General features: G+C 52.4%; 57 protein-coding genes, 1 other RNA gene and 1 pseudogene (1 of these 59 cut by a window edge). 39 read left to right on the plus strand and 20 right to left on the minus strand.

The features are described 5' to 3' along the window. Positions 1–78 precede the first annotated feature (78 nt). From Q4491_RS11225 to tldD, 16 genes and pseudogenes are all read left to right on the plus strand, one after another. Positions 79–639: pseudogene (locus Q4491_RS11225) on the plus strand (type II secretion system F family protein); the annotation flags it as partial. Between the two features lie 212 nt (positions 640–851). Next, on the plus strand, positions 852–1,454 hold the full coding sequence (locus Q4491_RS11230; protein WP_192015867.1) for a prepilin-type N-terminal cleavage/methylation domain-containing protein: 603 nt from the start codon (positions 852–854) through the stop codon (positions 1,452–1,454). Positions 1,455–1,463: 9 nt separating this feature from the next. Then, positions 1,464–1,934 carry a type II secretion system protein gene (locus Q4491_RS11235; protein ID WP_303457572.1) on the plus strand — a complete coding sequence of 157 codons (471 nt, stop codon included), beginning with the start codon at positions 1,464–1,466 and terminating at the stop codon, positions 1,932–1,934. A gap of 94 nt (positions 1,935–2,028) precedes the next feature. Beyond that, positions 2,029–2,535 (plus strand): prepilin-type N-terminal cleavage/methylation domain-containing protein, encoded by a 507-nt coding sequence (locus tag Q4491_RS11240; protein ID WP_303457574.1) that lies wholly within the window; start codon positions 2,029–2,031, stop codon positions 2,533–2,535. Next, the gene (locus Q4491_RS11245) at positions 2,522–3,163 is read left to right on the plus strand and encodes a prepilin-type N-terminal cleavage/methylation domain-containing protein (RefSeq protein ID WP_303457576.1); all 642 of its coding nucleotides are present in this window, start codon (positions 2,522–2,524) and stop codon (positions 3,161–3,163) included. Before Q4491_RS11240 ends, Q4491_RS11245 begins: the two co-directional genes overlap by 14 nt. Then, the gene (locus tag Q4491_RS11250) at positions 3,163–3,912 is read left to right on the plus strand and encodes a PilW family protein (protein WP_303457578.1); all 750 of its coding nucleotides are present in this window, start codon (positions 3,163–3,165) and stop codon (positions 3,910–3,912) included. Before Q4491_RS11245 ends, Q4491_RS11250 begins: the two co-directional genes overlap by 1 nt. Further along, positions 3,902–4,357, plus strand: a complete 456-nt coding sequence (locus Q4491_RS11255) for an MSHA biogenesis protein MshP (protein WP_192015862.1) — start codon at positions 3,902–3,904, stop codon at positions 4,355–4,357. The genes Q4491_RS11250 and Q4491_RS11255 overlap by 11 nt, the downstream gene beginning before the upstream one ends. A 1,327-nt stretch (positions 4,358–5,684) precedes the next feature. Continuing rightward, a complete protein-coding gene (locus Q4491_RS11260; protein ID WP_303457581.1) occupies positions 5,685–7,874 on the plus strand; it encodes a DUF6701 domain-containing protein in 2,190 nt (729 codons plus the stop codon). Between the two features lie 322 nt (positions 7,875–8,196). Further along, a complete protein-coding gene (gene mreB, locus Q4491_RS11265; RefSeq protein WP_027253728.1) occupies positions 8,197–9,240 on the plus strand; it encodes a rod shape-determining protein MreB in 1,044 nt (347 codons plus the stop codon). Positions 9,241–9,280: 40 nt separating this feature from the next. Next, positions 9,281–10,144, plus strand: coding sequence for a rod shape-determining protein MreC (gene mreC / locus Q4491_RS11270; RefSeq protein ID WP_027253727.1), 864 nt, complete (start codon positions 9,281–9,283; stop codon positions 10,142–10,144). Continuing rightward, positions 10,137–10,625: a rod shape-determining protein MreD gene (gene mreD, locus Q4491_RS11275; protein ID WP_027253726.1), complete on the plus strand. Its 489-nt coding sequence runs from the start codon at positions 10,137–10,139 to the stop codon at positions 10,623–10,625. Before mreC ends, mreD begins: the two co-directional genes overlap by 8 nt. Before the next feature lie 86 nt (positions 10,626–10,711). Next, on the plus strand, positions 10,712–11,278 hold the full coding sequence (locus Q4491_RS11280) for a nucleoside triphosphate pyrophosphatase (protein ID WP_237794615.1): 567 nt from the start codon (positions 10,712–10,714) through the stop codon (positions 11,276–11,278). Positions 11,279–11,294: 16 nt separating this feature from the next. Continuing rightward, entirely contained in the window at positions 11,295–12,764 is a 1,470-nt protein-coding gene (gene rng / locus Q4491_RS11285) for a ribonuclease G (RefSeq protein WP_192015858.1), read from the plus strand. A 25-nt stretch (positions 12,765–12,789) separates the two neighbouring features. Next, positions 12,790–16,698 carry a YhdP family protein gene (locus Q4491_RS11290; protein WP_237794616.1) on the plus strand — a complete coding sequence of 1,303 codons (3,909 nt, stop codon included), beginning with the start codon at positions 12,790–12,792 and terminating at the stop codon, positions 16,696–16,698. Positions 16,699–16,780: 82 nt separating this feature from the next. Then, a complete protein-coding gene (locus tag Q4491_RS11295) occupies positions 16,781–17,611 on the plus strand; it encodes a carbon-nitrogen hydrolase family protein (protein WP_192015856.1) in 831 nt (276 codons plus the stop codon). A 4-nt stretch (positions 17,612–17,615) separates the two neighbouring features. Then, positions 17,616–19,061 (plus strand): metalloprotease TldD, encoded by a 1,446-nt coding sequence (gene tldD / locus Q4491_RS11300; protein WP_192015855.1) that lies wholly within the window; start codon positions 17,616–17,618, stop codon positions 19,059–19,061. 70 nt (positions 19,062–19,131) lie between these two features. Here tldD and yjgA read toward each other — a convergent pair whose 3' ends face one another. After that, on the minus strand, positions 19,132–19,656 hold the full coding sequence (yjgA, locus tag Q4491_RS11305; protein WP_192015854.1) for a ribosome biogenesis factor YjgA: 525 nt from the start codon (positions 19,654–19,656) through the stop codon (positions 19,132–19,134). Positions 19,657–19,773: 117 nt separating this feature from the next. Between yjgA and pmbA the strand changes: the two genes are divergently transcribed. Continuing rightward, positions 19,774–21,117, plus strand: a complete 1,344-nt coding sequence (pmbA, locus tag Q4491_RS11310) for a metalloprotease PmbA (protein ID WP_192015853.1) — start codon at positions 19,774–19,776, stop codon at positions 21,115–21,117. A gap of 63 nt (positions 21,118–21,180) precedes the next feature. On the opposite strand, the gene mgtE is transcribed toward pmbA, so the two are convergent. From mgtE to Q4491_RS11370, 12 genes are all read right to left on the minus strand, one after another. Further along, positions 21,181–22,539, minus strand: coding sequence for a magnesium transporter (gene mgtE / locus Q4491_RS11315; protein WP_192015852.1), 1,359 nt, complete (start codon positions 22,537–22,539; stop codon positions 21,181–21,183). A 281-nt stretch (positions 22,540–22,820) separates the two neighbouring features. Continuing rightward, complete coding sequence (locus tag Q4491_RS11320; protein WP_192015851.1) at positions 22,821–23,096, minus strand: HPr family phosphocarrier protein; 276 nt, start codon at positions 23,094–23,096, stop codon at positions 22,821–22,823. Positions 23,097–23,098: 2 nt separating this feature from the next. Continuing rightward, positions 23,099–23,962: an RNase adapter RapZ gene (rapZ, locus tag Q4491_RS11325; protein ID WP_192015850.1), complete on the minus strand. Its 864-nt coding sequence runs from the start codon at positions 23,960–23,962 to the stop codon at positions 23,099–23,101. A 22-nt stretch (positions 23,963–23,984) separates the two neighbouring features. Continuing rightward, entirely contained in the window at positions 23,985–24,437 is a 453-nt protein-coding gene (gene ptsN / locus Q4491_RS11330) for a PTS IIA-like nitrogen regulatory protein PtsN (protein WP_192015849.1), read from the minus strand. 1 nt (position 24,438) lies between these two features. Continuing rightward, positions 24,439–24,726 carry a ribosome hibernation promoting factor gene (hpf, locus tag Q4491_RS11335; protein ID WP_027253714.1) on the minus strand — a complete coding sequence of 96 codons (288 nt, stop codon included), beginning with the start codon at positions 24,724–24,726 and terminating at the stop codon, positions 24,439–24,441. A 28-nt stretch (positions 24,727–24,754) separates the two neighbouring features. After that, positions 24,755–26,239, minus strand: a complete 1,485-nt coding sequence (gene rpoN / locus Q4491_RS11340) for an RNA polymerase factor sigma-54 (RefSeq protein ID WP_192015848.1) — start codon at positions 26,237–26,239, stop codon at positions 24,755–24,757. 121 nt (positions 26,240–26,360) lie between these two features. Beyond that, positions 26,361–27,086 (minus strand): LPS export ABC transporter ATP-binding protein, encoded by a 726-nt coding sequence (gene lptB, locus Q4491_RS11345; protein ID WP_027253712.1) that lies wholly within the window; start codon positions 27,084–27,086, stop codon positions 26,361–26,363. A 12-nt stretch (positions 27,087–27,098) separates the two neighbouring features. Further along, the gene (gene lptA / locus Q4491_RS11350) at positions 27,099–27,599 is read right to left on the minus strand and encodes a lipopolysaccharide transport periplasmic protein LptA (RefSeq protein WP_192015847.1); all 501 of its coding nucleotides are present in this window, start codon (positions 27,597–27,599) and stop codon (positions 27,099–27,101) included. Then, entirely contained in the window at positions 27,580–28,143 is a 564-nt protein-coding gene (gene lptC / locus Q4491_RS11355) for an LPS export ABC transporter periplasmic protein LptC (protein WP_192015846.1), read from the minus strand. The genes lptA and lptC overlap by 20 nt, the downstream gene beginning before the upstream one ends. Next, positions 28,140–28,700, minus strand: coding sequence for a 3-deoxy-manno-octulosonate-8-phosphatase KdsC (kdsC, locus tag Q4491_RS11360; protein WP_303457597.1), 561 nt, complete (start codon positions 28,698–28,700; stop codon positions 28,140–28,142). Before kdsC ends, lptC begins: the two co-directional genes overlap by 4 nt. Next, the gene (gene kdsD / locus Q4491_RS11365; protein ID WP_192015844.1) at positions 28,700–29,671 is read right to left on the minus strand and encodes an arabinose-5-phosphate isomerase KdsD; all 972 of its coding nucleotides are present in this window, start codon (positions 29,669–29,671) and stop codon (positions 28,700–28,702) included. The genes kdsC and kdsD overlap by 1 nt, the downstream gene beginning before the upstream one ends. A gap of 14 nt (positions 29,672–29,685) precedes the next feature. Next, positions 29,686–30,654 carry a calcium/sodium antiporter gene (locus Q4491_RS11370; RefSeq protein WP_237794617.1) on the minus strand — a complete coding sequence of 323 codons (969 nt, stop codon included), beginning with the start codon at positions 30,652–30,654 and terminating at the stop codon, positions 29,686–29,688. Between the two features lie 419 nt (positions 30,655–31,073). On the opposite strand from Q4491_RS11370, the gene mlaF reads away from it, so the two are divergent. Genes mlaF through murA form a run of 7 tightly spaced genes read left to right on the plus strand, consistent with a single transcriptional unit; the run spans position 31,074 to position 35,718 of the window. Next, positions 31,074–31,886, plus strand: coding sequence for a phospholipid ABC transporter ATP-binding protein MlaF (mlaF, locus tag Q4491_RS11375; RefSeq protein ID WP_218384349.1), 813 nt, complete (start codon positions 31,074–31,076; stop codon positions 31,884–31,886). Positions 31,887–31,944: 58 nt separating this feature from the next. Then, entirely contained in the window at positions 31,945–32,727 is a 783-nt protein-coding gene (mlaE, locus tag Q4491_RS11380) for a lipid asymmetry maintenance ABC transporter permease subunit MlaE (protein WP_046220587.1), read from the plus strand. Between the two features lie 2 nt (positions 32,728–32,729). Continuing rightward, the gene (mlaD, locus tag Q4491_RS11385) at positions 32,730–33,209 is read left to right on the plus strand and encodes an outer membrane lipid asymmetry maintenance protein MlaD (protein WP_218384347.1); all 480 of its coding nucleotides are present in this window, start codon (positions 32,730–32,732) and stop codon (positions 33,207–33,209) included. Between the two features lie 11 nt (positions 33,210–33,220). After that, on the plus strand, positions 33,221–33,856 hold the full coding sequence (mlaC, locus tag Q4491_RS11390; RefSeq protein WP_192015840.1) for a phospholipid-binding protein MlaC: 636 nt from the start codon (positions 33,221–33,223) through the stop codon (positions 33,854–33,856). 2 nt (positions 33,857–33,858) lie between these two features. Further along, positions 33,859–34,170 carry a lipid asymmetry maintenance protein MlaB gene (locus tag Q4491_RS11395; protein ID WP_237794620.1) on the plus strand — a complete coding sequence of 104 codons (312 nt, stop codon included), beginning with the start codon at positions 33,859–33,861 and terminating at the stop codon, positions 34,168–34,170. Positions 34,171–34,196: 26 nt separating this feature from the next. Next, positions 34,197–34,451: a BolA family iron metabolism protein IbaG gene (ibaG, locus tag Q4491_RS11400; RefSeq protein WP_027253701.1), complete on the plus strand. Its 255-nt coding sequence runs from the start codon at positions 34,197–34,199 to the stop codon at positions 34,449–34,451. Positions 34,452–34,461: 10 nt separating this feature from the next. Continuing rightward, positions 34,462–35,718: a UDP-N-acetylglucosamine 1-carboxyvinyltransferase gene (gene murA, locus Q4491_RS11405; protein WP_192015838.1), complete on the plus strand. Its 1,257-nt coding sequence runs from the start codon at positions 34,462–34,464 to the stop codon at positions 35,716–35,718. A gap of 85 nt (positions 35,719–35,803) precedes the next feature. Here the strand turns inward: murA and degS are convergent, their stop codons facing one another. The 3 genes from degS to zapG form a co-directional block, all read right to left on the minus strand. Then, a complete protein-coding gene (degS, locus tag Q4491_RS11410) occupies positions 35,804–36,868 on the minus strand; it encodes an outer membrane-stress sensor serine endopeptidase DegS (protein WP_192015837.1) in 1,065 nt (354 codons plus the stop codon). Positions 36,869–37,029: 161 nt separating this feature from the next. Next, positions 37,030–38,400 carry a Do family serine endopeptidase gene (locus Q4491_RS11415; protein ID WP_303457607.1) on the minus strand — a complete coding sequence of 457 codons (1,371 nt, stop codon included), beginning with the start codon at positions 38,398–38,400 and terminating at the stop codon, positions 37,030–37,032. Between the two features lie 83 nt (positions 38,401–38,483). Continuing rightward, positions 38,484–38,921 (minus strand): Z-ring associated protein ZapG, encoded by a 438-nt coding sequence (gene zapG, locus Q4491_RS11420; protein ID WP_192015835.1) that lies wholly within the window; start codon positions 38,919–38,921, stop codon positions 38,484–38,486. Between the two features lie 209 nt (positions 38,922–39,130). Between zapG and zapE the strand changes: the two genes are divergently transcribed. The 8 genes from zapE (at position 39,131) to sspB (ending at position 45,584) form a co-directional block, all read left to right on the plus strand. Beyond that, on the plus strand, positions 39,131–40,234 hold the full coding sequence (zapE, locus tag Q4491_RS11425) for a cell division protein ZapE (RefSeq protein ID WP_303457610.1): 1,104 nt from the start codon (positions 39,131–39,133) through the stop codon (positions 40,232–40,234). Positions 40,235–40,453: 219 nt separating this feature from the next. Continuing rightward, positions 40,454–40,882 (plus strand): 50S ribosomal protein L13, encoded by a 429-nt coding sequence (gene rplM, locus Q4491_RS11430; RefSeq protein WP_027253695.1) that lies wholly within the window; start codon positions 40,454–40,456, stop codon positions 40,880–40,882. A 15-nt stretch (positions 40,883–40,897) separates the two neighbouring features. After that, complete coding sequence (gene rpsI / locus Q4491_RS11435; RefSeq protein ID WP_027253694.1) at positions 40,898–41,290, plus strand: 30S ribosomal protein S9; 393 nt, start codon at positions 40,898–40,900, stop codon at positions 41,288–41,290. A 484-nt stretch (positions 41,291–41,774) separates the two neighbouring features. Next, on the plus strand, positions 41,775–42,365 hold the full coding sequence (petA, locus tag Q4491_RS11440) for a ubiquinol-cytochrome c reductase iron-sulfur subunit (protein ID WP_120513397.1): 591 nt from the start codon (positions 41,775–41,777) through the stop codon (positions 42,363–42,365). After that, complete coding sequence (locus Q4491_RS11445; protein WP_192015833.1) at positions 42,365–43,630, plus strand: cytochrome bc complex cytochrome b subunit; 1,266 nt, start codon at positions 42,365–42,367, stop codon at positions 43,628–43,630. The genes petA and Q4491_RS11445 overlap by 1 nt, the downstream gene beginning before the upstream one ends. Next, entirely contained in the window at positions 43,627–44,364 is a 738-nt protein-coding gene (locus Q4491_RS11450) for a cytochrome c1 (RefSeq protein ID WP_192015832.1), read from the plus strand. Before Q4491_RS11445 ends, Q4491_RS11450 begins: the two co-directional genes overlap by 4 nt. Positions 44,365–44,451: 87 nt before the next feature. Continuing rightward, positions 44,452–45,090 carry a stringent starvation protein SspA gene (sspA, locus tag Q4491_RS11455; RefSeq protein WP_192015831.1) on the plus strand — a complete coding sequence of 213 codons (639 nt, stop codon included), beginning with the start codon at positions 44,452–44,454 and terminating at the stop codon, positions 45,088–45,090. Beyond that, a complete protein-coding gene (gene sspB / locus Q4491_RS11460) occupies positions 45,090–45,584 on the plus strand; it encodes a ClpXP protease specificity-enhancing factor (protein WP_192015907.1) in 495 nt (164 codons plus the stop codon). Before sspA ends, sspB begins: the two co-directional genes overlap by 1 nt. Positions 45,585–45,674: 90 nt before the next feature. Here the strand turns inward: sspB and Q4491_RS11465 are convergent, their stop codons facing one another. Genes Q4491_RS11465 through Q4491_RS11480 form a run of 4 tightly spaced genes read right to left on the minus strand, consistent with a single transcriptional unit; the run spans position 45,675 to position 48,989 of the window. After that, the gene (locus Q4491_RS11465; RefSeq protein WP_237794624.1) at positions 45,675–46,208 is read right to left on the minus strand and encodes a BON domain-containing protein; all 534 of its coding nucleotides are present in this window, start codon (positions 46,206–46,208) and stop codon (positions 45,675–45,677) included. A 2-nt stretch (positions 46,209–46,210) separates the two neighbouring features. Further along, positions 46,211–46,801, minus strand: coding sequence for a phosphoheptose isomerase (locus tag Q4491_RS11470; protein WP_027253687.1), 591 nt, complete (start codon positions 46,799–46,801; stop codon positions 46,211–46,213). A 3-nt stretch (positions 46,802–46,804) separates the two neighbouring features. Beyond that, positions 46,805–47,179 carry a YraN family protein gene (locus tag Q4491_RS11475; RefSeq protein ID WP_303457618.1) on the minus strand — a complete coding sequence of 125 codons (375 nt, stop codon included), beginning with the start codon at positions 47,177–47,179 and terminating at the stop codon, positions 46,805–46,807. Further along, positions 47,157–48,989, minus strand: coding sequence for a penicillin-binding protein activator (locus Q4491_RS11480; protein WP_192015828.1), 1,833 nt, complete (start codon positions 48,987–48,989; stop codon positions 47,157–47,159). The genes Q4491_RS11475 and Q4491_RS11480 overlap by 23 nt, the downstream gene beginning before the upstream one ends. Before the next feature lie 61 nt (positions 48,990–49,050). Between Q4491_RS11480 and rsmI the strand changes: the two genes are divergently transcribed. The 7 genes from rsmI to murF all read left to right on the plus strand — a co-directional run. Then, a complete protein-coding gene (gene rsmI / locus Q4491_RS11485) occupies positions 49,051–49,911 on the plus strand; it encodes a 16S rRNA (cytidine(1402)-2'-O)-methyltransferase (RefSeq protein WP_303457621.1) in 861 nt (286 codons plus the stop codon). 99 nt (positions 49,912–50,010) lie between these two features. Continuing rightward, positions 50,011–50,392, plus strand: an RNA gene (gene rnpB, locus Q4491_RS11490) — RNase P RNA component class A. Between the two features lie 395 nt (positions 50,393–50,787). Continuing rightward, positions 50,788–51,735, plus strand: a complete 948-nt coding sequence (rsmH, locus tag Q4491_RS11495) for a 16S rRNA (cytosine(1402)-N(4))-methyltransferase RsmH (protein WP_303457623.1) — start codon at positions 50,788–50,790, stop codon at positions 51,733–51,735. Beyond that, positions 51,732–52,052: a cell division protein FtsL gene (gene ftsL / locus Q4491_RS11500; protein ID WP_303457625.1), complete on the plus strand. Its 321-nt coding sequence runs from the start codon at positions 51,732–51,734 to the stop codon at positions 52,050–52,052. Before rsmH ends, ftsL begins: the two co-directional genes overlap by 4 nt. After that, positions 52,052–53,824, plus strand: a complete 1,773-nt coding sequence (locus tag Q4491_RS11505; protein ID WP_303457628.1) for a penicillin-binding transpeptidase domain-containing protein — start codon at positions 52,052–52,054, stop codon at positions 53,822–53,824. Before ftsL ends, Q4491_RS11505 begins: the two co-directional genes overlap by 1 nt. Then, positions 53,811–55,325 carry a UDP-N-acetylmuramoyl-L-alanyl-D-glutamate--2,6-diaminopimelate ligase gene (murE, locus tag Q4491_RS11510; RefSeq protein ID WP_303457630.1) on the plus strand — a complete coding sequence of 505 codons (1,515 nt, stop codon included), beginning with the start codon at positions 53,811–53,813 and terminating at the stop codon, positions 55,323–55,325. Before Q4491_RS11505 ends, murE begins: the two co-directional genes overlap by 14 nt. After that, positions 55,326–56,656 carry the 5' portion of a UDP-N-acetylmuramoyl-tripeptide--D-alanyl-D-alanine ligase gene (gene murF, locus Q4491_RS11515; protein WP_303457632.1) on the plus strand. It continues 100 nt past the right edge of the window, so 1,331 of the gene's 1,431 nt are visible here — the first part of the coding sequence; it begins with the start codon at positions 55,326–55,328; the stop codon falls past the right edge of the window.

Here is a 56,656-nt window from a genome sequence, read left to right on the forward strand (position 1 = left end):
CTCAGAGAAAATCCAAGAAAGACAGAACCTTAGATGGAATTTATGAAAAGCTTAATGCTTAAGGTCCTGTCTATGATGCTGAGCTACTGGCCTTTGTTACTCGGCGGCTCAGTCGTAACCTGGATCGGCCTGAAAGCCTGGCAGCGCACTCCTGAAGGGCAGGAAAAATGGGACTACTGGCGCCTGAAAGTGCCGGTCGTGGGCGATATCATCAATCGGGCCCAGCTGTCGCGCTTTGCCCGGACTTTTGCGCTGATGATTCGCGCCGGTGTGCCCCTGAACCAGGCGATCCAGTTATCGGCCGAAGCGCTTGAAAACCGTTTTCTGGAAAATCGTCTGATCGACATGAAAAACGGCATTGAAGGCGGCAGCAGTATTACGCAAACAGCCAGACAAAGCGGCATTTTTACCCCACTGGTGCTGCAGATGATTGCGGTCGGTGAAGAAACTGGTCAGGTCGATGAACTGTTACACGAAGTCTCGGATTTTTATGACCGCGAAGTGGATTACGATCTGAAAACACTGACTGCCAGAATCGAGCCGTTTTTATTGGCGGTTGTTGCTGGCATGGTGCTGATTCTGGCGCTGGGGATATTCCTGCCGATGTGGAATTTACTTGATGTCGCGCGCGGGGCTTAATGCAGGCTGATGATATTAGCACTCAGTGCGAGAATAAAGTTTTGTTAGTGATATTTTTATCACTTAATTGCTTTGTAAGCTAAGCCTAAACCACAGTTAATATTAGGAAAATGTGCAATAACCCGATTATTTCCACTGGTATTTTTTTATGATAATGCGAGAATGACTACTTACATCATTTTGACGCCCGTTCGTCATGTTTTTGGCAGATTATGACTCAGTATCCGAACAGGCAAACCGGCTTATCGCTGATCGAACTGGTCATTGTGGTGGTGGTGGTCAGTATTCTGGCTGTTGTGGTGGTTCCCCGTTATATCGATATTGCCGAAGAGGCCAAAGTGGCTGCCCTTCAGGGCATGGCGGGGAGCTTTTCGACCGCAGTACTGTCTGCCCGTGCGCAGTGGGAAGCCGATGGCAAGCCAGGCACCCAGAGCCGGAACTGGGTCAATTACGACGGCACTCTGTTTAACCTGACCGCAGCAAAAACAGGCGGCAGAGAGGGATATCCTTTCGCGCTGCAGGGGCAGGGAAGTTCGCAACTGGGGCAACTGTCGGAGCAGGATTGCCTGACATTAATGGACAATCTGTTACAAAACCCACCGCCGTCAACCACTGATGCGAGTGAGGCGGGCTCTGGGCAATATCAGTATTTCGTCGAAGTCGGTGCAATCAGTGATAACCGGTTTTGTCGTTATTACCAGCTGGCTTCGGCCAGTGATTTTTGGACCGGTAAGAAAGCAATAACAGCCGGCCATTATTTTACTTATATACCGGCTTTGGGTCGGGTTGATATTAAAATTGATCGCAATATTTAGGAGTTAGCTATGAAACGTCAAGGTGGTTTTACCCTGATTGAATTGGTAGTGGTAATCGTGATTCTCGGCATTCTGGCCGTGACTGCTGCGCCGCGTTTTTTGAACCTGCAGGATGATGCACGTAACTCTGCGCTGCAGGGGCTGCGAGGCGCAATTGTGGGCGCTTCAGGCATTGTTTACGGCAAGGCTGCAGTGCGTGGTAATGAAACCAGTGATGAAGCAGTAGATGTCGATGGTGTTCAGGCTATTTTCGGCTATCCGACAGCAGCAGAAAATGGCATTGGTGCCGCGTTTGAATCGGGTGACTGGGATGTGGCACCTGCAACAGTAACTGGTGGTGCTGCGTTGCCAGCTGGCCAAATTGGCTATACCTTCAACGATCGCACTGAAGATGGCTGCTATGTCCGTTATGAGCAGGCAACATCTGCTGCAGTTGCAACTGCAACCGTTGTTCCAGGCAACGGCTGTACCGTTGACTAAGTAAACTCCCCCTGAAGCGTAGTTGCATTCAGGCTTTCAGAGGGGCGGACTCCTGCCCCTTTTCTCACTTTGACAGGGCGTTTTGGGTGAATGCATGGCTCGCCATTTGAGCGCTGGCCGACAACGCGGCTTTACGTTAATTGAACTGATTTTGGTGATCATACTGCTGGGAATCCTCAGTGTGACGGCCGCGTCACGTTTGATTGGCCGCAGCAGTTTTGATGCTTACCTGGCCCGCGATCAGGCCATCAGTCTGGCCCGTCAGATTCAGCTGCGAGCGATGAGCAATATCAATGAGCTGGGCGATCTGAATTCCTGCCTGTCTTTACAGGTGGCATCGGATCATTTTGGCCCGCCTGCCTGCGCTGATATCACGTTATCTGGCCGCGCAATCACGGCATCAGCCGACGATATTACTGTAACTGGCGATTTGTTAGGCGAAGTGCGGTTCGATTTACTGGGACGACCTTATCAGCAGGATGGCAGCGGGAGCAAGACACCGCTTTGTACCACAGAGTGCCAGATAACCTTTGTCTCGCGTAACGCTCAGAGCGCCTCAATCTGTATTAACCGGGAGGGTTATATCCATGCCTGCCCGTAACCCCTGCCGTTCGACAATTTGCCGCCAGAAAACCTACCGCCATCAGCAGGGTTTTACCCTGATTGAAGGCATTATCGCCATTGTCATTATGGCAATCGCCATGGTCACACTGACCAGCTTTTTATTTCCTCAGGCCGAACAGTCCGCCGTACCGCATTATCAGGCCAGAGCCGCCGCCATCGGCCAGGGCGTGCTGAATGAGGTGTTATCGCGTAAATTCGATGAAGCCTCGGATCCCTTTAACGACAGCGTGATCCGTTGCGGAGAAGAGGTGCATGTGTGCAGCGCGCCGGGCAATCTGGGTGCGGATGCCGGTGAAGTTAACAGCGGCTTACTGAATGTCGGCGCTGCCGATGACGTGGATGACTTTATCGGCTGCTGGGGCAGTGTGGCACAGTGCAACGGCAGCAGCCTGCCCCGTCGCGGGGCATTGCAGGATCTCGTTACAGTGTCTGCCGCCGAGCAAAGTGATTACCGCAATATTTACCTCGAAATCAGTGTGCGCTATGAAAACAACGCTTTCAATGGTGCCGCAACGGCTGTCAGCACCCAGAAGCGCATTGATGTGCTGGTCCGAACCAGCCGCTACGGTGAATACCTGTTCACTGCGTTCAGGAGTAACTACTGATGCAGCTGTCCCGGGGATTCACTCTGATAGAAATGATCATGGCGCTGGTGATTCTGGCATTTATTTCGCTGGGCATCGGTGCTTACCTGCAGTTGGGCGCCGGGGGCTACTCCGACACCATAGATAGAGAGCGTTTACAGTCGGAGGCGCGTTTTGTTATCGAACGTATTACCCGTGAAATTCGCCATGCTGCGCCAAACAGTGTCAGTTTCAGCAGCGGGTGTCTGTCGTTTTATCCTGTGCTGTTAACCGCCGCTTATCTGAACGAGCCGGATCCCACAGCGCCTGTGCTGGAGGTGCTGGTGCCGCCAGACTCACAGCAAATTAGCTTATGGAACAGTGGAGTTAACGGCAACCGCGCGGCAGTGGGATTTGTCAGTGTCAGCGATTATCAGGCCGATGAAGACGCAAGCATAGTCGTTGGCGCGCTGACGAAAGCCCCGACCACGGCAGATCCCACAGCCAGTCTGCAATTGTCCCAGTGGCTGGGCGATCGCTCACCGGGACAGCGATTGTATCTGTTTTCCGACCAAGTGGCTTTTTGTCAGGTTGGCGATAGCCTGGTACGGCGGGTAAATAATGGTACCGGCTATACGCTGACCAATACGCTCAGCCATTTCAATGTCGCTGTGTCAGGGGCCGGCCTGAACAGCAATGGTCTGATTCATCTTGAGCTGACCTTTAGCGATCCTGTCAGCCAAGAATCGTCGGACTACAGCCAGAGCGTGCAGGTGATCAATGTCTTATAGCCGACGGCATTCAAAGCAACAGCAACAGGGCAGCGCGCTGATCGTCGCTATTTTCGTGATTGTTGTCATGGCCGCCATGGCAGCCGCCATGTTGCGGGTGGCGGGTTCTGGTCAGGACATTACCACCCGCGAAGTACTGTCGACCCGTGCCTGGTTTACCGCCCATTCCGCCAATGAAGACATGATGAGGCAGCTTTTTCCGCTGGCCGGCACAGTGAGTGAACCCGCGGTCGATATCTGTCTGCGTCACCATCCTGACACCGGCACTGCTTACACTTTCGCACCAGCCGGGGTAACGGGCTGCCGCGCAACGACGACCTGCCAATCTTCAAATACCGGGTCAGTAAACACTTACTTTTTAATCAGCACTTCACAGTGCGGCAGCGGCCCTCATGCTGTTACCCGGATTCAGGAGCTTTGGGCAAAGGATTTGGATAATGAGTAAACGATTACAGGCTTTCGGGTGTCTTTGCTTCCTGCTGTATTTATTTCTTTCAGGACAGGCTGTGGCAGCAGAGTGCAGTAATAAGCTGAATAGTAATAAAGACTTTTATATTGATTTTGAAATACCGAGCGCGAATTTAGATGAGCAGGTCATTGCATCTCAGGCTAATTCCGGAACAAGAACTCAAGTCATTTGGACAGATAATCGAAATGCGAGTGAAGCCAACACAATTGTCGAGAAGAACTTTTTAGCTGGTGGACGCTATTATGTTCGGTTGTTATACAGCTCAGATAAAGGGAAGCAAGGAACGCTGCAGTATCTTAATAAGACGACGGTTTCTGGTACATGGCAGCTTGTCAGTGAAAAAGTGATCGACCTTTCGGAAATAAAGTCTGCTGATTTTCGTGTTGTTGGGAATGGCGAAGTTTCAACTATGGAGTGTGCAAAAGGAGAACCGCCGCCCTCGCCACCACCAGTTAATCCTGATGTTTGCGAATTATTTCCCGGCCCGGTACAAACCTGGATCGGAAATGAAAATAACTTATTTACATCTGATGTAGGCACCAAAATATCAAATACCTCAGCGCATAGCGTTGGGTTTAGTAATGCTATTGTCGATATGGGGTATCCTGACGCATACACTCCAGAGGACAATGTGAAAGCGTTATGCGATGGCGTTACTTGCTCCCTAAATGGCGGCATGGCGAATAAGCGAGATTTGCTTTGGGATGTTTCGGACAGTACTGAAATTAAAGATAAAGTTGTGACAGATAATGAAACGGCTTTACCGGGAAGTTATTTCATCTCGTCGTTCGGTGCGCCATATTCGGGACTCACGATAGAGCCTTCAGGGAACCTAATTTTCCCAACAGGGGAATACTGGTTAGACAGGGCCGATATTCGAGGCACGATGACAGTCGAAGGAGACGTTGTGCTTCACGTTTGGGATAAAATGACGGTTGCTGGCTTGGTTAATACAACAAGCCCTTCAGATAATTTAACTATCTATGCTTACAATAAAGGTGATGAATGTCCTCGTCCGGGCTTTTATCCTAGTGGGCCACCTGCAGTAAATACGAATTTCTCAGTCGATATCAACTCATCAGGCTTGTTTAACGGCCGTATTTACTCCCAGGGCCCTGTTGCTTTATCTAACAATACTGGATTAAGAGGTGCGGTTACAGCCTGTCAGTTACAAATGAGCAACACCGCGCAAATAGTCGGTAACAGCCAATGTTTCAATCCGCCGGATAATAATTATCAACTTGTTGTCAGCCCAGAGCGAGCCTTGAGCTTGCTGTGCGAACGTCAACCCGTAGAATTCCAAGTGTTGGATAGTAGTGGTGCGCTGGCGTCCCAATTTAATGGTGAGATAGATGTCACGACGAATCTGACTGGCAGCGGACAGGCGTTCTGGTATGAGCAGCCGGACGGTGGAACAGGTACAGATGCCAAGCAAAGCCAGCGTTTTTCTGTTTTTAACGGGAAAACGCAATTGTGGCTGAAAAGTGAAGTGATTGAAACAATCTTTGTTACCGGACAGCTAGTCTCAGACGGCAACCCAAGCGCAGAAGGCCAGTACAGTTTTGTCCCGTTTAAACTGCAGATTCAGGAGCAGGCATTGAAAGTCGTTGCCGGAAAACCTGAACAAATTACTGTCTCTGCCAGGAGTTGCGATACCAGTGCTGCAACACCGGCAGAAGCCCGAGACTACAGCGGTATCCGGACACTACAGTTGAGTACTCGCTATACCTTGCCAGATTCAGGTGGCAACTCTGTCGAGTTACGCGATAAAAATGGTAACTGGCAGTCCACCAGCGTTGCATTGAGCTTTCAGGAGGGCAGTGTTGAATCAGAGTTGCGTTATTTGGATGCGGGTCAGACGCAACTTAGTCTTGTCGATCCAAATTGCACTAAAGCCGGTGGATGCAGTATCAGTGGTAATGGCTCGTCGCTGGACGGTATGGATTTAGGCGATTGGACCCGATTAGAAGGAACGCAAACCGTCTGGTCCCGACCTTATACTTTCGCGCTCTGCAATATCACCTCAAGCAAAGGACAGACAGATTTCTCCGGCACCGCCAGCGGCGGACCGGGCTTTGCGGCAGCGGGTGAGTCGTTTTCAGTCACCTTTAAACCTGTGATCTGGACGGAAGATGCAGTGATGCCGGATCAAAGCGGTGACGATATCAATGATATCCAAACCACCACTTCAGCCTGGTGCAATCAACTCACCACACCGAATTACTATTCCGTATCTGGATTGGTGACAGCGCCGATTCAGTTGTCCATTCCCGATAAGCTGGCTTCGCCAGAAGGCGATGGCGTATCTGCGGGTAAGTTGGAAGGCACGCTGTATCACGAATTTACACGCTCTGAAGCAACTGCGGGCTGGACCATAAACGATCTGAGCTGGAGCGAAGTCGGCAGTCTGTGGCTGCAGGCCGATGCCGATTATCTTGGCATGGCAGTGGATCAGGGGGTCGGACAGCTGGGGCGCTTCTACCCAGCACATTTCGTCATCAAGGAGAGTGTGGTCAGCGACGCCTACGGTAGTTTCACCTATATGAATCAGCCGTTTTCCTTGTCAGCGACTGTCGAGGCGCAAAATACGCAGAATCAGCCAACCCAAAACTACGGCTATTTCGCCGACGATTATCAAGAATCGCTGCAGTTACGCGCCGTGAATACGGGTGCGATAGGGAGCGATGCCAATAACCTGACCAGCCGGTTATCTGAGCAGTTGAGTTATCAGCAATGGGAAAAGGCGAAGCAAACCATCAGCACTGACACACTGGCATTATTGCGGGTGGTGAGCAGCACGGATTCAAACGTGACCGAACCCGACGGGCCGTACCCGGTCGATTTTGGTCTGGTTGTCGAATCTCGGAATGATTGCGCTACCCGGGGTTGCAGCGACTTTTCAGCTAAACCGCTGAGTGTCTATGAGCAGGACGGCGCCACGCCGGAAACCGCCGCCGCGCTGGTTGGTGATATTCATGCCCGCTACGGCCGGATGCGGTTGGAAGATGCGGTGGGCCGGGAAGGTGAAAAAATCAATATTCCTGTGCTGTTGGAGTACTGGAATGCAGGCCAGTTCGTCACCAATGGCGACGATAACGACTCGGTATTCAATGGCCAGCTGTATTTCAGACAGGGCATCACTCACCCGACCACGAATGCAATCACCGCATCCGTTGGTGATATACAGGTGCAAGAAGGCCGTTCAGCGTCGGGCGATCTTTATGCCACTGAGGGCGAATCTGGCGAGCAGGTGCGCTTCTGGCAAAAACTGATAGCCGACATGCCTGCTGCCATCACAGGCGAGAATCCTGTCACTGACTCAGGATCCGGCACCCATGCCGGCAGTGAATCCCAGCCCTGGTTGCTGTACAACTGGCGGGGGCAGGGTGATGAAAACCCCTCAGCCGTGGTGACTTTTGGGGTTTACCGTGGCAATGACCGGGTGATTTACCGCGGTGAAAGGAATATGAACCAGTTCATCGATACCAATTAACCGGTGTCAGTTCGTCGAGACCAGTGCGTCAACAGCTGGCGTTGCTATGCTGAATCGGAATGATTTTGATAAAGTCAGTCTGAACGGATAAAGCATGGCTTTATATTCCACTTGCTTTATATTTGTCTGGTATATCTCAGGGGCATGCTAATGAGCGGGCAGCCCACAATTCGAAGCAAAAGCACACACGAAAGCGTAACAATCCCTAAAAATGAGGATCTGTGGCAGGTTTGACAAAGCTTATCTTGTCTCGCTACCTGCCACTTGATACATTTAGGCGCAATTTTTACGAAATTTGAGCTTGCAGGATTAGCCGAAAACTATGTTTAAAAAACTTCGTGGCATGTTTTCCAATGACCTGTCCATTGACCTGGGTACTGCCAATACCCTGATTTATGTCAAAGGGCAGGGTATCGTACTTGATGAACCTTCAGTGGTCGCCATTCGCCAGGATCGTGCGGGTGCCACTAAAAGTGTCGCGGCCGTTGGCCACGAAGCAAAACAAATGCTGGGGCGTACGCCTGGTAATATCGCTGCTATCCGCCCGATGAAAGACGGTGTGATTGCAGATTTTTATGTCACAGAGAAAATGCTGCAGCATTTTATCAAGCAAGTGCACGATAACAGTGTACTGCGTCCAAGCCCACGTGTGCTGGTAGCTGTGCCTTGTGGTTCTACTCAGGTTGAGCGTCGTGCTATCCGTGAATCGGCACAAGGTGCCGGTGCCCGTGAAGTGTACCTGATTGATGAACCTATGGCGGCGGCTATTGGTGCCGGTCTGCCGGTGTCTGAAGCGACAGGCTCCATGGTGATCGATATTGGTGGTGGTACAACTGAAGTTGCCGTTATCTCTCTGAATGGTGTGGTGTATTCCTCTTCCGTGCGTATCGGTGGTGACCGTTTCGATGAAGCGATCATCAATTATGTCCGTCGTAACTACGGCAGCCTGATTGGTGAAGCAACCGCTGAGCGCATCAAACACGAGATAGGTTCTGCTTATCCGGGTGATGAAGTGCGTGAAATCGAAGTGCGCGGCCGTAACCTGGCTGAAGGTGTGCCACGCAGCTTTACTCTGAATTCCAATGAGATTCTTGAAGCCCTGCAAGAGCCGCTGACAGGTATTGTGTCTGCTGTGATGGTGGCGCTGGAACAGTGTCCGCCGGAACTGGCTTCGGATATCTCAGAGCGCGGTATGGTACTGACAGGTGGTGGTGCATTGCTGCGTGATCTGGACCGTTTACTGACCGAAGAAACCGGTATCCCTGTGGTTGTTGCTGAAGATCCGCTGACCTGTGTGGCTCGCGGTGGCGGTAAAGCGCTGGAAATGATCGACATGCACGGTGGCGATTTATTCAGCGAAGAGTAATGTCTACCCCGGCAAACATCCAAACAGGTCATAGTGTTACATGAAACCTATCTTTGGCAGAGGCCCTTCTCTGCAATTGCGCCTGTTTCTTGCCATGTTACTGTCGGCCGGCCTTATGCTGGCCGACAGCCGTCTTGATGCTTTCGCCCAGGTCCGGTATGTCCTTAACTCTGCGGTTGCCCCTTTGCAATACGCAGCGAACCTTCCGCGTGAAATTCTGGATGGTCTTTTCAGTCAGCTGAGTTCTCATCAGCGATTACTGGCAGAAAACAAAGCGCTTAAGCGCGACCTTCTGGTACTGCAAAGCGATGTGCTGCTACTTGACCAGTTGCAGCAGGAGAACCAGCGCCTTCGTGAGCTGCTGGGCTCACCTTTTGTGCGTGACGAACGTAAAATGGTGGCTGAAGTGATGGCTGTCGACTCCGACCCATACAGTCATCAGGTCATGATAGATAAAGGCCGTGTAGACGGTGTGTATGAAGGTCAGCCGGTGATCAATGACAAAGGTATCGTCGGTCAGATCTCCTATGTCGGCGCACACAACAGCCGGGTGCTGCTGCTGATCGATCCCACCCATGCGATTCCGGTGCAAGTGGTGCGCAACGATATCCGGGTAATTGCCTCAGGCAGTGGCGAGCAGGATCAGATTCAGCTCGAACACGTCCCCAGCAGTACCGATATCAAAGTGGGCGATTTACTGGTGACATCCGGTCTGGGTGGCCGCTATCCGGAAGGATACCCGGTCGGCAGGGTGACAGAGTTTTCGTTCGATAATAAGCGCCCGTTTGCGCAAATCAAAGCCTTGCCAACGGTGCAGTTTGACCGCTTGCGTTATTTACTGCTGGTCTGGCCGACAGACAGAGAAAGGCATACCGTCACCACAGGAGATCCGGTCAATGGTTGATAGTCGAGCCAATGGCATTGTGCTGATCTGGTTGTCGTTTGTGGTTGCACTGATCCTGCAGGCCGCTCCCTGGCCCGGACAGCTGGAAGCTTTCCGTCCGTCTTGGGTTATGTTGGTGGCGTTTTACTGGGTGCTGGCGTTGCCACACCGGGTGAATGTCGGCACGGCATTGGTACTGGGACTGATCTGGGATCTGTTACTGGGTTCCACTCTGGGTATTCGCGGTCTGACCATGTCAGTGCTGTGCTACATAGTGGCCCTGAACTTTCAGGTGATGCGCAATTTATCCTTATGGCAGCAGGCCATGATAGTCGCCTTGCTGTCGCTGGCCGGCAAGCTGGTGGAGTTCTGGGCAGAATACCTGGTGGTCGAGATTGAATTTGATCCCACCCGGTTGTGGGCCGTATTACTCAACTTCCTCCTCTGGCCTTGGTTGTTCCTGTTTTTGCGGCGCATTCGCCGTAAGTTCTCAATACGTTAGGGGGCATCAGTCCCCTTCGATAGCACTGTGTGATACGGTTCGCATGACAAGCCCCCAGTGCTATCGTCTTTCTAGGTAAGATCAAGATGACAACACTGTATCTGGCATCCGGTTCACCCCGTCGTAAAGAACTGCTCTCTCAACTCGGTTACACTTTCGATATCCTGTCGCTCGACGTCGAAGAACGGCATCAGGCAGGAGAAACCCCGGAAGCCTATGTTCAGCGTCTGTCGCTGGACAAAGCCATGGCAGGGGTGAGGGTAACTGACGGACAGACGCCGGTACTCGGTTCAGACACTATAGTGGTAGTAGACGGACAGATTCTTGAAAAGCCGAGGGATTTCGCGCACAGCCGTGAGATGCTCATGTTATTATCCGGACGAAGCCATCAGGTCATGACGGCTGTCACTGTTGCCACGCAAGCGCGTCAGCGGACAGAGCTGGTTGTAACGGATGTCTGGTTCCGGTCTCTGACCGGCCAGGATATTCAGGACTACTGGCAAAGTGGTGAACCCAAAGACAAAGCCGGCAGTTATGCCATTCAGGGGATTGGCGGGAAATTCATTGCCCGTATCGAAGGGAGTTACCATGCAGTTGTCGGCTTGCCGCTGCTGGAAACCGATGCGCTGATCCGAGAATTTATAGCCAATTAAATTAACAGAGGCATCCATGAGTACCGAGCTGCTTATCAATGTGACACCCAGTGAAACCCGCGTGGCGATGATTGAAGGGGGCAACCTCCAGGAAATCCATATTGAGCGTGAATCCAAGCGTGGCATTGTTGGCAATATTTATAAAGGGAAAGTGAGCCGTGTACTGCCTGGCATGCAGGCAGCTTTTGTGGATATCGGGCTGGATAAAGCGGCCTTTCTTCATGCCTCCGATATTGTTCCCCATACCGAGTGCGTGGCCGAAAATGAGAAACAGCAGTTTCAGGTAAGGGATATTTCAGAACTGGTGCGCCAGGGGCAGGATCTGGTGGTGCAGGTGGTGAAAGATCCGCTGGGAACCAAAGGCGCCCGCCTGACGACGGATGTTACCCTGCCATCCCGCTACCTGGTTTTCATGCCCGGTGCCAGCCATGTTGGCGTATCGCAGCGGATTGAAAGTGAACGCGAGCGTGAACGCCTGAAAAACCTGGTAACCAAGCATTGTGATGAATTGGGCGGATTTATTATCCGCACCGCTGCGGAAGGGGCGTCATCGGCCGAAGTGGCGCAGGATGCTGCATTTCTAAAGCATTTATGGCGAAAAGTGCTGGAACGTCGTGGAAAATACAAGAGTAAGTCGATGCTGTACGGTGAGCTTGGTCTGGCGCAGCGTATTCTGCGCGATTTTGTCGGCACTGAATTGGATTCTATTTACGTCGATTCCCGCCTGGCTTTCGAGAATTTAAAAGAATTTACCGACGAGTTCGTGCCAGAACTGAGCAATAAGCTGGTTCGCTACACAGGCGATCAGCCGATTTTCGATCTGTACGATACGGAAAATGAAATTCAGCGTTCGCTGGATCGCAAAGTGGAGCTGAAATCCGGCGGTTATCTGATTATCGATCAGACCGAAGCCATGACAACGGTCGATATCAATACCGGTGCTTTTGTTGGCCGCCGTAATCTGGAAGAGACCATCTTCAATACCAATATTGAAGCCACCAAAGCGATTGCCCGCCAGTTACGCCTGCGCAACCTTGGCGGGATTATCATTATTGATTTTATCGATATGGCCTCTGAAGAGCACAGGCGCCGGGTGCTGACGGCACTGGAACAGGCGCTGTCTTACGACAGGGTGAAAACCAATATCAACGGCTTTACCCAGCTTGGGCTGGTGGAAATGACCCGTAAACGGACCCGTGAAAGTATTGAACATGTACTGTGCGGGACTTGTCCAACCTGTGAAGGGCGCGGGACGGTGAAAACGGTCGACAGTGTCTGCTATGAAATTCTGCGTGAGATTACCCGTGTCAACCGGGCTTATGATGCCGATCGCTTTGTCGCTTATGTTTCCCCTGCGGTGGCTGAGACACTGGCCGGCGAGGAATACCATGCGCTGGCTGAACTGGAAGTCTTCATCGGTAAGCAGGTTGAAGTCAAAATCGAACCTTTGTATAACCAAGAACAGTTTGACGTCGTAATGATGTAAACCCTGAGGCAATGGCGTGTTATCTGTGCTGATAAATCTGACCCGCGTTCTGAAATGGACGTTGCTCACTCTGCTGGTCATCGGCGCAGTGTTAATTACCTCGTTGCGCTTACTGCTGCCGCAATTGAATGATTACCGCGCTTCGATTACGCAATGGCTCTCGGCGCAAGCCAATATGCAGATCAGCGTCGAGCTGGTTGAGGGGCGCTGGCATAATCTTGGCCCGGTTATGGCGCTGCACGGTGTCAGTATCGGTCAGAGCAGTAAGGATATGGTGCAGGTCGGCGAGATCGACTTTGACGTTGATTTGTGGCGTTCTGTACTTAACCTCAAGCCGGTTTTTCGTGATATCAGACTGACCGGACTCACGCTGGATCTCACCCAGTTTCCGGCCAGTGACCGTCCTGCTGAGGCGGATAAACCCCTGGATGTTAACCGACTGGAACAGCTGTTGTTTGTTCAGCTGGGAACATTCTCCCTTCATGATGCGACCCTAGTAGTGAGCTCGCCTGCGGGTCACCGTCAGCCGGTGGCGGTGACAGAACTGAAATGGGATCGTCAGGGTGACATGCACCTGGCTGAAGGTATTGTCAGTATTCCCGGTACCGATCTCAATCAGCTCAATGTGATGGCGAATCTGTCTGCCACTCGCGGATTGCCGCATTTATCCGGCACTATTTATGCGCGGGCGAAAAACCTGTCAATGACCCCCTGGCTCAACCAGTCTGTGCTGGGCGGGGAAAAAATCACCGACAGCCAGCTGAATGCGGAAGCTTGGCTGACTCTCGACAATGGTCAGCTCAGTAACAGTAAAGTCCGTTTTCTGGACTCCTATGTACGCTGGCAGGAAAACGGGCGCAAACACGAGCTGGCATTGCTGCGTGGCATGCTGTCCCTGATCCCTGAGCAGCGAGAAGCCAGCAGCGGATGGCGACTGGATAGCCATAAACTGGTACTGGCGACAGATCAGAAAGCCTGGCCGCGTCTTGATTTCTCCGCTAACTGGCAGGCACCGCAGCAAAAGGATCAGGCTGTGCCTGAGCCGGTATCACCGCAAGACACTGTGTCCCAGGGCCATTGGCAGCTGGCTGTCAGCAGTGTTGATCTGGCCAGACTGGCACCGTTAGCCAGTTTGCTGCCGGAAGACAACACAGGCCGACAAGCCATTGAATCACTTCAGCCAGCCGGTTTGGTACGCGATCTCCGTTTGGCCGGTCAGGGACTGGCGCTCCCCCGTTTTTCATTTGAACTGGATGGGGTCTCGAACAGGCAGTGGATGTATCTGCCAGCCTTTGCATCTTTGCATGCCAATATTGCCGGTGACGGGCAGCAGGGTGAGATAACGCTCAATGTCGGCAAGCAAACCCTGGACTATGACAAGGTCTTCCAGGCACCGATGGAGATTGAGCAGGCCGATGTCCGTGGCTATTGGAAATTGGACCGCCAGGGATGGCGTGTGTGGAGCGATGAGCTGTCGCTAATCACACCGCACCTGAGTGCGAACGGACAGTTCCGGCTTGATTTCCCGAAAGCGGCTCCTTCCTGGCTGTCTTTTTACGGCGAAACCAAAGTCAAAGATGCTGGCGCGGCCTGGCGTTATTTGCCTCGCCCGGCGCTGGGGCAGGAGCTGACGGATTATCTTTCCTCCGCCATTCGTGGCGGGCAGTCTGATCATGCTCAGTTACTGTGGTTTGGCGATCTGCCTGCATTTCCTTATGCCAGCCATGACGGAAATTTTGAAATCAGCGTACCGCTGAAGCATGGACGTTTCAGTTTCGATACCGCCTGGCCTGAGCTGACCGAGATTGATTTGAACCTGGGTTTTCGCAATGATCGCATGCTGATCAATGCCAGCCATGCCAAGACCAAAGACGCTGTGGCTGATCGGGTCGTCGGCGATGCCTGGCTGCACCCGGATGGCCACCTGAAACTGGCCATTGATGTCAGTGCAGAAGGCGAGCAGGTCCGCGACTATATGATGGCAACGCCACTGGTGGACTCGGTCGGGGCGGCGCTGTCGGCGGTGAATGTTGACGGACCTGTGGCCGCGAAGCTGCAGTTGGACATTCCCTTTAGTGGCGGCGAGGTGAAAGCGCAGGGAGAGGCCAGTCTTGACAGTAACCGGGTGACTATCGAAAGCTTGTCGCTGCCTCTTACCCAGGTAAAAGGCACCATTCATTTTGATAATGACCAGATAACGGCGGACGGCGTAACCGGCTACTGGCTCGGCCAGCCCCTGACCGTCAGCTTTGACGGCGAGAACGGCGAAGCCGGTTACCGGGTCAATGTGGATCTGGCCGGGTTCTGGCAGGTTGCCTCGCTGCAGCAGCGCTTGCAGGATCCGCTGCTGGCCAGACTGCACGGCAGTGCCAAGTGGCAGGGTAATGTCGGGGTGGTAATGCATGATACCGGACTGAAATATCAGGTCTTTATTCAAGCGCCGTTAGCTGCTATCCGCAGTGAGCTGCCTTATCCGTTGGTTTTTACACCACAAAGTCCCACCAGTGCGGTGCTGACGGCTTCCGGCAATACTTCCCGGCTGGAAGCCAGCCTCACGGTGCCGGATGCTCAGTACCGGGCTGAGATTGCCTTGCAGTCACAACCGCGGATTGTACGCAGCGAACTGACAGTCGGCCTGGCCGAACGACGCAAACTGCCGGCAAAAGGCCACGGGATTCGTATTCAGGCCAATAGCATTGATGCCGACGCATGGGACAGCCTGGTACAAGAGATCATTGACAAGCAGCGGAACAGACCGGCAGCACAAACCGGTATTGAACTGCCATTACCCACGCGGATCAATGCCAGCATCCAGCAGCTTAAGCTGGCTGGGCTCAACTGGCACAATCTGGACCTGGCGGTACGCAAGCAGCCATCGCAGTGGCATGCGGTACTCGGCAGCCGCGAAGTCAGCGGCGAGCTTTTCTGGCCCGACTATAAGCCTCTGACGGTGAACCTGGAGCAGCTTCACCTCAATTTACCGGAAGATAAAAAGCCGCTGGAAACCCTGTCGGCTGAGCATAGGTATGTGCCGCAGCGAGCTATTCCACCTGTCACGGATTTTGACCGTAACATGATGGCTTACCTGCCGCAGATGAATGTCAAGGTTAAAGACTTGTGGCTGCAGGGATACCGGCTGGGCGCATTAAGTGGTCGGTTGCGACGCGATGCCCAAACGCTGATTCTGGAAGAGCTGCAGCTGGATTCCGGCACGACGTCGCTGAGTCTGGATGGCCACTGGACTATGAATCAGTACCAGAATGAAACACAGGTTGCCTTTGATATCGCCGGTGAGGACAGCTCTGAGCTGATGGGGCGGCTGGGGATCTCCGGCGGGATCCAGGATGCCCGCTTTACCAGCTACGCCTCGATTCAGTGGCAGGGGGCGCCATGGTCGATGCACCGTGAAACCCTGACCGGTGAACTCAAAACCGAAACCGGCAAAGGGGTGATCCGTGATGTAGGCGGTGCCGGCCGGATTCTGGGGTTATTCAGTCTCGATTCTATCATGCGCAAGATGCAACTCGACTTTACCGGGGTGTTTGATGACGGGCTGGCTTTTGACTACATCAAAGGGTCCGGGCGGATCGAAAATGGCCGCTTTGAAACGGACGATGTGGAAATGAAAGCACTGGCGGGTGATATGTACATTCAGGGAAGTGCTAATCTGGTTAATGAGACAGTGAATGCCAGAGTGAAATTTATTCCTGATCTGACATCCGGTATCCCGGTGCTGACAGCGTTTGCTGTCGCACCGCAGACGGCCATTGTCGTGTTTGCCATTTCGACCGCCCTGTCGCCTGTGGTGGATGTTTTTACCCAGATTAACTATGTCGTCAGCGGCCCGATAGAGTCACCCACAGTGACAGAACAGTCGCGCTTTACCGGTGAGTTTAAGGTGCCTGCCGCCCTGAAGCAGCAGGTTGAGCAATAATAAGCAAGGTGTTTCCGGCTTTGCCTGAGTGGTGAAGCTGAGGTAATAATAACAAGAAAATCAATTTGTAATGGAGTGCGTGATGGCTAGAGTGGGTGTAGTACAGATGAATTCCGGGCCTGATCCTGAACTGAATCTGCAACAGCTGAAAAAGAAGTTGAAGGGGCTGCAACTGCAGGGAGCGAAACTGATCGTCACTCCTGAAAACTGCCTGATTTTCGGTACACGTGCTGACTACGAACAACATGCCGAACCGCTGGGAGAGGGTGTGCTGCAACGCCAGCTCGCCGCACTGTCCCGCCAGCTGGGCATCTGGTTACTGATAGGATCTATGCCTATCCGGCGTGAAGACGGCAGCATGTCGACCACCGCCTTGCTGTTCGACGATCAGGGCCAGTTGCAGGCCCATTACGATAAATTGCACATGTTCGATGTTGAAGTCGCCGATCGTCACCACAGCTATCGCGAGTCAGACACCTTCCGGCCGGGAGAGGCGGTTAAGGTGGTGGAAACACCTTTCGGCAACATTGGACTGTCGATCTGTTATGATGTCCGCTTCCCACAGCTGTACAGTGCATTGCGGGCACAGGGAGCCGATATCATAGTGGTGCCGGCAGCGTTTACCAAAGTTACCGGCAAAGCACACTGGGACATTCTGCTGCGCGCACGCGCCATTGAAACCCAGTGCTGGATTGTCGCTGCCGCGCAGTGGGGTGAGCATAACCAGGGGCGGGAAACCTGGGGCCACTCGATGATTATCGATTCCTGGGGACAAGTCGTCGCCTGCCAGGAGCAGGGTACAGGTGTGATCACCGCAGATATCGATCTGGGTCTGAGCGCACAGATACGAATGAATATGCCATTGCTGCAACATAGCCGTTTTCAGGTGCAGCAGTGCAACACAGAAGAGTAAGGCAATGATGCTGGAAACCGTAGAACAGACCATGCTGGCCCAATCCGGGCTTGAGCGTGACGATCTCAGCCAGATTCTGGGGCTGATGGCCGCCCGGGACGTAGATTATGGCGATATTTATTTTCAGTCCAGCTGGCACGAATCACTGGTACTGGAAGACAGTATCATCAAAGACGGCTCCTTTAATATCGACCGTGGTGTGGGCGTTCGTGCGGTATCCGGTGAGAAAACCGGTTTTGCCTACTCAGATCAAATCAGTAAGCTGGCACTGACTCAGAGTGCCAAAGCGGCGCGCGGTATTGCCCGCAGTGGCGGCTCTGGTAAGGTACAGGCCTTTGCCTCATCGCCGGTAAAGCCGGTTTATGCCGGGGTCAATCCGCTGGAGAGCCTGGAGCGCCAGGAAAAAATTGCCCTGCTGCAGGAAGTGGATGCCTATATCCGTGCCAAAGAGCCCTTGGTGAAAGAAGTCTCTGTCAGTATTAACGGTGTCTATGAGCAGGTGCTGGTCGCCGCGATAGACGGCACCTATGCGGCAGATATTCGTCCCTTGGTGCGTTTTTCTGTCAGCGTGCTGATCGAGAAGAACGGCAAACGCGAAAGCGGCAGTGCGGGCGGCGGTGGCCGGTTCGGTTATCAGTATTTTATGACTGAAAACGACGGCAAGTCAGTCGCCTTGCAATATGCTGACGAAGCCTTGCGCCAGGCACTGGTCAACATAGATGCCGATCCGGCACCTGCCGGTACTATGCCAGTGGTACTCGGTGCAGGCTGGCCGGGCGTCTTGCTGCATGAAGCCGTTGGTCATGGTCTGGAAGGCGATTTCAACCGCAAGGGATCTTCTATGTTCTCGGGCCAGATGGGGCAGCAGGTGACCTCAAGCCTGTGTACCATAGTGGATGACGGTACTCTGGCAGATCGGCGCGGCTCGCTGAGCATTGATGATGAAGGCACCCAGGGCCAGTACAATGTGCTGGTGGAAGGCGGCAAGCTCAAAGGCTACATGCAAGATAAGCTCAATGCCCGCCTGATGGGTGTAGCGCCAACCGGTAATGGCCGTCGTGAGTCTTATGCGCACCTGCCTATGCCCCGTATGACCAATACTTACATGCTGCCGGGCGAACATACGCCGGAAGAGATCATCGCCAGTGTTGAGAACGGGATCTACGCCCCGAATTTTGGCGGCGGTCAGGTCGACATTACGTCCGGTAAATTTGTGTTCTCAGCGTCGGAAGCTTACCTGATCGAAAAGGGTAAAATTACCCGTCCGATTAAAGGTGCGACTTTAATCGGCAGCGGCATTGAAGCGATGCAGAAAGTCTCTATGGTGGGTAACGATCTGGAACTTGACCGTGGGGTGGGCGTCTGCGGCAAAGCTGGGCAAAGCGTACCTGTTGGTGTCGGGCAGCCAACCCTGAAGCTGGCGTCGATGACAGTCGGTGGCACTCAGTAAGTGCATCTGTGCTGACTGACGCCAATAAAAATGCCAGCGTTTGCTGGCATTTTTGATCATTGAGCGTTGATCAGTCTTTGATGTAGAGCGCTTTCAGTACCTGAAAGATTTCGCGGTAGGCTTTGGCCGGTTTGTTGGCGGCTTTTTCTTTAACAGCCATGCGCACCAGCTGACGCAGTTGCTGGCGGTCAGCATCCGGATGGGCTTCCATCACTTCATTGATCACGCTATCACCGTCATCAATCATGCGGTCACGTAAAGACTCCAGCTTGTGCAGCTGAGCCGTTACCTGGGCATGTTTATTATTCAGCTTGTCCAGTGCTGCCTGAATCGGTTCTAGCTCAATGTTGCGCATCTGTTTACCGATAAACTGCAGCTGGCGGCGGTAAGCTTCCTGCTTAAATCGCTGGGCGTCTTTGATTGCCATACGAAGCTCGTCGCTCAGCGGGATTTTCGCTAATGCACCGGGTTTGAGCTTGACCAGCTCTTCGCCCAGCTTTTGCAGGGCTTCCATGTCACGTTTCATCTCGGATTTACTCACCCAGATGATTTCTTCTTCCTCTTCCCATGGGGCTTTTTTATTTTTACGGCTCATATCAGGCTCATGACAGACTTCATTGTCTCTATTTTATCAGTTTCAAGTTGAATTTGGGCGCATTTTAATTGCCTTGAGTGTTATCCTTAGGGGAAACCGTGTAAATAAAGTATGACTATGGATGTGAAACAACAAGTCGCCCAGCAGCGTAGCGAGCTGGAACAGGCGGTCGCCCGTGCTCTTGAGCTTGCCGGCCAGCAGGCTGATGCTGCCGAAGTGGCGATTAATAAATCCACAGGGATCAGTGTCTCTACCCACTTGTGTGAGGTTGAGAATGTCGAATTTAACAGCGATGGTGCGATGGGGATTACCGTCTACCGCGGCCAGCGCAAGGGCAGTGCATCAACTTCAGATTTGAGTGAAGCGGCGATTGCACAAACCGTGGCAGCGGCGCTGGAAATCGCACGCCATACCTCGGAAGATCCCTACGGTGGGCCGGGACCGGCTGAGCTGATGGCCAAAAACATTCCGGATCTGGATCTTTTCTACCCGGATGAACCTGAGCCGGATCATGCCGCGTCTATCGCGATTGCCGCCGAGCAGGCTGCGCTGGATGCTGACAGCCGTATCAAGCAGAGTGACGGTGCCAGCTACGACAGTCACTACGGTATCCGAGTATATGGTAATACGCACGGTATGCTGGCCAGCTACCCGAGTAGTCGCCACAGTATCAGCTGTTGCGTGATTGCCGAGGGCAAGAATGGCGACATGGAGCGCGACTACAGTTATACCCTGGCCCGGCGTACCAGCGACTTGTGGACGCCTGAGAAAGTCGGTCAGCTGGCGGCAGAACGGACTGTCAGCCGGATTGACCCGCAGAAGCTATCTACCCGTCAGGCTCCTGTGATGTTTGCCTCTGATGTTGCGACCGGCCTGTTCGGCCATCTGGTGATGGGGATCAGCGGGTCGAATTTATACCGTAAGTCGACTTTCCTGCTGGATATGCTTGATGAGCAGATCTTTCCGTCCTGGCTTAACATCAGCGAGCGTCCGCACCTGCTGCGCGGCCTGGCCAGTACACCATTTGACAGCGAAGGTCTGGCAACCCATGACAGGGAAATCATTCAGGACGGGGTACTGAAAACCTATCTGATGACCAGTTATGCTGCCCGTAAGCTGGGGCGTCAACCAACCGGCCATGCCGGTGGTATCCACAACTGGCAGGTATCCAGTACCGGTGAAGATTTCAATGCCATGCTGCGCAAACTGGGTACCGGGTTCCTGGTCACAGAGCTGATGGGGCAGGGCGTGAATATCGTGACCGGTGATTACTCCCGCGGTGCTGCCGGTTTCTGGGTTGAAAATGGCGTGATCCAATACCCGGTCAGTGAGGTAACCATTGCCGGAAATCTGAAAGACATGATGGCAAACATAGTGGCTATCGGGACAGACACTGAAACCCGCAGCCAGATTCAGACCGGCTCCATGCTGCTGGAATCGATGAAAATTGCCGGTGAGTAATCGCAGGCTCTGAGTAATAAGAAAAGGTCTGGCTCGTGCCAGACCTTTTTTGTTTGTGCCTCATCAGGTGAGAAATACAGTCGCCAAGCCGAGAAACACAGACAGGCCGATGATATCGGTAATGGTCGTTAACGCCATGCCGCCCGCGAGCGCCGGGTCGACATTGAGTTTCTTCAAAATAATAGGCACCCCGACCCCCGCGATACCGGCGATCAGCAGGTTGGTCAGCATAGCACCGGCGATAATCGCGCCGAGCATCAGGTTGCCTTTCCACAGAACCACCACGCCACCAATGATCCCGGCCCACAAGAGGCCATTTATTAAGCCTACCCGGGCTTCTTTGCTGAGCAGCCAGCGGGTGTTGGAATCGCCGATATGACCGACCGCCAGACCGCGAATCACCAGTGCCACAGTCTGGTTGCCGGCAACCCCGCCCATGGAGGGCACTATCGTCATCAGAACGGCGATGGCGGCCATTTTATCGAGCGTGTCTTCAAACATGTTGGAGACAGAGGCGGCGGCCAGCGCGGCCAGGACATTCACACCCAGCCAGATGCTGCGCCGGCGGGCGGATTTCATGACAGGCGCAAAGGTGTCTTCATCGTCGTCCATACCGGCCATACTCATCATGGAGTGTTCGGCATCTTCCCGGATTATATCGACCACATCATCAATGGTGATCCGGCCAACCAGCTGGTTGCCGGCATCGACCACAGGCGCCGAGAGCCAGTTACGGCGCTCAAACAGATTGGCCACTTCACTGTCGTCCATCTCGACATTGATGGCTTCATCCGGATCGTCCATCACCTCATGAATTTGTACGTCAGGCTGAGTGGTGATCAGCGTGGCCAGCGAAAGGTGGCCAATCAGTACATTGTGCTCGTCAACCACATAGAGCGTATCTGTGGCTTCAGGAAGCTCGCCCCGCATGCGCAGATAGCGCAGGACCACATCGGCGGTGACATCGCCGCGGATGGTCACGAAGTCGGTACTCATGATACCGCCAGCGCTTTCCTCCGGATAAGCCATCGCCAGCTCGACGCGATGGCGATCAGCGGCATCCATTTGTGCCAGTACTTCACGGAAACGGCTGTCAGGCAGGCTGCGCAGCACGTAAGCCACGTCATCACTTTCCATGCCTTCAGTGACGGCCGCCAGTTTTTCCGGCGCCATCATGGCCACGATACCGTCTTTTACATCTTCAGACAGTTCGTCGAGGATCTCACCCTGCTCCTCAGGATCGGTCAGTTGCCACAGCACCTGGCGCTCTTTCGGCGGGCAGGCTTCAAGCAGGTGGGCGATATCCTCAGGCTCCATATCCTGCAACATTCGCCGGACGTGAACGAACATCCCTCGATCCAGGGCCTGGTTAACCTGCTGCAGTGTCTGGTGGGTTTGATCTTGCTCGAAAATGTCCGCCATAGAGAGAACTACCTTGCTTCGTGAATACACCCAGCTCTGTTGCGACAGCGGCAGCCGGGAAATGGCGCAATAAGCTGAATATTAACGTAATAGCGCAGTCTTTGTCTCACTGGATCTGAGATCTTGCTAAGATTTCACTTGGCTGTAAGAAAGGGAGGCTGAGGTACAAAAACGGTGATTTATCGTCGGTTACCGGGTGTTTTGTCGTTGATCGGGACGGATACAGGCAAGATAGGGGTAGATCCTTTCAGCAGGCTGGCGATTGAGCACCCGGGCGGGTATCAGTTGTCTTCATCAAAACCGTTTTCGATCAGCGAGGCGACCGCTTCCAGTGCGACGCTGGCGTCGCCCCCTTCGGCGCTGACGATGATCTTCTGGCCTTGTGCAGACTCCAGCATCAATAATCCCATCACACTGTCGGCGGTTGCGGACTTGTCTTGGTTGGTGACAGTGATAATAGCGTCAAAACTCTGTGCCAGTTCGACCAGTTTAATTGCCGCCCTGGCATGCAGACCAAGGCGGTTTTTAATGAATAATTCTCGACTGACAGTATTCATGCTCAATGCTTCAGGTGACCTTGTTTTTCCAGGGTGCGGTGACGAATCTGAACCTGTTGTCCCCGCTGGCGGAAATAATCAGCCAGTTGCTGGGCAACGTACACAGAGCGGTGCTGACCGCCGGTACAGCCGATAGCAACAGTGACGTAACTGCGGTTGTTTTTTTCAAGCAAAGGCAGCCAGCTTTCAAGAAAGTGCCGGATCTGGTAAATCAGTTGGCTGACTTCATGGTGGCTCGCCAGGTAGTCCTGCACTTCAGTGTCAAGACCGGTTTGTGGTTTAAGCTCAGGTACCCAGTGGGGGTTGGGTAAGAAACGGACATCAAAAACGTAATCCGCATCGGTCGGCAAGCCATGTTTGAAGCCAAAGGACTCGAACACCATTACCAGTTCGCGGGCTTGGCGTCCCAGCACTCGTGCACGCACGGTTTCACTGAGATCATGGATAGACAGCTGAGTGGTGTCCAGTACCAGATCGGCGGCTTCTTTCAGATTTGCCAGCCAGGCGCTTTCGGCCTGAATTGCTTCTTCCAGGCTCATATTCTGCCGTGAGAGCGGATGCAATCGCCGGGTTTCGCTGTAGCGTTTGACCAGGGTGTTGTCATCGGCATCAAGAAACAGCAGGTTGACATCAGCCTGCTGACGGACGGCTTCGAGGGCTGAGCTGGTAATGTCATGATCGGCCGGCATGTTACGGACATCAACACTGACCGCCACTTTCTGGGTATGAGGATCCAGGGTTTGGATAAGATCAGAAAGCAGATGTACCGGCAGATTATCGACACAGTAATAGCCGAGATCTTCCAGTACCCTGAGCGCCACTGATTTACCTGAGCCTGAGCGGCCGCTGACTATCATCAATTTCATGACAAACCCTTCCTGATGGCTGTTATGACGGCTCTGAGGTCATGATCTGGTAAAGCTCTTCATCGCTTTTGGCAGCTCTGAGCTGCTTGAGAACCGCTTTATCGCTGAGTTTTTCTGCCATGCCGGACAGCGTCTTCAGGTGTTCTTTGCACTGGGCATCGGGCACCAGAAGCGCAAAAAGCAGATCGACGGGTTGATTGTCAATCGCATCGAATTGGATAGGTTGCTGACACTGGATCAGCACCGCAATCGCTTGTTCGCTGTCGGTGACACGACCATGAGGAATGGCAATACCATTACCAATACCTGTACTCCCCATTTTTTCACGGTTGAGCATACACTCGAACAGTGGTTGAGGGTTCTGGTTTAAATGTTGGCCAGCAATTTCGCTGATGATTTCCAGCGCACGTTTTTTACTGGAGCAGTGGACTGCACTCTTGGTGCAGTCCAGGCTTAATACTCGACTCAGTTGCATGTTAATGACTATTGAGTTTGTCTTTATGTTTGTTCAGTTGACGGACCAGTTTATCAGTTAATTGATCAATTGCCGCATACATATTTTCAGAATCTGCTTTCGCGTGGATTTCTCCAGCGTTAATGTGCAGTGTTGCCTCGGCAATCTGCTGCATTTTTTCTACATTCAGAACAACATGCACGTTATTAATTTTGTCGAAAAAGCGTTCCAGCTTATCGAACTTTGTTGTCACATACTCACGCAGGGCTGGGGTAATTTCAATGTGGTGACCAGTGAGATTAATTTGCATAGACATCTTCCTCCTTAATCGCCGGCAATCAGAGCAGGCGCTTTCTTTGGCTTGACGGCGGGATACCCAGCGATTCACGGTATTTGGCTATTGTGCGTCTAGCCACCATGATGCCTTGATCCGCCAGTAATGTCGCAATTTTGCTATCACTCAAGGGTTTGGCCTGATTTTCGGCCGCAACCAATTTCTTCACCAGCGCGCGAATAGCCGTGGAGGAGCATTCTCCGCCGTTATCCGTACTGACATGGCTTGAGAAGAAGTACTTCAACTCAAAAATACCGCGTGGGGTGTGCATAAACTTCTGGGTGGTCACCCGGGAGATCGTTGATTCGTGCATTTCAACGGCCAGGGCAATATCGTTGAGGACCATAGGCTTCATGGCTTCCTCACCGTATTCAAAAAAATCTTGCTGATGTTCAACAATGCAGCGGGCCACTTTCAGCAGGGTATCATTGCGGCTCTCCAGGCTCTTGATCAGCCATTTAGCATCCTGAAGGTGGCTACGGATAAACTGGCTGTCGGCACTGTTGCGCGTTTGTTTGCTCATCGCGGCGTATTGTTCGTTGACGCGAAGGCGCGGCACACTGTCCGGGTTGATAGTCACCACCCATTTGCCTTTATCTTTGAACACAGAAACGTCAGGAATGACGTACTCGGTTTCCGAGGCCACCACGCGGTTGCCCGGACGGGGCTCAAGCGTGTGAATCAGCGCCATGACATTTTTCAGCTCATCTTCTTTGAGCTTAGTGTCGCGCATCAGCTGGCGATAGTCGCGGTTACCCAGTAAATCCAGGTGCTCAATCAGCACCATTTTCGCTTCACTCAGCCAGGGCGTATCTTCCGGGTAAGTGGCCAGTTGTAGCAGCAGGCACTCGCGCAGATCGCGTGACGCCACGCCCAGAGGATCAAATTGCTGGACGCGTTTGAGGACGGCTTCGACTTCATCGAGTTCGACGTTTTCATCGCCCATGCTTTCCAGAATATCGTCGCAGGTGCTGGTGAGATAGCCTTTCTCGTCAACGGCATCAATGATGGCAAAAGCAATCGCGCGGTCGGTGTCGCTGAACGGTGTCAGCTCCAGCTGCCACATCAGGTAATCCTGCAGGGTTTCTGTGGTTTCGCCCTGATAGACAGGCATGTCGTCATCCGGTGCAATCCCGGCACTGCCGGTACCGGCGCTGTAGACATCATCCCAGGTGGTATCAACGGGCAGCTCGGCCGGCATTTCCCTTTGTTCAATGACATCTGAGGTATCGAAGGAATCGCTGCTGATGTCCTCATATTGCTCTGCGGCATCGTTTTTGCCGTCGGTGTGAACGTCCTCAGCATCAGATGACGGGGTGTCGCCATCCGGGTGGCTTTCGTCAAGCTCCAGCAGGGGATTGGCATCTAAGGCCTCCTGGATTTCCTGTTGCAGATCCAGGGTAGAAAGTTGCAGCAGACGAATGGCCTGTTGCAGTTGCGGCGTCATTGCCAATTGTTGGCCAAGCTTGAGCTGGAGCGAAGTTTTCATGCGTGTACAGACACCTTGTGATTATTGTATGAATCGCTTGTTTTGGGGTCTTTAGACCAGTCGAATCAAAACCTTCGACCAGCCTTGGCAGCTTACCTCGGTTGTGTCCTTTTATCTATAACTATAGACGGAACTGGTCTCCCAGATAGACGCGTTTCACGTGTTCATCATTGAGAACATCGGACGGTGTACCGTGAGCAATCAGCTGTCCCTGGCTGACGATATATGCGTGCTCGCAAACGTCCAGTGTTTCCCGCACATTGTGGTCTGTGATTAACACGCCAAGACCGCGATCTCTGAGGTGTTCGATGATCTTCTTAATGTCGATCACCGAAATGGGATCGACCCCGGCAAAGGGTTCATCCAGCAAAATAAACTTAGGGTTTGCCGCCAGTGCGCGAGCTATCTCTACCCGGCGCCGCTCACCGCCTGACAATGCCATGCCCTGGCTGTTGCGAATATGCTGAATATGGAACTCATCCAGCAGTTCCTCAAGCTTGTCCTGGCGTTCGGCTTTGCTCAGATCGGAGCGGGTCTGCAAAACCGCCATCAGGTTGTCATGTACACTCAGCTTGCGGAAGATAGACGCTTCCTGAGGCAGATAGCCAATCCCCATACGGGCGCGGTTATGCATCGGCTGCAGGCTGATGTCGTGGCCGTCAATGGTGATCTGGCCTTCATCACGGGCGACCAGACCGACAATCATATAAAACGACGTGGTTTTGCCGGCACCGTTCGGGCCAAGCAGACCGACAATCTTGCCAGATTCCACTTCCAGGCTGACATCGGAAACGACTTTGCGGCCGTTATAGCTTTTCGCCAGATGGGTTGCGGTTAACTTTGACATTCGTTCTCTTATTTATTGTTTTTGTTTGATCTGGTTCGGCTGCAGTATGGTGGTCACGCGCTGTTGATCACCACTGGTCGCCACCAGCTTCTGCTCATCAATTTTGTAACTGATGGTTTTGCCCTTAATTTCGCTGCCTTCCTGAATCAGCACGGCTTTGTCTGTCATCTTGAGAAATTCGCTTGCCGTTTCATAGCGCATTTGCATGGCAGAGCCGTTGATCGGTTTGCCGTCATCCATCTTCTGATAAAACGTGGCCGGAGAACCATAGGCATCTATGGTTTGCTGATCGCCATTCTGAGTCTGGCGCGTGACAATGATTTTGTCGGCCCGGATATCAATACTGCCCTGACGCAGCGAGACGTTGCCGGTAAAGGTCACCACATTTTTCTGGATGTCCAGCTCTTGGCTGTCCGAGTTGATATATATCGGCTGCTCGGTATCGTTGCTTAATGCCCAGCCAGAGGTGCTGACTATCAGGCACAGCAGGGCGCTAATTTTGCAAAGCTTCATATCTACCTTTCACATTATTCATCAGGGTCGCCACACTGCGTTCCATGTTCCCTTTCATCCCAATACCTTCATTCTGAAAGGCACTGCCGGTAATAGTGACCGGATCGGGGGTGTCGAAATCTTTGCTGATTAAATCTAATCGCAGTGTATCTGTTTTTATCGCATTAATGGCGGAGTCAGGTAACAGATTGAAGATCCGCACATTACCAGACATCTGCAGAATGTGTTCTTTATCTAGTGTGGCGTGATTTGCACTGATGCGCCATTCACTTTCTGTACCTTCTTTGTATACCCAAATCACAGGTTGCTGGAATTCGGTATTACCACTGAGGTTGTAATACTCCAGCGTGTCTGATTCGATGCGGTAGCTGCGAATACCCGCTTCGTTGTACGAGGTATTTTTCACCCCGGTACCGGTAAAGATCGGCTTTTCGTTATCGGGTGCGGTCAGCGTATCCTGCTGCCAGTGCTTTTGCAGCAGGTAGTAACCGGTCCATGCACACAGTATGGCCAGCACCACACAGAATAGCCGGTTTAACGTCATATACTCAGGCCCTTATGCTGATCCAATTCGCCGCGCGCCTCAAGTATCAGATCGCAGACTTCCCGTACCGCGCCATAGCCGCCTTTGATGCGGGTGGTCAGATCGGCACGCTGTGACAGCAGCGGGTGGCCATCGGCGACGCAAACGGACAGTCCCACTTCGGCCATCACTGGCCAGTCAATGAGGTCATCGCCGATATAGGCCGTATGTTCAGCCGCAATACCCAGTTTATTAACGATATCCAGATAGGCTGCCAGTTTGTTGTCCTGGCCCTGATAGATATGCTGGATACCCAGTGCCGACATGCGGTTTTCAACAATCTGCGAGCGGCGACCTGTGATGATGGCGACGTCGACGCCGGCGGCCATCAGAGATTTGATGCCATAGCCGTCTCGGGTATGGAAGGTTTTCAGTTCTTCGCCATTGTTACCCATGTAAATACGGCCATCGGAAAACACGCCATCAACATCGCAGATCAGCAGACGTATGTTTTTTGCCTGCTGAAAAAGATGCTGCGGGACCGGGCCGTACAGGGTGGATTGCATTGCTGTTGTCATTACATTACTCCGGCTCTGAGCAGATCATGCATATTCAGAGCACCTACCAGCCGTTGGTCATCGACAACCAGCAGGCCGTTAATTTTTCTTTCTTCCATCAGTTTAAGCCCTTCAGCGGCCAGTACCTGAGAGGAAATGGTTGCCGGATTCGCAGACATGACTTCACCTATACGCGTCTGATGGATATCAATGCGTTTATCGAGCAAGCGGCGAAGGTCACCATCGGTAAAGATGCCGCTTAACATTTGGTTATCGTCAACGATGGCCGTCATACCCAGTCCCTGGCGGGAGACTTCGAGCAGGGCATCTTTTATGCTGGCATCCTGATGGATAACGGGCAGGCGCTCACCGCTGTGCATCACATCGGCAATACGCAGCAGCAACTTACGACCCAGCGCGCCGCCGGGGTGAGAGAGAGCAAAATCGTCAGCAGTAAAACCGCGCGCTTCCATCAGCGCAATGGCCAGCGCATCCCCCATGGCCAGGGTGGCCGTGGTACTGGAGGTGGGGGCCAGGTTCAGCGGGCAGGCTTCCTGATTGACCGTGATTTGCAAATGCACCTGAGCCAGCCGTGCCATGGTGGATTCGGGTTTGCCTGTCATGCTGATTAAAGCAATGCCCTGGCGTTTAATCACAGGCAATAGCGTCAGGATTTCACCGGCTTCACCGGAATTGGAAATGGCCAGCACGATATCACGCTTATCCAGCATGCCCAGATCACCGTGACTGGCTTCTCCTGGGTGGACAAAAAATGCCGGAGTGCCAGTGCTGGCAAGGGTGGCGGCAATCTTACAGCCGATATGGCCGGATTTTCCCATCCCCATGACGATCACTTTTCCCTGGCAGCGGCTGATGAGCTGACAGGCTTCGCTGAAACTGCCATTGATATATTGCGACAGGCCTTTGAGGGCTTCCGCTTCAATGTCAATCACACGTCGGCCAATCTGGCCGTAGTCAAAGGAATCAGGCATAGTTTCGCTCTCGGTTAAGCCGCCATATTATAAAGCAGATAGCTCTGATAGGCGACAAAGCATAAAATCAGAATCAAGCCTTCCAGGCGGTTGATACGACGGCGTCTGCCCAGTGCCATCAGAACCAGCAGGACAGAGATACCCAGCATCACGTAAAAGTCACGCCCCATTGCCAGCGGACTGATCACTGAAGGGTTGAGCAGGCCAGGCAGCCCCATCACAGCCAGAATATTGAAGACATTAGAACCGATGATGTTACCTACGGCCATGTCGTCTTCGCCTTTGTGGATGCTGGCAATCGACGCCGCCAGTTCCGGCAGGCTGGTACCGACGGCAATGATCGTCAGGCCGATAACCAGATCGCTCATGCCGAAGTATTTGGCAATAGTCACGGCAGAATCAACCAGCATGTTGGCCGCATAAGGCAGTAATAGCAATCCAATCACAATCCATACTGACGCCGCCATATTGCTGACGCCCTGAGGAATTTCAGATTCCTGCTCTTCCAGCAGTATGTCTTGAGCGCCATTATTTCCGCTGCGGCTGATCTTCAGCATTGCCAGAATGAAAATAACAAACAGAACAACCAGTAAGACGCCTTCAAAAAAGCCTAAATAACTGTCCCACAGCAGTACACCGGCAATCAGTGTGACCACCATCATCAGCGGGAGTTCACGGCGAATGATGCCGGAACTGATGGATAAAGGCTTGATAAGGGCGGTTAACCCCAGGATTAACGCAATATTTGCAATGTTTGAACCCAGTACGTTACCGACGGCAGTGTCAGTTTTTCCCGCCAGTGCGGCAGTGGCAGAGACCATCATTTCCGGGGCGGAAGAGCCCATCGCCAATATGGTCATACCGATAATGAGCGGGGCAACCCCTAAATTCCTTGCTAAGGCTGCTGCTCCAAACACAAGTCGATCCGCACTCCATACCAGTAACGCAAGTCCGATACCGAGTAACAAGATGGCTTCAAGCATTATAAACCCTTATAGATTTTTCAATGAGCTGGTTTTTAAGGGGGTAATTTTGACGTTTCACTGACGAAAATGGAAGGAAAAGCCGAGAGTATTTGCTTTGGGGGCTGTGATCTTTATATGGGAAATAGGCCACTGATGCAAAGTGAGTGTGTTTATGGCACTGAATACACAGCGGGATTGGTTTCATTCAGGACTTTTATGTTATAAAAAACAAGATTCATAACCTGAACGGGTCTGTGCTATTCGGGCAACGGCCAAGAACGAAAAATCACAACGAGCTGACAGGTATTACCTTGAGTTGGTCAGGGAATCTACCTATGATCAACCACATGCAATATAACTAATTAATTACATTCAATTATGCTTGTATCGACGTGCATTCCGGATGAATCACTGATGCAAGGGTATTTAGGAAGGTTATGACAGCAACCGAAGCGCTAATTCGAATTAACAACCTGACGTTTTCCCGGGGTGAACGCAAAATCTTCGATGATGTGTCACTGGAGGTGCCGAAAGGCAAGATCACTGCCATCATGGGGCCGTCCGGCATTGGTAAAACGACCTTGCTTCGTCTGATTGGTGGACAGATTATGCCGGATCAGGGGGAGGTTTGGTTTGATGATAAAAATATCCCAGCCTTGTCGCGCAACGACTTGTACCGGGCGCGTAAGCGGATGAGTATGCTCTTTCAGTCTGGTGCGCTGTTTACCGACATGACAGTTTTTGACAATGTGGCGTTTCCTTTACGTGAGCACACAGATCTGCCTGAAGAGTTGCTGCGTACTTTAGTGCTGCTCAAACTCGAAGCTGTCGGGTTACGGGGAGCGGCTAATTTAATGCCTAACGAGCTGTCCGGTGGCATGGCTCGTCGTGCTGCGCTGGCGCGTGCGATAGCACTCGATCCCGACCTCATCATGTATGACGAACCTTTTGTCGGGCAGGATCCCATTACCATGGGAGTACTGGTCAAGCTGATCCATAGCCTGAACGAGGCCCTGAGTATTACCTCAGTTATTGTGTCACACGATGTGCCCGAAGTGATGAGTATTGCCGACCATGTGTATTTGTTGTCAGGTGGCAAAATCATTGGCAGCGGCACCCCGGATGAGCTCAATGCGAATCCCGATGAGAGAGTTCGCCAGTTTCTTGATGGAAACGCTGACGGTCCTGTGCCGTTCAAATTTCCTGCACAGGCACTGGAGCAGGATCTTTTCAGTCAGCTCTCGTCATAACCGCGCGCTCTATTCAGAGCCAGTGCGTTATCGCGAATAAGAAAGGTAATTCCATATTATGTTAACGGATTTTATCGTGCAGCTGGGCCAGAGTACGCTGTCCAGTTGTCGCACCATGGGACGGGCGACCTTGCTGTTATCCGGCGCACTGGTGAGTAAACCGCAACCTGCCAAAATGTTCCCATTGCTGTTAAAACAGCTTTATTCCGTTGGGGTGCTCTCAGTCGCTATCATTATGGTATCGGGCTTATTTATCGGTATGGTACTGAGTCTGCAAGGGTTTATTGTGCTGGTGGATTTTGGTGCAGAAACCAGCCTGGGCCAGATGGTGGCACTGTCGTTGTTGCGGGAGCTGGGGCCTGTGGTCACCGCTTTGCTGTTTGCTGGCCGGGCCGGCTCGGCCTTAACTGCCGAAATTGGCTTGATGAAAGCCACTGAGCAGATTTCCAGCATGGAAATGATGGCTGTCGATCCGCTTCGCCGTGTGGTCGCGCCGCGTTTCTGGGCGGGTGTTATTTCCATGCCGCTGCTGACAATGCTCTTTATTGCTGTTGGCATCTGGGGCGGCCAGCTGGTGGGTGTGAACTGGAAAGGTATTGATTACGGCAGCTTCTGGTCTGTGATGCAGTCATCGGTAGAGCTGGGCTATGACATAGGCAACAGCCTGATTAAGTCGCTGTGTTTTGCCGTCACCGTCACCTGGATTGCCGTTTTTAATGGTTTTGATGCCGTACCGACATCAGAAGGTATCAGCCGGGCAACTACCCGGACAGTCGTGAATTCTTCATTGGCGGTATTAGGTTTAGATTTTGTGCTGACAGCACTCATGTTTGGGAATTAATCATGCAACAGAACAGGCAACTAGAACTTTGGGTCGGCAGCTTTGTATTAGCAGGCATTGTGGCGCTGCTGGTGCTGGTATTTAAAGTGGCGGATGTTAAAAGCTTCGGTAATTCTGAATCTTACGACCTGAAAGCGCGGTTTGAAAATATTGGCGGACTGAAAGTTCGCTCACCGGTCAAAGTGGGTGGTGTGACCATTGGCACAGTGAGTAATATCTCGTTGGATACAGAGTCTTATGTCCCCGTAGTGACACTCGCTATTGATAAGAAATACGGTTACTTTCCAGAAACCAGTTCCGCTGCCATTCTTACATCAGGCTTACTGGGCGAGCAGTACCTCGGGTTGTCTCCGGGCTTTATCGACGAAGGTATTGTGATGCTGGATGACGGTGACTTCATCGAAGACACCAAATCGGCACTGGTGCTGGAAGACATGATTGGCCAGGTACTGTACAGCATAGGCAACGACGGCGATAAATAAGGAAGAGTACAATGAAATTTTTGAAGATTTTATGCCTTACGATAGCGTGTATACCGCTCTTTGCCAGCGCCGCTACCGTAGATAAAACCGACCCCTATAAAATGATGCAGGCCGTGTCGCAACAGACATTTGCCCGTCTTAAGTCTGAGCAGGCTCAGATTCAGCGTAACCCTGACTATTTACGCACTGTAGTCCGTCAGGAACTGCTGCCTTATATCAACACCCGTTATGCCGCTTATAAAGTGCTTGGGCCGCAGTTGAAGCAGACAACCAAAGAGCAGCGCAATAACTTTGTTAATGCATTTACTGATTATCTGGTCGCCTCATATGCTCAGGTGCTGACTCAGTACACGGATCAGGAGATTCGGATGGAGCCGGTTAAGTCGGTGCCGGCCAGCAGCTCTATCGTGTCTATCCGTGTCGATATTTTGGATGCGCAACGTCCGCCTATTCGTCTGGATTTCAAACTGCGTAAGAATAAGCAGACCAATGAATGGCAAGGTTACGACATGGTGGCCGAAGGGGTCAGTATGATTTCAACCAAACAGAGTGAATGGAGTGGGCAACTGCGCACGCAGGGTGTCGACAAGGTCACGCAGGATTTACGTGCTCTGGCGGCTAAGCCAATCAAACCTGAGGAAAAATGACCATGGGGAATCCCGCCGTCCATTGGCAGGTGCAGGAAAATGGCCATTACCGCTTGTCAGGAGTGCTGGAACGTGACACAGTGCCAGCCTTTTGGCAGCAAAGACGTGAATGGATGCCACAAGATGCTAAGGTCACGATCGAACTGTCTGACCTGACTCGGGTAGACTCTGCGGGTATGGTTATGCTGCTGCACTTGCACCGGGAACTCACTCAGGCAGGACGTCATCTGGTGCTGCAAGGCGTGCCGCAACAATTGTTAACCCTGCTCCGCCTTAGTCATGTCGACACTGTGCTGGCTGCCTGTATGGAATGATCAACAGCTCAAGTAGAGGATAGCTTGTGGAAATATCTGAAATTAAACAAATTCTTGAAAATGCGTTGGAGCTGGATGAAGTCATAGTGAATGGCGAAGGCAGCCACTATCAGGTGATTGCTGTCGGTGCAATGTTTGACGGTATGAGCCGTGTGAAAAAACAGCAGGCAGTCTATGCACCTTTGATGTCGCATATTGCCAGTAATGCCATTCATGCCTTGTCAATCAAAGCCTACACTCCTGAAGAGTGGGCGCGTGACAAGAAGCTGATGTCTTTGTAAGAGATAACCAATGCAGAAGTTTCGAATTCAGGGCAATGGCCCACTCCGCGGTGAAGTCGCGATTTCGGGCGCAAAAAATGCTGCCCTGCCAATTTTGTTTGCCTCACTGCTGGCAGAAGAGCCGGTAGAAGTCGGCAATGTTCCAAAGTTGCGTGATATTGACACCACCATGGAACTGCTGAGCCGTTTAGGCGCAAAAGTGGAGCGCAATGGCTCTGTGTATGTCGATGCCAGCAATATCAATGAATATTGTGCCCCTTACGATCTGGTGAAAACCATGCGTGCTTCAATTTGGGCGCTCGGGCCTCTGGTTGCCCGCTTCGGTAAGGGCCAGGTGTCGCTGCCAGGTGGTTGCGCTATCGGTGCCCGTCCGGTTGATTTGCACATTCATGGCCTGGAACAACTGGGGGCAACTATCACCCTGGAAGAAGGCTATGTGAAAGCCGAAGTGGCTGGCCGCCTGCAAGGCGCCCGCATAGTGATGGATAAAGTCAGCGTTGGTGCGACTGTGACCATCATGTCGGCGGCGACGCTGGCACAAGGCAAAACCGTGATTGAGAATGCCGCCCGTGAACCGGAAATTGTCGATACTGCCGATTTCCTCAATACTCTGGGTGCAAAAATCTCGGGTGCCGGTACAGATACGATAGTTATCGAAGGTGTTGAGCGTCTGGGCGGTGGTTATCATGAAGTGCTGCCGGATCGCATTGAAACCGGTACCTTCCTGGTCGCTGCGGCTATTTCTGGCGGAAAAGTGGTGTGTCGTAACACCCGTCCTTCGCTACTCGAAGCCGCCCTGGCGAAGCTGGAAGAATCCGGTGCCCTGATTGAGACCGGTGACGATTGGATCAGTCTGGACATGACGGGTCGCGAGCTGACCGCAGTCAATATCCGCACTGCGCCACACCCTGGTTTCCCGACCGATATGCAGGCACAGTTTTCTTTGCTGAATCTGGTCGCCAAAGGTACCGGCATCATTACCGAAACGATCTTTGAGAACCGTTTCATGCACATTCCTGAGCTCATCCGCATGGGCGCGCATGCTGAAATCGAAGGTAACACTGTGATTTGTGGTGATACTGACGGCCTGAGCGGTGCTCAGGTGATGGCAACCGATCTGCGCGCTTCAGCCAGCCTGGTCATCGCCGGTAACATTGCCAAAGGTGAGACGATTGTTGATCGTATTTATCACATTGACCGTGGCTACGAGCATATCGAAGAGAAGCTGCGTGGTCTGGGAATGAAGATTGAGCGCTTCAGCGAGTAAGCTGCCAAAGTAATCTGGATGTCCAGTCACTGCTTTCAGTGTCTGGACATTGTCTACTGATCCTATCTCGCTATTCTTTTTCTGCTTATCTGTCCGGCTCATCGCCAATCAGCACAGTTAACTTCTTCGGTTTACCGTTGCGTAGCACCGTCATATCGACGTAGGTGCCAGGGCGCAGCTCTGTGACTATATCCAGTACATTGCGCATATCGGTAACCGGCTTGCCGTCAATCTCGACCAGAATGTCCTGAACCTTAAAGCCCGCTTTGGACGCCGGACCATCAGGATCCATGCCCATCACTATGATTCCTCTTACCTGCTCCGCATCATACAATCGAGCCATAACCGGATTGATTTCGCGGCCATCAATACCTATATAGCCACGGATCACCCGACCATCTGCGATGAGTTTATTCATGATCTTTTGTGTGAGCTGATAGGGAATGGCAAAGGAAATACCGTAGGTTTCAATGTCGGTCGCCTGCTGAAAAGAAGCGGTGTTGATACCGACCAGCTCGCCACGGGTGTTGACCAGTGCGCCACCTGAGTTGCCTTCGTTGATCGCTGCATCGGTCTGGAGAAAATCCTGCCGGCCATAGAAACTCATGCCGGAGCGACCGGTGGCAGAGATGATCCCGTAGGTGGTGGTCTGTCCCAGATTATAGGGGTTACCGATGGCCAGAACCACGTCGCCCACAGCAGGGGGATAATCCGGGTTTAGTGGAATGACAGGCAGATTTTCGGCCTGGATCTTCAATACCGCGATATCGGTGCGTCTGTCTTTACCAATCAGCTGGGCCGTAAAAATGCGGCTATCCTGCAGTGCCACGATCACCTGATCCGCTTCGGCAACCACGTGATAGTTGGTCACTATATAGCCTTTATCACTCATGATAACGCCAGATCCAAGGCCCTGAGTACTCAATTGCAGGCGGTCTTCAGCATTGTAGCGGCGGTTATAGATATTAACGACAGCAGGGGAGGCTCGGCGGACGGCATAACTGAAGGAAATCTGCTGCGGAACATCAGGCTGGCCATTGAGAGCGGCATCCGGAGAAAACATCTGGCTGCGCAGACTGGGGAAAGCAAGTAGCAAGACTCCAGCCGTCAGCACGCCCATTAAGGCGGATCGACTTAAAAATGCCAGCATTGATGCTCCCCTGATTGGCTCAAGCTTTACCATTAAAGCAAAAGGTTAAAAACCGATTGAGAATAGCATTTACATCCAGTTATCAACAAGTCGAAGCGGGAAGGAGATGACAGAAATGCCGCAGGAAAAACAGTCCGGGCAATTGCCCGGACCAGATTGCGTCAGCGGATAATGAGGTAAAGCTCGTTATTGCCTCGTCTGATTTCCAGCGCCAGCACGGAAGGCTTACTATCGAGGGCTTTGCGCAGCTGCCCAAGATTACCGATAGGCTGGCGGTTGAGACCGATAATGATGTCACCTTCTTTCAGTCCATAGCGGGCCGCCAGTGACTGTGGATCTATTTTGGTGACTTTTACCCCTTTGGTGTTGTCGTCAGCCGTGGTGTTACTGAATTCGGCACCGGCCAGGCTTTCATGCAGGTGATCGGCCTTGAGGTTGCTCATCTCGGCTTCTTGTAAGGTGACGTTGAACTCTTTCTCTTTTCCGTCACGCAGTACGCCTAAGTTGACGTCTTTACCAGCGCCGAGCGTGGCAATTTTGGCGCGTAATTCGCTGAAGGTGCGAATTTCTTTGTCGTTGACTGACACTATGATGTCACCCGCTTTCAGGCCGGCTTTCTCAGCCGCGGAGCCGGGCATGACCTGATTGACGAAGGCACCGTGATTGGTTTCGTAACCAAAGGCTTCAGCCAGTTCTGATGTCAGCTCACCGCCCTGAACGCCCAGCACGCCTCGTTTCACTTTGCCAAATTCCAGAATCTGGCTGGTCAGGTTTTTCACCATATTGGCCGGAATGGCAAAACCAATACCGACGTTACCGCCATTGGGGCCCAGAATCGCGGTATTGATACCGATGAGCTCACCATTAAGGTTGACTAACGCCCCCCCCGAGTTACCGCTGTTAATGGCGGCATCGGTCTGAATAAAGTTTTCGAAATTCTCGATGTTCAGTCCGCTGCGGCCCAGCGCTGAAACAATCCCTGAAGTGACTGTCTGACCCAGCCCGAACGGGTTGCCAATGGCCACGGTGAAATCACCGACGCGCAGTTGATCCGAGTCGGCAACGTTAATGGCTTTCAGGTTTTTGGTGTTATCCAGGCGCAGCAAGGCAATGTCTGACATGCCGTCACTGCCTATCAGCTCGGCTTTTAGTTCGCGACCGTCATGCAGCTGAACCAGGATTTTATCTGCGCCATCAATGACATGGTGGTTGGTAACTACATAGCCTTTATCTGCATCAATAATGACCCCGGATCCCAAGCCGCGGAATGGACGCTCCTGAACCTGTTCGCTGGGGAAGTCAGGGCCGAAGAAATAGCGGAATGCTTCGGGAACTCTTTGCTTGGCAACATGCTTGCCTTCTACTGCGATACTGACCACAGCAGGAGTCACTTGTTCCAGCATGGGGGCAAGGCTGGGAAGTTGCTGATCATTAACAGCCAAAGGAAGCGCAGCGGAAGCAGTGATTGGGGACATCACTGCGCTAATACTTAACGCCAGCGCAGTCATTACAAGTAAAGGTTTTTTCATCATTACTCAACTCCGGTTTAACAAGTGCTAATTGTGACTTGTAAACCGGAGCAAAGTTCCAATAAATGTCAAATTTGTAACAATTCTTAACTGGCTTTGGCTGCTTCTGCCTGCTTCTGTTCAGCTCGCAACAGGCCGGATGCGCCGTTGGCATAATCCCGAGGCTGATGCGTGTCCAGCTCTGGTGTTTCGGTTTCTGGCTCATCAGCGATAGGAGTGAGTGTGCTGATACGCTGAGAGAAGGGGTTATCCTGTTCCGGCAGATTTGGCATCAGCTCTGCGGAGGTTTTTGCCATGTGCTCGTACAATTTACTGTAATCTTTTGCCAGGTTGTCCAGCAGGTCAGAGCTGCGGGCGAAATGATCAACCAATTCCTGGCGATACTGCTCCAGTTGGTATTTGGTTTTATCGAGCTCTTTTTGTAATTCTTTCTGTTGTTTCAGGTTTTTGTTCCCCAAACGGGCGGCAAAGGCACCGACCAGCGCGCCGGCTGCGAAAATCAAAATCGCGTAGATCCAAGCCATGAAAAACTCCTTGTGACTGTGAGTACAACAGGTTGACCTGTTTTGTTATTTCAAAAGCGTTATGTGCTTATTGGGTGGTTATCTAGTTACTATACATGCACATGAAGTGTCGTGGTACTATCTACGACCAAAGATGGACATATTAGAAGCTGTGAGTCCGGCAAATTTGTCACCGGGTGCACGGCTATCGGTGACTGAGCAGGATGAGGATGACTCCCGAACAACGCTATCAAGAAGATCTGAAAAAACCGGGCTTTTTGCCTGACGCTGCCCAGGCAATGGCAGTTTCTCACCTTAATGATCTTTATCATCGCATGCAGGCTCCGCAACCAGAGCCAGTAAAACCTTCTCTGGTGAGCCGGCTGTTCAAGCGCCAGGCCGCTGAACCGGTTAAACCGGTCAAAGGCTTGTACTTCTGGGGAGGCGTCGGGCGTGGCAAAACCTACCTGGTTGACACCTTTTTCGACAGCCTGCCGACTGAACGAAAAATGCGGATGCATTTTCACCGTTTTATGCACCGCGTCCATAAAGAAATGCAGTCGCTTGGCAGCCAGAGCGATCCGCTGGAAAGAGTGGCGGACAGGTTTAAGCAGGACGCAGACATCATCTGCTTTGATGAGTTTTTTGTGTCAGATATTACCGATGCCATGATATTGGGCACCTTGTTTGAGGCCCTGTTCCGCCGCGGTATTACCCTGGTGGCTACCTCGAATATCCCGCCGGATCAACTGTACCGAAATGGCCTGCAGCGTGCGCGTTTCCTGCCTGCTATTGCGTTAATTCAAGAACACTGTGAGGTGGTGAATGTAGATTCGGGTGTCGACTACCGTCTACGGACACTGGAGCAGGCTGAAATATACCACTGGCCGCTTGATGCCAGCGCAGAAGAGAATATGCACCGCTATTTCATGCAGTTGTCCGCTGATCCCCGGCATGAGGGGCAGGACATACTGATCAATGACAGGCCGATTGCCACCCGCCATGAAGCGGAGGGGGTGGTGCATTTTACCTTTGATGCGCTGTGCCGCGGGGCGCGCAGTCAGTCAGACTATATGGATATCGCGCATACTTATCACAGCGTTCTTTTGTCTGACGTACCTGTGCTGACCGAAAAAGACGATGACGCTGCCCGCCGTTTTATTGCCATGGTCGATGAGTTTTACGAGCGTCATGTCAAGCTGATCATTTCGGCGGAAGCAGAAATGGACAAGCTGTATCAATCCGGTCGCCTGAACTTTGAATTTAAGCGGTGTTGCTCGCGCCTGATTGAAATGCAGAGCCATGAATATCTGGCCAGGCCGCATCTGGCTTAACGGGAGCGCTATTTTAGCTGGAAAATTAGCTGAACTTTTTTGGAAAAAAAGATGATTTTTTCCCCATGCTTCCGTATACTCTCGCGACCCACCGTACCTGTGACGGCGTTATGCCGGGAGTGCCAACCACTCGAAGGGGTGATGACTGGGCTCTATATACAGAGAGAGCGCTTTGCGTTCTTGGAAAGTGAAACTATTTAAAATTGGGTAAGAATTAGCATGAAAACTTTCGTTGCTAAACCAGAAACTGTAAAACGTGACTGGTATGTTGTTGACGCTGAAGGTAAAACACTGGGTCGTCTGGCAACTGAAATCGCATCTCGTCTGCGTGGTAAGCACAAGCCTGAGTACACTCCTCACGTTGACACCGGTGACTACATCGTTGTTATCAACGCTGAGAAAGTAGCAGTTACTGGCGCTAAGCGTACTGATAAGATGTATCACCGTCACACTGGCTACATCGGCGGTCTGAAAACTATCAGCTTCGACAAGCTGCTGGAGAAAAAGCCAGAAGCGATCATCGAAATTGCTGTTAAAGGCATGCTTCCTAAAGGTCCTCTAGGCCGTGCTATGTACCGTAAACTGAAAGTTTACGCAGGTAGCGAGCACAACCACGCTGCACAGCAGCCACAAGTTCTAGACATCTAATTGGGGAACATGACAATGGCAGAGAATCAATACTACGGCACTGGCCGCCGCAAAAGCTCAGCTGCTCGCGTTTTCGTAAAACCGGGTACTGGCAACATCGTAATCAACAAGCGCAGCATCGAAGAGTACTTCGGCCGCGAAACAGCTCGCATGGTTGTTCGTCAACCTCTTGAGCTGGTTGATATGACTGAGAAACTGGATCTGTACATCACTGTTAAAGGTGGTGGTATCACTGGTCAGTCTGGTGCGATCCGTCACGGTATCACTCGCGCTCTTATGGAGTACGATGAGACTTTACGTCCTGCTCTGCGTGCCGCTGGCTACGTTACTCGTGACGCACGTCGCGTTGAACGTAAGAAAGTTGGTCTGCGTAAAGCACGTCGTCGTCCACAGTTCTCTAAGCGTTAATTCAACGCACCAGAGATTTCTCTGGTTACTGTGTACATCAAAGCCCAGCCATTGTGCTGGGCTTTTTGCGTTTACTCGCAAAGAGAAATTGCAGAGTGCCGGTGTGCTGTCAGCGTGCAAGTAGTGCTATGGGCACCAGCCAGGCTAGGGGTGATTTATCCTGAACGGGAGCCTTTGTTAAGGCGCTTAATGCTGTTTTGTCGGCGACATTCAGGGATCTTGTCAAAAAAAATTGAATAATTGACACCATAGTTTGCATTTTTTCATCTTGACGACCAAGGAAATTAACCCCACAAATCTCTCACATTTGCGGTGTTTACCTTGTCTTAAAGTGGGGTTTTCTTTATCATTTGCCGCGATAAATAGCAGCATGAAAATTCTTAATCAATAAGCTGTTGAGTCTTTCCGTAGAAAGTTAGCCGTAAGCTCCAGGGACGCAGATGGAAAGAATAATCCTGAGCGGGAGCACATGGGAGAATGTTGGATGAGCAAAGCGCCAGTAAGTAACGGCCGACGCCGCTTCCTGACTGCGACGACCTCGGTTGTTGGAGGCTTAGGTGCAGTCGCTGTCGCCGTACCCTTTATCAAATCCTGGAATCCTAGCGCCAAAGCCAAGGCTGCGGGCGCGCCAGTTGAAGTTGATATCAGTAAATTAGAAGAAGGCCAGATGATCCGCGTAGAGTGGCGAGGCAAACCTGTATGGGTTGTACGCCGTAGCCAGGCTATTTTGGATGAACTGCCGACACACGATGATCGACTGCGTGATCCGCAGGCCACTGAACCTCAGCAGCCTGCTTACGCACAAAACCAATACCGTTCAGTTAAACCTGAAATCTTTCTTGCCGTCGGGATCTGTACCCACCTTGGCTGTTCTCCAACTTACCTGCCAGATAGTTTCAATGAGCAGGTCAGTGGCGTACCAGCAGGCTTTTTCTGTCCTTGTCACGGCTCTAAGTTTGATATGGCTGGTCGGGTTTTCCAAGGGGTGCCAGCACCGCTTAACCTGGTGATACCGCCTCATATGTTCCTGAACGACAACACGATTTTAGTGGGTCAAGATGAGGAGACGGCATAATGGAAGGCTTGCTGGGTTGGATTGAAAAACGTCTGCCAGTGATGAATGCTTATAAAAAGCATATGTCTGAGTACCCGATGCCGAAGAACTTTAACTTCTGGTATCTGTTTGGCTCACTGGCCATGCTGGTCCTGGTTAACCAAATCCTGACAGGGATCTGGCTGACCATGAACTATGTCCCATCAGGTGATGGTGCATTTGCTTCTGTTGAATACATCATGCGTGATGTGGATTACGGCTGGTTGTTGCGTTATATGCACTCCACAGGCGCTTCGGCGTTCTTTGTTGTGGTATACCTGCACATGTTCCGTGGTCTGATTTACGGCTCTTACAAGAAGCCGCGTGAATTGCTGTGGCTGTTCGGCATGCTGATTTTCCTGGTACTGATGGCTGAAGCCTTTATGGGTTACCTGCTGCCGTGGGGTCAGATGTCTTACTGGGGTGCGCAGGTCATCATTTCTCTGTTTGGTGCTATTCCTGTCATCGGTGATGATCTGACGCTGTGGATTCGTGGTGACTACGTGATCTCCGGTGCAACACTGAACCGTTTCTTTGCATTGCACGTTATCGCACTGCCAATTGTCCTGCTGCTGCTGATTGTTCTGCACATTCTGGCGCTGCACGAAGTGGGCTCTAATAACCCGGATGGTATTGAAACCAAACTGCCGAAAGGCGAGAAAGGTGGCAACTCCCAGTCTCGGTTCAAGTTCCACGAGTACTACAGCAATAAGTACGACATCATTGATTCAGTGCCGTTCCATCCTTACGGTACGGTAAAAGATCTTGTTGGTGTGGCTATCTTCGCTTTCTTGTTCAGTTATGTGATTTTCTTTAACCCTGAGATGGGCGGCTATTTCCTTGAGCCACCTAACTTTGAAGCGGCTAACCCGCTGAAGACACCGGAACACATTGCACCTGTATGGTACTTCACGCCTTTCTATGCGATTTTGCGTGCGGTTCCTGACAAACTGTTGGGTGTAATTGCGATGGGCCTGTCAATTGTAATGCTGTTTTTGCTGCCTTGGTTGGATCGCTGCAAAGTGCGTTCTTACCGTTACCGCAGCAAGCTGCACCTGGCTAACATCGCTCAGTTCACTGTCTGCTTCATTGCATTGGGTATTCTGGGTGCGCTTCCAGCCACTGCGGTATACACCTTGATGGCGCAGATCTTCAGTCTCGGTTACTTCATGTTCTTCGTGCTGCTGTATGTCTACAGCAAGAATGAGGCGACGAAACCGCTACCAGAGAGGGTCACATTCAAATGAAAAAGCTGATGGTTATGCTGCTGGCTCTGTTGCCGTCTCTGGCAATGGCTGCGGGTGGTAATGTTCACCTTGATGCGGCAAACAATGATTTGTCGGACGAAGCTTCACTGCAGCGCGGTGCACGTACTTTTGTTAACTATTGTTTTGGTTGTCATGCCACTCAGTATCAGCGTTACCAGCGTGTAGCGGAAGATCTTGATATCCCGGCAGACCTGATGATGGAAAACCTGATCTTTGATGAAAATGCTAAGATCGGCGATCTGATGACCAATGCGATCTCAGAAGATTACGCCGCGACCTCATTTGGTGCCCCGGCGCCGGATTTGACTCTGGTAGCCCGTGTACGTGGTGCTGACTGGTTGTATACCTATCTGCGTTCTTTTTATGCAGATCCAAGCCGTCCGTTTGGTGTGAATAACCTGGTCTTCCCAAGTGTGGGTATGCCACACGTGCTGGAGGAGCTGCAGGGTACACCACGTAAAGTGTTTGAGACACGCACCATTGATGGTCAGGAAGTACAGGAGTTTGTTGGCCTGGAAACTGAAGGTAATGGTGAACTGAACCCTGAAGAATATGACGCAGTGGTTCGTGATTTGGTTAACTTCCTTGAATATTCGGCAGAACCTATGAAGCTGGAACGTCAGCGTCTGGGTCTGTGGGTGATGGGCTTTATCGTTATCTTCTTTGTTCTGGCCTTGCTGCTGAAGAAAGAATATTGGCGCGATGTCCATTGATCGGGTAATCTAGTGCGTTAAGAAACTCGCAATGGGGGCAAGAGCCCCCGTTGCTTTTTTGTGTATATGAGTATACTGGAGGGGTTGATGGCTGTAGCTGCCAATAAACGCTCTGTGATGACGCTGTATTCTGATGCTTCGGATATGTATAGCCATCAGGTGCGTATTGTACTTGCAGAAAAAGGTGTAAGTGTTGAGATCGAGCTGGTTGAGCCAGACAACCTTCCTGAGGATCTGCTTGACCTGAATCCATACAATTCTGTTCCAACTCTGGTGGATCGTGAACTGGCTCTGTATCAGGCCGGCATTATTATGGAATACCTGGATGAGCGTTTTCCTCACCCACCTCTGATGCCTGTGTATCCGGTTGCTCGTGGTAATAGCCGCCTGATGATGTATCGCATTGAGCGTAACTGGTATTCATTGGCGGAAAAAGTGCAGAAAGGCACAGCTGATGAAGCGGAAAAAGCGCGTAAACAACTGCGTGAAGAGCTGCTGGCTCTGTCACCGGTATTCGCTGAGTTCCCTTACTTCATGAGCGAAGAGTTCAGCCTGGTCGACTGTTACCTGGCTCCATTACTGTGGCGTTTACCTTCAATGGGTATTGAGCTTAACGGTGCTGGTTCGAAAGAAGTAAAGGCTTACATGACGCGCGTTTTCGAACGTGATTCATTCCTTGCATCACTGACAGAAGCTGAGCGCGAAATGCGTCTGGCTGGTCAGTGATGGAGATGGCCGAGATGACCCCGCGCCGACCCTATTTGGTGCGGGCTTTCTATGACTGGCTTGTGGATAATAATCTGACTCCACATCTGGTCGTTGATGCAACACTGCCTGATGTGCAGGTTCCGCAAGAATTTGTCAGCAACGGACAAATTGTGCTGAACCTTGCGCCACGTGCTGTGGGTAACCTTGAACTGGGAAATGATGCTGTTCGCTTCAGTGCCCGTTTTGGTGGACGTCCACATGCCGTGTCAGTGCCTCTTGCGGCTGTTTTGGCACTTTATGCACGGGAAAATGGAGCAGGCACTATGTTTGAACCAGAACCCGGCTATGAATTGGCAAACGGTGAACAAGAGGGGATTTTTGACGCAGCAGATGCTGTCGGCGATGAAGAGCATTTATCACCGGTCAGCCTGACTGATGCTGTCGAAGAGTTTGCCTCAGAGGAAGAACCACCTCGTCCACGCGGTCGTCCAAGCCTCACAGTGGTGAAGTAATCCACTTTGACGGACATAAAAAACGCAGTGTTTCTTTCGAAGCACTGCGTTTTTCTTTATCTGATGTTTCCTGAATACTGATGAAGTGGCTCAGTCCGTGTATTCAAACGCTTTGATCACGTGTTTAACCCCTTCCACATTGCGTGCGACATCCGCAGCAATATTGCCTTGCTCTCTGGTTACAAAGCCGAGCAGGTAAACCCGCTGGTTTTCCGTTGCCACCTGTACCGCTGAATCACGCAACTTTTTACTGGCGATCAGCTGTGCTTTCACTTTGGTGGTTAACCAACTGTCCAGACCGACATCTGAAAGTGTAGGGAGCGGACCAATCTGAAGCTGGTTATAGACCTCTTTCACGCTAGCCAGTTCTTGTACAGCGCCAGCTAATTGCCCGGCAGTCGTTTGATCCACTGCCTGGCCAACCAACAAAACCCGGCCTTCGGTCGATATCGCATTGACCCTGACTTTACCCAGATAAGGTGGCTTGTTGACTAAACCACCAACTTGCATGGCAATATGTTGATCTTGCCATTGTTGCTGCCCGCTGCGGGGATCGGTTTGCAGTATCGTACCGCAACCCTGCATCGACAAAGACAGAATCAAGATGAGAAGCAAGCGTTGCATGATCACCCTTCGTGTTGCGGGAAAAGAATCTGATCAATCAGATCACACAGGCAATGTACCGTCAGCAGATGGCCTTCCTGAATGCGGGCGGTTCGCTGCGACGGAATTCTGATCTCGACATCCTGCACACCCAGCAGCCCGGCCATTACGCCGCCGTCTTTACCCGTCATGGCTATGATGTTCATGTCGCGGGTCAGGGCGGCTTCCATCGCTTTGATGATGTTTTTGCTGTTTCCGCTGGTAGAGAACACCAGCAGTATGTCACCCGGCTGACCCAGGGCGCGAATCTGCTTGGAGAAAATTTCGTCCTGATGATAGTCGTTTGCGACAGCCGTCAGGGTGGTGGTGTCTGCGGTGAGTGCGAGTGCCGGCAGACTGGGACGTTCGGTTTCAAAGCGGTTAATCAGGCAGGAAGCGAAATGCTGGGCATTAGAGGCGGATCCCCCGTTACCACAACATAGGATCTTGTTGCCGTTTAGCAGGCTTTGCACCATCACCTGGGCAGAGCGGGAAATGGCATCAGGCAATGCTTCAGCCGCTGCAATTTGTGTCTGGATGCTTTCGGTAAAGTTTTCTTTAATGCTCTCTAGCATGTTTTACTCTTCAACTAAAGTGTTGGTCAGCCACGAGATTGCGTGGTCAGTCCCTTCTATGGTGACAACATCGAAACGCAGCAGGCTGTGTTCGGTGGAAATGCCTCTTGAATGCAGCCAGTACAGTGCGGCACGCTTGAGGCGTTGCAGCTTGCGCCAATTGACGGCCTCAGCCGCAGAACCGAAACGGTTATGGGCACGGTACTTTACCTCGACAAATACCCAGCAATCACCGTCTTTCATGATGAGATCAAGCTCACCACCCCGGCAGTGAACATTGCGGGCAATGGCAGATAGCCCCTGGCGTTGCAGATACTGCTCGGCCAGCGACTCGTAATGGTACCCCTGACGGCGCTTATTGAACAGGTGCAATGCCATTGGGTGTGAATACCGCCCAGTCTAACTGACGCTGAACAACACAATGATCATCTATGCTCAGCTGGCCGGTTTTACCTTGGGTGCTGTAATGCTCAACCACTTTCATCTGAGGCAGCTCAGTGATCATCCGGTACGCATCCATCCCAAAAGCATGAAGCCGGATGGCACTGTTCTTTTGCCCCGGCCACAGCTGTTCAAATTGCTCTGTGAAGGACTGATCCGGCGCTGCGAGCAGAGGGATATCACTAAATTCAATCCCGGACAGTTCACTGACGTTGGCGTTGTTGTCCGGGTTAGTCCGTGAACTGGCATACAGTTTTGGCGGAGTGACATCTGGATTGATCGCCACTTCGATAAATGGCTTGAGCAGGGTCACTTCATTCCGGTTGGCAATCAGGTACACCGCATCGGTATCGCGACGGCTGCGGGCCTGGGTTTCCAGTGACATACCCAGTACCTGCTCCATTTGCTGGCTGCGGGTCCGGCTGTCGGTTAAGCCAAACACTGCCGCCATCTGGTTCTGAATTTCACGACTGGAGCCAAAGGTCTGACGTTCTGCTTTAGTACCGGTCAGCGTTTCCCATTTCGTCATGAACGCCTGGCTGACCCGTCGGCCAAAGTCATTGGCCGGTGCCATGACCATGGGGCTACGGTGACCTTTGGCATATAAATGCTGCGCGGCTTGCTCGGCTTCCTGCTCGGGAGATAAGGAGAAATAGCAAGTATTGGGCTGGCTTAAATCCAGGTTTTGCGGCTCATTAAGCGCCAGCTCTGTGATATTACCGCCTTCGGTGGACTGGAATTCGGTGATTTTTTCTTTCTGAAGCGGGCCAATCACCAGCTGAATGCCGTCTTGCTGAAGTTTGTTGACAATACTGAACATAGGTTCGGATTCAGTATCGTAAATCGACAGTTCGGTATTCGGGTTACGCTCGGTATCTTCCAGCATGGCATTGAGGAAGCCATCGCGAACGGCTTTGCCCTGACTTTCAAACTTGCCTGACAAAGGCAGCAGGAGTGCGACTTTTTCCAGCTCTATCATTTCCAGACTCATGATAGCCTGCAGTTCTTTCGGCAGGTAGCTGTTGGCCGGGTGCTCCGGATGGTTTTGCAGCCATTGCTCGACCTCGGATTTCAGCCTGACAGGGCGCTGAGCTGAGGTGTTTTTAATCATGCTGAGTTCCACCCAGCCTTGCAGTACGGTTTCATCGGCACTGATGCTGGCGGCTTTAAGCTGGTGGTTATTATACTGAGACAAGTCTTGCCACAGATTCTGCCAGTTGACCTCTCTCTCACTGCTGTTGAGATACTGTGACAGTGAGGTGCGCTCTCTGGCGGCGGCAAAGTGTTGTTCCGTCTGCGTTAACAGCTCGGCACGCAGCAGGTGATAGCGTCGGTACTGACTGTCGGCCAGGGTCCACCAGGGCAGGAAGTTAAGCGTTTCCAGCGCGGTTTTGGGCTGACCTTGCTGGTAGCGCAGGGTTGCACGCGCTAGCTGCCATTCAGCCATTTGCACCGTAGACAGGTTCATGCCAGCCAGTTTATTGGCTTGCTGATCCGCCTGCGGCCAGCGGCCCTCTTTGATCAGTGCTTTAAGAGCCAGTATATGCCAGTCAATGCTAGCTGCACCTTCAGACGACTCTGCTTTGAGCAGGTAGCTGGCAGCGGAGTCAGAAGCAGGCGCCGTGATATCCGCAGAGTAAGACGTTGTCTGAGTGCCTGGCGCTGAACAGCCGGCCAGAATCACGGCAAGGGCTACAGGGGCCAGAATACGTGTTACACTTTTGCGCTTATGGGTAAAATTAAGCATTGAATTCATTCAACTGTGACAAATTACTCTCTATATTAATTGCAGATGAGATCATAGACAAATGAGTGAGACCAATTCGTGCTCGGTGGATGTCGCAACTTTGTACATCGTTCCGACCCCGATCGGCAATTTAGCAGACATTACCCACCGCGCGCTGGATGTTCTGGCCAATGTGGATTTAATTGCTGCTGAGGACACACGCCATACCTCACGCCTGCTGTCCCACTTTGCCATCTCTACCCGCACCTTTGCCCTGCATGATCATAATGAACAGCAGAAAGCGGATGTGCTGATTGAAAAATTGCGTCAGGGCAGCAGTATCGCACTGGTCTCTGATGCCGGTACACCTCTCATCAGCGATCCAGGATACCACTTGGTGACTCGCTGTCGTCAGGCGGGTGTTAAAGTTGTGCCACTGCCGGGGGCGTGTGCTGTGATCACCGCGCTGAGTGCCTCGGGCCTGCCGTCGGACCGCTTCAGTTTTGAAGGCTTTCTGCCTGCCAAAAGCAAAGGGCGGCAGGATACCTTCCGTCTGCTGATTGAAGATCCGCGTACCCTGATATTTTATGAATCACCGCATCGTATTCTCGACTCGCTGGCGGACATGCAGGCCGTACTGGGCCCTGATCGCCACGTGGTGCTGGCTCGCGAGCTGACCAAAACCTTTGAAACCATTCATGGTGTACCGTTAGGTGAGCTGATCCCCTGGCTGGGTGAGGACAGCAATCGTATCCGGGGGGAAATGGTGCTCTTGGTAGCAGGGCACAGGGCCGATAAAGATGCCTTGCCTGCTGAAGCGCTGCGAACGGTAAAGATTCTAGTTGCTGAGTTGCCGTTGAAAAAGGCCGCGGCCATGGCAGCAGAGATTCACGGTGTGAAGAAAAATGCGCTCTATAAATGGGGCCTGGACAATCTGGAATAAGCATAGAGCCGTTCAGCGCTGGCCGTTTTCTCGCCAGAGAAAGTAAGAAGTCTAACTTTCTCTGGTAACTCGGCCGGGAGTTTTATACAATCCGCCGCCTGAGTTGACCAGGTAACCGCTGCTTCGTTGATGTCCTTTGGGAGACTGACGAGGGGGAGGAAAGTCCGGGCTCCACAGGACAGGGTGCCAGATAACGTCTGGGGGGCGTGAGCCTACGACCAGTGCAGCAGAGAGCAAACCGCCGATGACTCGCTTGCGAGAACAGGTAAGGGTGAAAGGGTGCGGTAAGAGCGCACCGCGCGACTGGCAACAGTTCGTGGCACGGTAAACTCCACCCGGAGCAAGACCAAATAGGTCCCTAATGGCGTGGTCCGCGCTGGGGACGGGTAGGTTGCTTGAGCCTGCGAGCGATTTCAGGCCTAGAGGAATGGTTACCACCGCGCAAGCGGTACAGAACCCGGCTTATCGGTTAACTCACTTATTTCGGAAAGGTGGTGTTCGCAACATATGCGGGCATCACCTTTTATCGTTTCAGGGCCTGGGAACCAGAAAGTACGGCTGCATCAATTGTTTGTCAGAATCGCAGTATCTGTCTTGACAACTTTTTTGCTGCCTTCGTACACTTCGTGTTGGTTTTTTGTGGGAAAAAATGACGATTTTGTGGCAAAAATTGCAATTTCCCTGTTGCTTGCCCGACAAGGGCAGGTATAAATGAAAGAGGTGCACATGCATCGAAATCCGACGATTTCGGTGTGTTGCCACTGCTGCCTGTAGCGCAACAGGCAGAGCAGCGGAAAACCAACGACCCAGTAATCTCTGGTGGAGGCATCCGGCCGGTGTCTTCAGTTCGCTTATTATTCAGCTGAATCAATTATTATGTCCGAACAATTTGCTCACGTTTCCGTGCTGCTCCATGAGTCTGTCGATGGTCTAGCCATCAAACCAGACGGTATTTACATCGACGGTACCTTTGGCCGTGGAGGCCACAGCCGTCTGATCCTTTCCCACCTTGGCGAACATGGCCGTTTGTACGGTATTGACCGCGATCCCCAGGCGATTGCAGAAGCCGCCAAGATCAACGACCCGCGTTTCTCTATTATCCATGGCCCGTTTTCCGGTATGGCCGGGTACATGGAAGAGCTGGGCCTGACCGGCAAGATCGACGGTGTGCTGCTGGATCTGGGGGTCTCTTCTCCTCAGCTGGATGATGCCGAGCGTGGCTTCAGCTTTATGCGCGACGGCCCGCTGGATATGCGTATGGATCCGACATCCGGTATTTCTGCTTCTGAGTGGCTGGCCAGCGCCGAGGCGGACGATATTGCCTGGGTCCTGAAAGAGTTTGGCGAAGAGCGTTTTGCCAAGCGTATCGCCCGCGGCATAGTGGAATACCGCAGCAATCCGGACAATGTGCCGCTGGAGCGAACCACCCAGTTGGCTAAACTGATCGCTGACGTTTCACCATTCAGAGACAAGCATAAACATCCGGCCACCCGCAGCTTTCAGGCGATACGCATTTATATCAACAGTGAGCTTGAAGAGATAGATACCGCCTTACACGGCGCGCTGGAAGTGCTGGCTCCTGGTGGCCGTCTGTCAGTGATCAGTTTTCACTCACTTGAAGATCGCATGGTGAAGCGTTTTATTCGTAAGCAGAGTAAAGGGCCTGACGTACCTGCCGGCTTGCCCCTGACCGAAGATCAGATCAAAGCGCTGGGCAGTGCCGATCTGAAAGCCGTAGGTAAAGCCATTAAGCCGACGGCCACGGAGACTCAGCATAACCCGAGAGCGCGCAGTTCTGTGTTGCGTCTGGCTGAACGCCTATGAGTACCCAGCCAGCAGTGGCAGACAGCCTGATTCGTCAGATCGGCCATGATCTGTTATCCGTCGGCCGTGTGCCTTTGGTGTTGCTGGTGCTGGTTCTCATTTCTGCCTTGGGGGTGGTATATATCACCCACCAATCCCGCCAACTGGTCGCGCAACAGGAGCAACTGCTCATTGAGCGGGACGATCTGGATATCGAATGGCGTAATCAGCTGCTGGAAGAAAACTCGCTGGCTGAGCATAGTCGAATTGAAACCCAGGCTGAGAAGGAGCTTGATATGAAGCGTCCTAATGCAGCGAATGAAATTGTTGTCCCGTAATGAAAAAAGCCGCCTCTTCACCTGAACCGCAGACGCCGCGCCCTTCGGCATCCACACCTGCGTTTATTCCCTGGCGTTTCGCCCTGATCTGTAGCTTGGTTGGTTTGGCACTGGTGGGTCTGATAGCCAGAGCCGCTTATATTCAGGTACTGGAACCCGGCAAGTTGATCCAGGAAGGGGATCTGCGCTCGTTGCGTGTGAAAGCCATGCCGTCGGCACGGGGCATTATTTCCGATCGCAATGATGAACAGCTGGCCGTCAGTGTGCCTGTTCAGGCCGTTTGGGCTGATCCGGTGGATATTTATAAGCATGGTGGTCTCTCGGAGCCGGCTCGCTGGCATGCGTTGGCAGATGTCTTGGGGTTGGATCGTCAGGACATGCTTGCCCGGCTGGAAGAGAATAAATCCCGTCGATTCATTTATCTGCAGCGTCAGGTCAGCCCGGCGATGGCGGCCTATGTCGGTAAGCTGAAATTACCCGGCATTGGCCTGAAAGATGAATCCCGCCGCTTTTACCCGGCGGGTGAAGTGAGTGCTCACCTGATTGGGGTCACGGGCATTGATGGTCGCGGACTGGAAGGTGTCGAGCGGACCTATGATGGCTGGCTGACCGGTGAGCCGGGCAGACGCACAGTACGTAAAGACAGGTACGGCCGTGTGGTTGAAAACATTTCGCTCAAGCAGCGCGAGCCGGGCAAACCGCTGGCGCTGAGTATTGACCAGCGATTGCAGGCGGTGGCTTACCGGGCCGTGAAGCAAGCGGTGGTAGATTACAACGCCACCTCAGCAACCATTGTCATGGTCGATGTGCGGACCGGCGAGATACTGGCCATGGTCAATGCGCCCTCGTATAACCCCAATAACCGCGATCAGCTGCAAAGTTTCCGCATGCGTAACCGTGCTATCACAGATGCGATGGAGCCAGGCTCCACCATCAAACCTTTTATCGTATTGGCTGCGCTGGAGAATGGCGTTGCTGATGAGAACACAGTCATCGATACCGGCAACGGGATTATGCAGGTAGGTGGCAGCCGGGTGCGGGATGTGTCACAGGTCGGCAAGGCCGATTTGGCGAGAATCCTGAAAAAGTCCAGTAATATAGGTGTCAGTAAATTATCTTTGTCTATGCCTGTTGATGCGGTGCTGGGTATGTACAGCGGTGTGGGTTTGGGTGAAGCGTCGGGCATTAACCTGATTGGCGAAGCGCTGGGATTGTTCCCGGATCGCCGCCGCTGGTCTGATTTTGAGCGGGCTACCCTGGCCTTCGGTTACGGTATTTCAGTCACCCCCATTCAGTTAGTACGTGCTTACGCCACCTTGGGGGGCTTAGGTATCAACCGGCCACTGTCGATTTTGAAAACCGAAGCTGTGGTGCCGGGGCGGCAGGTGGTGTCGGCAGAAAACACCCGTAAAGTGCTGAACATGCTTGAAGGTGTTACGCAACCTGATGGCAGCGCCAAGCACGCGGCTGTATCTGGTTACCGGGTGGGCGCTAAAACCGGTACTGCTAAGAAAGCGGCGGCCGGTGGCTATAGTGATGAATATATCGCCATGACCGCAGGGCTGGCACCTATCAGTGATCCTCGTCTGGCTATGGTGGTGGTGATCAATGAACCTCAGGGTGATGCTTATTATGGTGGTCAGGTCGCCGCCCCTATTTTTGCAGAAGTGATGGGCAGTGCCCTGCAAATTCTCAATGTCAAACCTGATGCCGGAAAAGGCGATCAGTTGAATATCGTCCATAACAGAGGCAAGTCTGATGCCGGAACCTGATGTTTCAATTTCTTTGGGGGAGCTGTTAGCTTCCTGGTTTGCGCCTGAGGTCTTAGCCGCTTCAGTCTCTGCAGTGCAGGTCAAAGATCTGACCCTCGACAGCCGCGTTGTGGTGCCGGGCAGTATCTTTATTGCCATTAAGGGCCATGCGGTCGATGGTCGCCAGTATATTGATGCCGCGATCCAGGCCGGTGCGTCGGCTGTGCTGGCTCAGGCTGAAGATAACCAGCCAGATGGCGAGATACATTATCACAGTGGTATTCCTGTGATTGCGGTGTGCGATTTGCCGGCAAGGCTGTCCGCTCTGGCCGGTGCAGCTTACGGCCAGCCCGATCAACAGCTGCAGCTGGTGTCGGTCACAGGCACCAACGGCAAAACAACAGTCAGCCAGCTGCTGGCACAATGGGCAGGGTTGCTCGGTCGTACCGCCGGGGTGATGGGTACTACGGGCAATGGCCTGCTGTCCAGGCTGACACCGGCCATGAACACCACTGGCAGCGCCATTGATATTCAGAAAACCCTGGCTGAGCTGGTCAATCAGGGCGCAGATTTTGCGGCGATGGAAGTCTCCTCGCACGGTCTGGTGCAGGGGCGGGTGAAAGCCCTGCATTTTGCGGCCAGTATTTTCACCAATCTTAGCCGGGATCATCTTGATTACCATGGTGATATGGCAAGTTATGCGGCAGCTAAGCAAAGTTTGTTCACGGAACATAGCGCAGGTATTGCTGTCATTAATGCTGATGATGATGTTGGCAGACGCTGGCTGAACGAGTTGCATGACGCGGTTGCCGTCGCGACAGAGTCATCGCATCTGTCCGGGCACAGCGGTAAGGCGTTGTGGCTGACGGCTGTCAGCTATTCCACTCAGGGGGTGACTGTGTCTTTTGATTCCAGCTGGGGGCAAGGCGATTTTACCGCTCCGCTGGTTGGTGCTTTCAATGTCTCTAATCTGTTGTTGTCGCTGGCGACGTTACTGGCGCTGGGTTACCCCCTGAGTGTCTTGCTGGCCACGGCTCCCCGCCTGCAGGCGGTGATAGGTCGGATGGAAGTTTTTCTGGCCGCTGACAAACCTATGATGGTGGTTGATTATGCTCACACCCCGGATGCGCTGGAGAAAGCACTGGCAGCGTTACGCCTGCACTGTGAAGGCAAGCTTTGGTGTCTGGTCGGCTGTGGTGGTGAGCGTGATCGCGGTAAGCGGCCTATGATGGCTGCCGTGGCTGAGCAGTTAGCCGATTATGTGATCCTGACGGACGATAATCCGCGCAGTGAATCACCCCGGGAGATAGTGAATGATATGCTGGCCGGACTGGCGCAGCCGGAACGCGTTCAGGTTATTCATGACCGGGCCGAAGCCTGCCAGCGGGCATTCAGTCAGGCGAAGGCGCAAGATATTGTACTGGTGGCCGGTAAAGGCCATGAGGATTATCAGGTACTGGCGGGGAAAACCATTCACTATTCAGATCGTGAAACCGTACAGGCCTTGTTGGAGACACACTAAATGATTCAGGTGACACTGAGCGAACTGGCAGCGGCGCTTAACGCCCGCTTGATTGGCCAGGATGTCAGTATCGATGCAGTTTCAACGGATACCCGGACAATAGTGCCGGGTACCTTATTTCTTGCGCTGAAAGGTGAGCGCTTTGATGCCCATGACTTTGCTGCGGATGCAAAGGCCAAGGGGGCATCCGCCTTGTTGGTGAGCCGTGAGCTGGATGTGGCTTTACCACAACTGCTGGTTAACGATACCCGCCAGGCTCTGGGCCAGCTGGGCTGCTGGCTGAAAGCAAAAATGACGCGCGAACATGGTCTCAAAACAGTGGCACTGACCGGAAGCTGTGGTAAAACCACGGTCAAGGAGATGGTGGCAGCAATTCTTTCGCAATGTGGCCGTGTGCTGGCCACTGCCGGTAACTTTAACAATGATATCGGTGTTCCCCTGACGCTGCTGCGACTGACTCCGGCACATGAGTTTGCGGTGATTGAGCTGGGGGCCAATCACGAAAAAGAAATCGCTTACACCTCTGCGCTGGTGAAACCCGATGCGGCACTGGTCAATAATCTGGCGGCGGCGCATTTAGAAGGTTTCGGTTCGCTGGAGGGAGTTGCAAGAGCCAAAGGCGAAATTTTCGAAGGGCTGATTGCCGGTGGCACGGCTGTGATCAATCTGGACTCACATGCCCTGGAGCGTTGGCAACCATTGCTGACCGACAAGCAGCTGGTGGGTTTTATTGCGGCGGACAAGGCACCTTTAGCTGCTGATGATTCTGACAGCAATTCTGTCGCAGGGTTCTCAGCCAGCGAGATTAGCGTTAACGGCCACGGCTGCCCTTGTTTTACAATGCACACACCTGCTGGTGATATTTCACTCACTTTGCCTCTGGCTGGCCGTCATAATGTAGCCAATGCGCTGGCTGCGGCGGCGTTGACTATGGCGATGGGAGCCACGTTGGCGCAAGTGGCGTCGGGATTAGCGCAGATGGAAGCCGTTAAAGGACGTGCTTTGGTGCTGGAACCCAGGCAGGGATTGCGTCTGATTGACGATACCTACAACGCCAGTGTGGCCTCAGTGAAAGCCGCTATCGACTTGCTGGCGGATTTCAATGGGCAGCGCTGGCTGGTATTTGGCGATATGGCCGAAATGGGGCAAGAAAGTGAGCGGATGCATCGCGAGATAGCCGATTACGCTCAGCAAAAACAGCTGGATCGCGTCCTGACAGTAGGTAAAGCCAGTGCTATCGTGAGTGAAGTGAACCTGGGACAACACTTCAGTGATAATTTGGCATTGAAGGCCGCGTTGATCGCTCAGGTACAGCAATTTCATCATGAATC

The organism is Photobacterium sp. 2_MG-2023 (assembly GCF_030547675.1).
In the GTDB taxonomy this organism is placed as follows: Bacteria; Pseudomonadota; Gammaproteobacteria; order Enterobacterales; family Vibrionaceae; genus Photobacterium; species Photobacterium arenosum.

What these genes read in the sequence shown, in the direction of transcription:
- mgtE (WP_192015852.1), bottom strand. Translation starts at nt 22,539, where the DNA reads ATGGCGGACATTTTCGAGCAAGATCAAACCCACCAGACACTGCAGCAG.
- yjgA (WP_192015854.1), bottom strand. Translation starts at nt 19,656, where the DNA reads ATGAGCCGTAAAAATAAAAAAGCCCCATGGGAAGAGGAAGAAGAAATC.
- kdsC (WP_303457597.1), bottom strand. Translation starts at nt 28,700, where the DNA reads ATGACAACAGCAATGCAATCCACCCTGTACGGCCCGGTCCCGCAGCAT.
- Q4491_RS11395 (WP_237794620.1), top strand. Translation starts at nt 33,859, where the DNA reads ATGGGGAATCCCGCCGTCCATTGGCAGGTGCAGGAAAATGGCCATTAC.
- sspA (WP_192015831.1), top strand. Translation starts at nt 44,452, where the DNA reads ATGGCTGTAGCTGCCAATAAACGCTCTGTGATGACGCTGTATTCTGAT.
- ftsL (WP_303457625.1), top strand. Translation starts at nt 51,732, where the DNA reads ATGAGTACCCAGCCAGCAGTGGCAGACAGCCTGATTCGTCAGATCGGC.
- mlaF (WP_218384349.1), top strand. Translation starts at nt 31,074, where the DNA reads ATGACAGCAACCGAAGCGCTAATTCGAATTAACAACCTGACGTTTTCC.
- murA (WP_192015838.1), top strand. Translation starts at nt 34,462, where the DNA reads ATGCAGAAGTTTCGAATTCAGGGCAATGGCCCACTCCGCGGTGAAGTC.
- rng (WP_192015858.1), top strand. Translation starts at nt 11,295, where the DNA reads ATGAGTACCGAGCTGCTTATCAATGTGACACCCAGTGAAACCCGCGTG.
- Q4491_RS11445 (WP_192015833.1), top strand. Translation starts at nt 42,365, where the DNA reads ATGGAAGGCTTGCTGGGTTGGATTGAAAAACGTCTGCCAGTGATGAAT.
- lptB (WP_027253712.1), bottom strand. Translation starts at nt 27,086, where the DNA reads ATGTCAAAGTTAACCGCAACCCATCTGGCGAAAAGCTATAACGGCCGC.
- pmbA (WP_192015853.1), top strand. Translation starts at nt 19,774, where the DNA reads ATGGATGTGAAACAACAAGTCGCCCAGCAGCGTAGCGAGCTGGAACAG.
- mreD (WP_027253726.1), top strand. Translation starts at nt 10,137, where the DNA reads ATGGTTGATAGTCGAGCCAATGGCATTGTGCTGATCTGGTTGTCGTTT.
- Q4491_RS11370 (WP_237794617.1), bottom strand. Translation starts at nt 30,654, where the DNA reads ATGCTTGAAGCCATCTTGTTACTCGGTATCGGACTTGCGTTACTGGTA.
- Q4491_RS11245 (WP_303457576.1), top strand. Translation starts at nt 2,522, where the DNA reads ATGCCTGCCCGTAACCCCTGCCGTTCGACAATTTGCCGCCAGAAAACC.
- Q4491_RS11235 (WP_303457572.1), top strand. Translation starts at nt 1,464, where the DNA reads ATGAAACGTCAAGGTGGTTTTACCCTGATTGAATTGGTAGTGGTAATC.
- Q4491_RS11230 (WP_192015867.1), top strand. Translation starts at nt 852, where the DNA reads ATGACTCAGTATCCGAACAGGCAAACCGGCTTATCGCTGATCGAACTG.
- zapG (WP_192015835.1), bottom strand. Translation starts at nt 38,921, where the DNA reads ATGGCTTGGATCTACGCGATTTTGATTTTCGCAGCCGGCGCGCTGGTC.
- mlaD (WP_218384347.1), top strand. Translation starts at nt 32,730, where the DNA reads ATGCAACAGAACAGGCAACTAGAACTTTGGGTCGGCAGCTTTGTATTA.
- lptC (WP_192015846.1), bottom strand. Translation starts at nt 28,143, where the DNA reads ATGACGTTAAACCGGCTATTCTGTGTGGTGCTGGCCATACTGTGTGCA.
- Q4491_RS11255 (WP_192015862.1), top strand. Translation starts at nt 3,902, where the DNA reads ATGTCTTATAGCCGACGGCATTCAAAGCAACAGCAACAGGGCAGCGCG.
- Q4491_RS11470 (WP_027253687.1), bottom strand. Translation starts at nt 46,801, where the DNA reads ATGCTAGAGAGCATTAAAGAAAACTTTACCGAAAGCATCCAGACACAA.
- murE (WP_303457630.1), top strand. Translation starts at nt 53,811, where the DNA reads ATGCCGGAACCTGATGTTTCAATTTCTTTGGGGGAGCTGTTAGCTTCC.
- rsmH (WP_303457623.1), top strand. Translation starts at nt 50,788, where the DNA reads ATGTCCGAACAATTTGCTCACGTTTCCGTGCTGCTCCATGAGTCTGTC.
- kdsD (WP_192015844.1), bottom strand. Translation starts at nt 29,671, where the DNA reads ATGCCTGATTCCTTTGACTACGGCCAGATTGGCCGACGTGTGATTGAC.
- tldD (WP_192015855.1), top strand. Translation starts at nt 17,616, where the DNA reads ATGATGCTGGAAACCGTAGAACAGACCATGCTGGCCCAATCCGGGCTT.
- mlaC (WP_192015840.1), top strand. Translation starts at nt 33,221, where the DNA reads ATGAAATTTTTGAAGATTTTATGCCTTACGATAGCGTGTATACCGCTC.
- mreB (WP_027253728.1), top strand. Translation starts at nt 8,197, where the DNA reads ATGTTTAAAAAACTTCGTGGCATGTTTTCCAATGACCTGTCCATTGAC.
- Q4491_RS11280 (WP_237794615.1), top strand. Translation starts at nt 10,712, where the DNA reads ATGACAACACTGTATCTGGCATCCGGTTCACCCCGTCGTAAAGAACTG.
- petA (WP_120513397.1), top strand. Translation starts at nt 41,775, where the DNA reads ATGAGCAAAGCGCCAGTAAGTAACGGCCGACGCCGCTTCCTGACTGCG.
- sspB (WP_192015907.1), top strand. Translation starts at nt 45,090, where the DNA reads ATGGAGATGGCCGAGATGACCCCGCGCCGACCCTATTTGGTGCGGGCT.
- hpf (WP_027253714.1), bottom strand. Translation starts at nt 24,726, where the DNA reads ATGCAAATTAATCTCACTGGTCACCACATTGAAATTACCCCAGCCCTG.
- rsmI (WP_303457621.1), top strand. Translation starts at nt 49,051, where the DNA reads ATGAGTGAGACCAATTCGTGCTCGGTGGATGTCGCAACTTTGTACATC.
- Q4491_RS11480 (WP_192015828.1), bottom strand. Translation starts at nt 48,989, where the DNA reads ATGCTTAATTTTACCCATAAGCGCAAAAGTGTAACACGTATTCTGGCC.
- Q4491_RS11475 (WP_303457618.1), bottom strand. Translation starts at nt 47,179, where the DNA reads ATGGCATTGCACCTGTTCAATAAGCGCCGTCAGGGGTACCATTACGAG.
- rpsI (WP_027253694.1), top strand. Translation starts at nt 40,898, where the DNA reads ATGGCAGAGAATCAATACTACGGCACTGGCCGCCGCAAAAGCTCAGCT.
- mreC (WP_027253727.1), top strand. Translation starts at nt 9,281, where the DNA reads ATGAAACCTATCTTTGGCAGAGGCCCTTCTCTGCAATTGCGCCTGTTT.
- Q4491_RS11320 (WP_192015851.1), bottom strand. Translation starts at nt 23,096, where the DNA reads ATGAATACTGTCAGTCGAGAATTATTCATTAAAAACCGCCTTGGTCTG.
- rplM (WP_027253695.1), top strand. Translation starts at nt 40,454, where the DNA reads ATGAAAACTTTCGTTGCTAAACCAGAAACTGTAAAACGTGACTGGTAT.
- Q4491_RS11295 (WP_192015856.1), top strand. Translation starts at nt 16,781, where the DNA reads ATGGCTAGAGTGGGTGTAGTACAGATGAATTCCGGGCCTGATCCTGAA.
- ptsN (WP_192015849.1), bottom strand. Translation starts at nt 24,437, where the DNA reads ATGCAACTGAGTCGAGTATTAAGCCTGGACTGCACCAAGAGTGCAGTC.
- Q4491_RS11450 (WP_192015832.1), top strand. Translation starts at nt 43,627, where the DNA reads ATGAAAAAGCTGATGGTTATGCTGCTGGCTCTGTTGCCGTCTCTGGCA.
- Q4491_RS11415 (WP_303457607.1), bottom strand. Translation starts at nt 38,400, where the DNA reads ATGATGAAAAAACCTTTACTTGTAATGACTGCGCTGGCGTTAAGTATT.
- Q4491_RS11505 (WP_303457628.1), top strand. Translation starts at nt 52,052, where the DNA reads ATGAAAAAAGCCGCCTCTTCACCTGAACCGCAGACGCCGCGCCCTTCG.
- Q4491_RS11250 (WP_303457578.1), top strand. Translation starts at nt 3,163, where the DNA reads ATGCAGCTGTCCCGGGGATTCACTCTGATAGAAATGATCATGGCGCTG.
- Q4491_RS11465 (WP_237794624.1), bottom strand. Translation starts at nt 46,208, where the DNA reads ATGCAACGCTTGCTTCTCATCTTGATTCTGTCTTTGTCGATGCAGGGT.
- lptA (WP_192015847.1), bottom strand. Translation starts at nt 27,599, where the DNA reads ATGAAGCTTTGCAAAATTAGCGCCCTGCTGTGCCTGATAGTCAGCACC.
- mlaE (WP_046220587.1), top strand. Translation starts at nt 31,945, where the DNA reads ATGTTAACGGATTTTATCGTGCAGCTGGGCCAGAGTACGCTGTCCAGT.
- rapZ (WP_192015850.1), bottom strand. Translation starts at nt 23,962, where the DNA reads ATGAAATTGATGATAGTCAGCGGCCGCTCAGGCTCAGGTAAATCAGTG.
- zapE (WP_303457610.1), top strand. Translation starts at nt 39,131, where the DNA reads ATGACTCCCGAACAACGCTATCAAGAAGATCTGAAAAAACCGGGCTTT.
- Q4491_RS11240 (WP_303457574.1), top strand. Translation starts at nt 2,029, where the DNA reads ATGGCTCGCCATTTGAGCGCTGGCCGACAACGCGGCTTTACGTTAATT.
- rpoN (WP_192015848.1), bottom strand. Translation starts at nt 26,239, where the DNA reads ATGAAAACTTCGCTCCAGCTCAAGCTTGGCCAACAATTGGCAATGACG.
- degS (WP_192015837.1), bottom strand. Translation starts at nt 36,868, where the DNA reads ATGCTGGCATTTTTAAGTCGATCCGCCTTAATGGGCGTGCTGACGGCT.